At 66.4% G+C, this 43,422-nt stretch carries 44 protein-coding genes; 31 read left to right on the top strand and 13 right to left on the bottom strand.

What is annotated here, in order from left to right; translation table 11 throughout:
• From ACYQ1Z_RS10930 to ACYQ1Z_RS10915, 4 genes are all read left to right on the top strand, one after another.
• A partial coding sequence (locus ACYQ1Z_RS10930; RefSeq protein WP_459792545.1) for an aggregation-promoting factor C-terminal-like domain-containing protein occupies window positions 1-381 on the top strand: 381 nt, incomplete at its 5' end.
• Window positions 382-401: 20 nt separating this feature from the next.
• Window positions 402-758, top strand: a complete 357-nt coding sequence (locus tag ACYQ1Z_RS10925; RefSeq protein ID WP_459792544.1) for a TraR/DksA family transcriptional regulator — start codon at window positions 402-404, stop codon at window positions 756-758.
• Window positions 755-1,330 carry a DNA alkylation repair protein gene (locus ACYQ1Z_RS10920; protein WP_459792543.1) on the top strand — a complete coding sequence of 192 codons (576 nt, stop codon included), beginning with the start codon at window positions 755-757 and terminating at the stop codon, window positions 1,328-1,330. Before ACYQ1Z_RS10925 ends, ACYQ1Z_RS10920 begins: the two co-directional genes overlap by 4 nt.
• Window positions 1,327-1,770, top strand: a complete 444-nt coding sequence (locus ACYQ1Z_RS10915; RefSeq protein ID WP_459792542.1) for a DUF1810 domain-containing protein — start codon at window positions 1,327-1,329, stop codon at window positions 1,768-1,770. Before ACYQ1Z_RS10920 ends, ACYQ1Z_RS10915 begins: the two co-directional genes overlap by 4 nt.
• Before the next feature lie 8 nt (window positions 1,771-1,778).
• On the opposite strand, the gene ACYQ1Z_RS10910 is transcribed toward ACYQ1Z_RS10915, so the two are convergent.
• Complete coding sequence (locus ACYQ1Z_RS10910; RefSeq protein ID WP_459792541.1) at window positions 1,779-2,672, bottom strand: glucose 1-dehydrogenase; 894 nt, start codon at window positions 2,670-2,672, stop codon at window positions 1,779-1,781.
• Between the two features lie 113 nt (window positions 2,673-2,785).
• On the bottom strand, window positions 2,786-3,292 hold the full coding sequence (locus ACYQ1Z_RS10905) for a metallophosphoesterase family protein (RefSeq protein ID WP_459792540.1): 507 nt from the start codon (window positions 3,290-3,292) through the stop codon (window positions 2,786-2,788).
• A 74-nt stretch (window positions 3,293-3,366) separates the two neighbouring features.
• Between ACYQ1Z_RS10905 and ACYQ1Z_RS10900 the strand changes: the two genes are divergently transcribed.
• Window positions 3,367-3,558, top strand: coding sequence for a DUF1918 domain-containing protein (locus tag ACYQ1Z_RS10900; protein WP_459792539.1), 192 nt, complete (start codon window positions 3,367-3,369; stop codon window positions 3,556-3,558).
• A 50-nt stretch (window positions 3,559-3,608) separates the two neighbouring features.
• A complete protein-coding gene (locus ACYQ1Z_RS10895) occupies window positions 3,609-4,112 on the top strand; it encodes an NUDIX domain-containing protein (RefSeq protein WP_459792538.1) in 504 nt (167 codons plus the stop codon).
• 44 nt (window positions 4,113-4,156) lie between these two features.
• Here the strand turns inward: ACYQ1Z_RS10895 and ACYQ1Z_RS10890 are convergent, their stop codons facing one another.
• Window positions 4,157-4,834, bottom strand: a complete 678-nt coding sequence (locus ACYQ1Z_RS10890; protein WP_459792537.1) for an endonuclease/exonuclease/phosphatase family protein — start codon at window positions 4,832-4,834, stop codon at window positions 4,157-4,159.
• Window positions 4,835-5,007: 173 nt separating this feature from the next.
• On the opposite strand from ACYQ1Z_RS10890, the gene ACYQ1Z_RS10885 reads away from it, so the two are divergent.
• From ACYQ1Z_RS10885 to ACYQ1Z_RS10870, 4 genes are all read left to right on the top strand, one after another.
• Window positions 5,008-5,811, top strand: a complete 804-nt coding sequence (locus tag ACYQ1Z_RS10885) for a thioesterase family protein (protein ID WP_459792536.1) — start codon at window positions 5,008-5,010, stop codon at window positions 5,809-5,811.
• 75 nt (window positions 5,812-5,886) lie between these two features.
• Window positions 5,887-6,432, top strand: a complete 546-nt coding sequence (locus tag ACYQ1Z_RS10880; RefSeq protein ID WP_459792535.1) for a PadR family transcriptional regulator — start codon at window positions 5,887-5,889, stop codon at window positions 6,430-6,432.
• Window positions 6,432-8,150, top strand: a complete 1,719-nt coding sequence (locus ACYQ1Z_RS10875) for an ABC1 kinase family protein (RefSeq protein WP_459792534.1) — start codon at window positions 6,432-6,434, stop codon at window positions 8,148-8,150. Before ACYQ1Z_RS10880 ends, ACYQ1Z_RS10875 begins: the two co-directional genes overlap by 1 nt.
• A 74-nt stretch (window positions 8,151-8,224) precedes the next feature.
• Window positions 8,225-8,971 carry a lipoate--protein ligase family protein gene (locus ACYQ1Z_RS10870; protein WP_459792533.1) on the top strand — a complete coding sequence of 249 codons (747 nt, stop codon included), beginning with the start codon at window positions 8,225-8,227 and terminating at the stop codon, window positions 8,969-8,971.
• A gap of 42 nt (window positions 8,972-9,013) precedes the next feature.
• On the opposite strand, the gene ACYQ1Z_RS10865 is transcribed toward ACYQ1Z_RS10870, so the two are convergent.
• On the bottom strand, window positions 9,014-9,271 hold the full coding sequence (locus ACYQ1Z_RS10865; RefSeq protein WP_079596246.1) for a mycoredoxin: 258 nt from the start codon (window positions 9,269-9,271) through the stop codon (window positions 9,014-9,016).
• A gap of 149 nt (window positions 9,272-9,420) precedes the next feature.
• Between ACYQ1Z_RS10865 and ACYQ1Z_RS10860 the strand changes: the two genes are divergently transcribed.
• Window positions 9,421-10,218, top strand: a complete 798-nt coding sequence (locus tag ACYQ1Z_RS10860) for an SOS response-associated peptidase (RefSeq protein ID WP_459792532.1) — start codon at window positions 9,421-9,423, stop codon at window positions 10,216-10,218.
• 38 nt (window positions 10,219-10,256) lie between these two features.
• On the opposite strand, the gene ACYQ1Z_RS10855 is transcribed toward ACYQ1Z_RS10860, so the two are convergent.
• On the bottom strand, window positions 10,257-10,679 hold the full coding sequence (locus ACYQ1Z_RS10855) for a VOC family protein (RefSeq protein ID WP_459792531.1): 423 nt from the start codon (window positions 10,677-10,679) through the stop codon (window positions 10,257-10,259).
• 19 nt (window positions 10,680-10,698) lie between these two features.
• Here ACYQ1Z_RS10855 and ACYQ1Z_RS10850 point away from each other — a divergent pair, with 19 nt between their 5' ends.
• Complete coding sequence (locus tag ACYQ1Z_RS10850; RefSeq protein WP_459792530.1) at window positions 10,699-11,019, top strand: chorismate mutase; 321 nt, start codon at window positions 10,699-10,701, stop codon at window positions 11,017-11,019.
• 18 nt (window positions 11,020-11,037) lie between these two features.
• Here the strand turns inward: ACYQ1Z_RS10850 and ACYQ1Z_RS10845 are convergent, their stop codons facing one another.
• A complete protein-coding gene (locus ACYQ1Z_RS10845; RefSeq protein WP_459792529.1) occupies window positions 11,038-11,427 on the bottom strand; it encodes a hypothetical protein in 390 nt (129 codons plus the stop codon).
• Between the two features lie 146 nt (window positions 11,428-11,573).
• Between ACYQ1Z_RS10845 and ACYQ1Z_RS10840 the strand changes: the two genes are divergently transcribed.
• From ACYQ1Z_RS10840 to pdxS, 6 genes are all read left to right on the top strand, one after another.
• Complete coding sequence (locus ACYQ1Z_RS10840; RefSeq protein ID WP_459792528.1) at window positions 11,574-11,912, top strand: DUF6504 family protein; 339 nt, start codon at window positions 11,574-11,576, stop codon at window positions 11,910-11,912.
• On the top strand, window positions 11,909-15,397 hold the full coding sequence (locus ACYQ1Z_RS10835; RefSeq protein WP_459792527.1) for a DNA polymerase III subunit alpha: 3,489 nt from the start codon (window positions 11,909-11,911) through the stop codon (window positions 15,395-15,397). The genes ACYQ1Z_RS10840 and ACYQ1Z_RS10835 overlap by 4 nt, the downstream gene beginning before the upstream one ends.
• A 117-nt stretch (window positions 15,398-15,514) precedes the next feature.
• Window positions 15,515-17,524 (top strand): threonine--tRNA ligase, encoded by a 2,010-nt coding sequence (gene thrS, locus ACYQ1Z_RS10830; protein ID WP_459792526.1) that lies wholly within the window; start codon window positions 15,515-15,517, stop codon window positions 17,522-17,524.
• A 16-nt stretch (window positions 17,525-17,540) separates the two neighbouring features.
• The gene (locus ACYQ1Z_RS10825) at window positions 17,541-18,128 is read left to right on the top strand and encodes an HIT family protein (RefSeq protein WP_459792525.1); all 588 of its coding nucleotides are present in this window, start codon (window positions 17,541-17,543) and stop codon (window positions 18,126-18,128) included.
• The gene (gene pgsA / locus ACYQ1Z_RS10820; RefSeq protein ID WP_459792524.1) at window positions 18,118-18,741 is read left to right on the top strand and encodes a phosphatidylinositol phosphate synthase; all 624 of its coding nucleotides are present in this window, start codon (window positions 18,118-18,120) and stop codon (window positions 18,739-18,741) included. Before ACYQ1Z_RS10825 ends, pgsA begins: the two co-directional genes overlap by 11 nt.
• Window positions 18,742-18,882: 141 nt before the next feature.
• On the top strand, window positions 18,883-19,809 hold the full coding sequence (gene pdxS / locus ACYQ1Z_RS10815) for a pyridoxal 5'-phosphate synthase lyase subunit PdxS (protein WP_459792523.1): 927 nt from the start codon (window positions 18,883-18,885) through the stop codon (window positions 19,807-19,809).
• Between the two features lie 35 nt (window positions 19,810-19,844).
• Here pdxS and ACYQ1Z_RS10810 read toward each other — a convergent pair whose 3' ends face one another.
• Window positions 19,845-21,911: a M3 family metallopeptidase gene (locus ACYQ1Z_RS10810; RefSeq protein ID WP_459792522.1), complete on the bottom strand. Its 2,067-nt coding sequence runs from the start codon at window positions 21,909-21,911 to the stop codon at window positions 19,845-19,847.
• A 75-nt stretch (window positions 21,912-21,986) separates the two neighbouring features.
• Between ACYQ1Z_RS10810 and ACYQ1Z_RS10805 the strand changes: the two genes are divergently transcribed.
• Window positions 21,987-23,270, top strand: a complete 1,284-nt coding sequence (locus ACYQ1Z_RS10805) for a CapA family protein (protein WP_459792521.1) — start codon at window positions 21,987-21,989, stop codon at window positions 23,268-23,270.
• Window positions 23,271-23,304: 34 nt separating this feature from the next.
• On the opposite strand, the gene ACYQ1Z_RS10800 is transcribed toward ACYQ1Z_RS10805, so the two are convergent.
• Window positions 23,305-24,066 (bottom strand): type 1 glutamine amidotransferase, encoded by a 762-nt coding sequence (locus tag ACYQ1Z_RS10800; protein ID WP_459792520.1) that lies wholly within the window; start codon window positions 24,064-24,066, stop codon window positions 23,305-23,307.
• Window positions 24,063-25,355 carry a MurT ligase domain-containing protein gene (locus ACYQ1Z_RS10795; RefSeq protein WP_459792519.1) on the bottom strand — a complete coding sequence of 431 codons (1,293 nt, stop codon included), beginning with the start codon at window positions 25,353-25,355 and terminating at the stop codon, window positions 24,063-24,065. Before ACYQ1Z_RS10795 ends, ACYQ1Z_RS10800 begins: the two co-directional genes overlap by 4 nt.
• A gap of 90 nt (window positions 25,356-25,445) precedes the next feature.
• Between ACYQ1Z_RS10795 and pdxT the strand changes: the two genes are divergently transcribed.
• The 9 genes from pdxT to ACYQ1Z_RS10750 all read left to right on the top strand — a co-directional run bounded on the left by pdxT (window position 25,446) and on the right by ACYQ1Z_RS10750 (window position 35,337).
• Window positions 25,446-26,156 carry a pyridoxal 5'-phosphate synthase glutaminase subunit PdxT gene (gene pdxT / locus ACYQ1Z_RS10790; protein WP_459792518.1) on the top strand — a complete coding sequence of 237 codons (711 nt, stop codon included), beginning with the start codon at window positions 25,446-25,448 and terminating at the stop codon, window positions 26,154-26,156.
• A 3-nt stretch (window positions 26,157-26,159) separates the two neighbouring features.
• Entirely contained in the window at window positions 26,160-26,915 is a 756-nt protein-coding gene (locus tag ACYQ1Z_RS10785; RefSeq protein WP_459792517.1) for a YebC/PmpR family DNA-binding transcriptional regulator, read from the top strand.
• A 50-nt stretch (window positions 26,916-26,965) separates the two neighbouring features.
• Window positions 26,966-27,544: a crossover junction endodeoxyribonuclease RuvC gene (ruvC, locus tag ACYQ1Z_RS10780; protein WP_459792516.1), complete on the top strand. Its 579-nt coding sequence runs from the start codon at window positions 26,966-26,968 to the stop codon at window positions 27,542-27,544.
• A gap of 90 nt (window positions 27,545-27,634) precedes the next feature.
• Window positions 27,635-28,279: a Holliday junction branch migration protein RuvA gene (gene ruvA / locus ACYQ1Z_RS10775; RefSeq protein ID WP_459792515.1), complete on the top strand. Its 645-nt coding sequence runs from the start codon at window positions 27,635-27,637 to the stop codon at window positions 28,277-28,279.
• The gene (ruvB, locus tag ACYQ1Z_RS10770; RefSeq protein ID WP_459792514.1) at window positions 28,272-29,360 is read left to right on the top strand and encodes a Holliday junction branch migration DNA helicase RuvB; all 1,089 of its coding nucleotides are present in this window, start codon (window positions 28,272-28,274) and stop codon (window positions 29,358-29,360) included. The genes ruvA and ruvB overlap by 8 nt, the downstream gene beginning before the upstream one ends.
• A 134-nt stretch (window positions 29,361-29,494) precedes the next feature.
• Window positions 29,495-29,914, top strand: a complete 420-nt coding sequence (yajC, locus tag ACYQ1Z_RS10765; RefSeq protein WP_459792513.1) for a preprotein translocase subunit YajC — start codon at window positions 29,495-29,497, stop codon at window positions 29,912-29,914.
• Window positions 29,915-30,006: 92 nt separating this feature from the next.
• Window positions 30,007-31,764 (top strand): protein translocase subunit SecD, encoded by a 1,758-nt coding sequence (secD, locus tag ACYQ1Z_RS10760; RefSeq protein WP_459792512.1) that lies wholly within the window; start codon window positions 30,007-30,009, stop codon window positions 31,762-31,764.
• Window positions 31,764-32,774 (top strand): protein translocase subunit SecF, encoded by a 1,011-nt coding sequence (gene secF / locus ACYQ1Z_RS10755; RefSeq protein WP_459792511.1) that lies wholly within the window; start codon window positions 31,764-31,766, stop codon window positions 32,772-32,774. Before secD ends, secF begins: the two co-directional genes overlap by 1 nt.
• Window positions 32,775-32,949: 175 nt before the next feature.
• Window positions 32,950-35,337, top strand: coding sequence for a RelA/SpoT family protein (locus ACYQ1Z_RS10750; RefSeq protein WP_459792510.1), 2,388 nt, complete (start codon window positions 32,950-32,952; stop codon window positions 35,335-35,337).
• On the opposite strand, the gene ACYQ1Z_RS10745 is transcribed toward ACYQ1Z_RS10750, so the two are convergent.
• The 3 genes from ACYQ1Z_RS10745 to ACYQ1Z_RS10735 all read right to left on the bottom strand — a co-directional run bounded on the left by ACYQ1Z_RS10745 (window position 35,218) and on the right by ACYQ1Z_RS10735 (window position 38,413).
• A complete protein-coding gene (locus ACYQ1Z_RS10745) occupies window positions 35,218-35,949 on the bottom strand; it encodes a hypothetical protein (protein WP_459792509.1) in 732 nt (243 codons plus the stop codon). The genes ACYQ1Z_RS10750 and ACYQ1Z_RS10745 overlap by 120 nt on opposite strands.
• A gap of 93 nt (window positions 35,950-36,042) precedes the next feature.
• The gene (locus tag ACYQ1Z_RS10740; RefSeq protein ID WP_459792508.1) at window positions 36,043-37,527 is read right to left on the bottom strand and encodes a DUF349 domain-containing protein; all 1,485 of its coding nucleotides are present in this window, start codon (window positions 37,525-37,527) and stop codon (window positions 36,043-36,045) included.
• Between the two features lie 67 nt (window positions 37,528-37,594).
• Window positions 37,595-38,413 (bottom strand): peptidylprolyl isomerase, encoded by an 819-nt coding sequence (locus tag ACYQ1Z_RS10735; RefSeq protein WP_459792507.1) that lies wholly within the window; start codon window positions 38,411-38,413, stop codon window positions 37,595-37,597.
• A gap of 244 nt (window positions 38,414-38,657) precedes the next feature.
• Here ACYQ1Z_RS10735 and hisS point away from each other — a divergent pair, with 244 nt between their 5' ends.
• The 3 genes from hisS to ACYQ1Z_RS10720 all read left to right on the top strand — a co-directional run bounded on the left by hisS (window position 38,658) and on the right by ACYQ1Z_RS10720 (window position 42,862).
• Window positions 38,658-40,028 (top strand): histidine--tRNA ligase, encoded by a 1,371-nt coding sequence (gene hisS / locus ACYQ1Z_RS10730; protein WP_459792506.1) that lies wholly within the window; start codon window positions 38,658-38,660, stop codon window positions 40,026-40,028.
• Window positions 40,029-40,166: 138 nt separating this feature from the next.
• Window positions 40,167-41,969, top strand: a complete 1,803-nt coding sequence (aspS, locus tag ACYQ1Z_RS10725) for an aspartate--tRNA ligase (RefSeq protein ID WP_459792505.1) — start codon at window positions 40,167-40,169, stop codon at window positions 41,967-41,969.
• A gap of 71 nt (window positions 41,970-42,040) precedes the next feature.
• Window positions 42,041-42,862: a GNAT family N-acetyltransferase gene (locus ACYQ1Z_RS10720; RefSeq protein WP_459792504.1), complete on the top strand. Its 822-nt coding sequence runs from the start codon at window positions 42,041-42,043 to the stop codon at window positions 42,860-42,862.
• 43 nt (window positions 42,863-42,905) lie between these two features.
• Here ACYQ1Z_RS10720 and ACYQ1Z_RS10715 read toward each other — a convergent pair.
• The coding region (locus tag ACYQ1Z_RS10715; RefSeq protein ID WP_459792503.1) for an acVLRF1 family peptidyl-tRNA hydrolase at window positions 42,906-43,422 on the bottom strand (517 nt) is incomplete at its 5' end.

The raw sequence follows: 43,422 nt of genomic DNA, 5'->3' as shown, positions 1-43,422 counted from the left end.
GCGCCGCCGCCGGCCGCACCCGCGCCCGCTCCGCCACCCGTCGTAGTACCGTCCGTCCCCGGTGGCGCCGTCACCGATCCCGCCGGGGCCCAGAGCTATGCATCGGGCCGCCTGGGTGCCTACGGGTGGGGCCAGGACCAGTATCTGTGCCTCGCCCAGCTCTGGACCAAGGAGTCCAACTGGCTGACCACGGCCACCAACCCCTATTCGGGCGCCTACGGCATCCCGCAGGCGCTGCCGCCGGGCAAATATTCCAGCGCCGGAAGTGATTGGCTGACCAACTACCGCACGCAGATTGAGTGGGGGCTGGGCTACATCCGCGACCGGTACCGCACGCCCTGCGCCGCCTGGGAGCACTCCGTGGCCCGGAACTGGTACTGACGCCGCGCTAGGCTGTCTGCATGCCTGATTTTGAGCGGTTCCGCCTTCTGCTCGAGGAAGAGCGGCAGCGGAAGATCGCATTGCTTCCGGCCCTCCGCGCGGACATCGCGTCCGCGAGCTCCGCGCGCCAGGACTCCAATGTGGACGACGAACACGACCCCGAGGGGGCGACCATAGCCTTCGAGCTGTCCCAGGCCTCGGCGCTGCTGAAGCAGAGCAGCGCGGGACTTGACCAGGTGGAGGCGGCTCTGGCGCGCATCGCCGCGGGGACCTACGGCACCTGTGCCGTCTGCGGCGAACCGATTGCCGAGGGCCGGCTGGAAGCGCGGCCCTGGACGCCTTACTGCATTAGCCACGCCGGGGCGGGGCGGCAGTGAGCGGAAGCATCGATGCGGTGGACGCTGCAGCAGGCTTCATAGACCGTACGCTGCAAAACGAGGGAGCCTGGTACCGGGCGGACGACGTCGGGTCCCGGCTGGGAGGTGTCCTGGCCTCCTACGGGTCTTCCGTAGGTGCAGTCCGCGGAACCGTCCGGGACGCGCTGCGGAAGTTCAAGGACCTTGACCACGACGCCGTGGTCATGCTGGCCTCCGTGCTGTGGGGCCAGCCGGGACCGGGCGCCAGGCCGGTCTTCGAACGCCGGCTTGCGGCCGTGGTGCTCCTCCAGGCCCGGTCCGGCCTCCTGCGCCATTCTGACCTGACCCGGATCGAGGGTTTCCTCCGCTCGTCCGAGACGCAGGAACTGGCTGGTCCGCTGGTTTCCGACGTGGTTGCGCCCCTGCTGGCGGGACTCCCCGGACGCGACCGCCAGCGCGCGGACGTGGTGATCGCCCGCTGGGCGCAGGACCCGGACCCGCGGCTGAAGCAGGCTGCAGCAAAGCTGGTTCAAGAAACGGACCCCGGCGCCCCCGGACAGGGCAGCGCCGCCATTCAAAGGAGACAACCGTGAATGATTCTTATGGCCTGGAACGCTTTGTGCTCGCACAGAACAGCGGGGGAACGTACGACCAGGCCCTTGGCGAACTGCAGGTTGGCAGCAAGACCGGACACTGGATGTGGTTCATCTTTCCGCAAATAGCCGGCCTGGGGCAGAGTGCCACGTCCCGGAAGTACGCCATCACCTCCCTGGCGGAGGCCCGCGCCTACCTTGACCATGACGTCCTCGGTCCGCGCCTGCTGGAGTGCGCGCAGGCCCTCACCATGCACGCCGGGCGCTCCGCGGAGGACATCCTGGGCGGCATCGACGCCCGCAAGCTGCAGTCGTCCATGACCCTGTTCCTGCGCGCCGCGCCCGGCGAGACAGTCTTCAAAACCGTCCTGGCCCAGTTCTTCGACGGACAGCCCGATGAGGCCACCGATGCCCTGCTGGCCGACCAGGACGGGGCGTAACCCCGGCCCTAGGGGGTGGGGCTGCCGCCATTGACGTTCAGCGTTTCGCCCACCACGAAGCTGGATTCCGGCGAGGCAAGGAACACGTATGCCGGGGCAAGTTCGGCCGGCTGGCCCGCCCGGCCGAGCGGAGTGGACTGGCCGAATTCCGGCAGTTCCTCCTTGGGTTGGCCGCTGCTCACCTGCAGCGGCGTCCAAATGGGACCCGGCGCCACGGCGTTCACCCGGATGCCCTTGGGGGCAAGCTGCTGGGCCAGGCCCTTGGTGAAGTTGTTGATGCTGGCCTTGGTGGTGGCGTAATCGACCAGCGTCGGTGAGGGGTTGTAGGCCTGGACGGAGGTGGTGTTGATGATGGTGGCACCGGCCGGAAGGTGCGGGAGCGCGGCCTTGGTCAGCCAGAACATCGCATACACGTTGGTCTTCAGCGTGTGGTCGAACTGTTCGTCCGTGATGTCCGTGAGGTCTTCCTGCGCCACCTGCTTGCCGGCGTTGTTGACCAGGATGTCCACACCGCCCAGTATGGCGACGGCGGTGTCCACGACGTCCCGGCAGACGGCGGGATCCTTGAGGTCGCCGGGCACCTTGACGGCCTTCCGGCCCGCCGCCTCGATGATGCTGGCGATACGGGCGGCGTCTTCTTCTTCCTGGGGCAGGTAGGACAGGACGACGTCAGCGCCTTCCCGGGCGAAGGCGATGGCCGTGGCCGCGCCGATTCCCGAGTCCGCGCCGGTGACGATTGCCTTGCGGCCCTCCAGCCGTCCGGTGCCGCGGTAGGTGTCCTCTCCCAAGTCCGCCTTCGGCTGGAGTGCCGCGTCCAGTCCTGGCTCCGGCTGGTGCTGCTGCGGCGGGGAGATGTGCTCGTAGGCGGTGACCGGATTACGGAACGTGTACTGGTCTGTCATGGTGGTCCTCCTGATGGCTGGGTGGATTCCAGGAAACTAAGCACAAGATGCTAAGCATGCTTACTGTTCCAGCCTAGGCACAGCGGAGGGCGGCTGCCAACCCCCCCCCGCGCCTACCCGCGGGGGAGCTCCACCAGCCGCACCCCAGTCAGCCGGCCGTCGTCGACGCTTGCCGTCATGTAGGTGCACGCCGGCTGGCGCCGCCGGTCCGTCGGCGACCCTGGGTTCAGGAGCCGCAGGCCACCCGGAGCCGTGGTGTCCCAGGGAATATGGCTGTGCCCGAAGACCAGGACGTCCGTTTGGGGGTACAGCGCCTCGCAGCGCTGCTCCCGGCCCTTTGCCTGCCCCGTCTCATGGACCATTGCGAACCGGACTCCCTCCAGCGTGACGTGCGCGGTCTCGGGGAGCCGGGCGCGCAGTTCCGGGCCGTCATTGTTGCCGTAGACGGCCACCAGCATGCGGCTGCGCCCTTCCAGCTGGTCCAGCAGCTCCGCCTCCACCCAGTCCCCGGCGTGGAACACCACGTCGGCACTTTCGACGGCGGCCCACACCTGGACGGGCAGGTCCCGGGCGCGCTTGGGCACGTGGGTGTCGGCGATCAGCACAAGCTTCAACGGCATAGGGAAAATCCTGCCACGCGGGGCCTGTTCCGGTGTGCCGTCCAGTCGTAATCTTGGGCTGGGAGGTGATTGCCATGGAGGCAGCGCAGGGCGACCGCATCATCGTCCACGGCCGGAATGTCGGTTCCACGGACCGTCACGGGGTGATCCTGGAAGTGCGGGGCCAGGGCGGGACCCCGCCCTATCTGGTCCGCTTTGACGACGGACACGAAACCATCATGTATCCCGGCGGCGATTTCGCCGTCGAACGCGGACACGGCAACTAAAGCCCCGCCCAGCGCTGGGCCGGGCGGAAGCCACCTGCCAGACTGGACTGATGGATCATTCACTGGCCTCCGCCGCGTCCGCCACCCCACCCGCACGCACCGGGCCCCGGGATCCCGGGGACGCCTGGGTGGACGGCGACCGGGGGCGGTTCTGGGGCCGCTTCGGCGCGGCCGGAGTGCTGGCGTATGACCGCGGCAAAGGCGTCCTGTTGCAGCACCGGGCCGTCTGGAGCCATAACGGCGGAACGTGGGGCCTGCCGGGCGGTGCACTCCACCAGGGCGAAGACCCGGTGGTTGGCGCCCTCCGCGAAGCCTACGAGGAAGCGGCCGTGCCGCGGGACGGTGTGGACGTGCTCTTTACATCCGTCCTGGACCTGGGCTACTGGTCCTACACCACCGTGGTGGTGCTGGTGCGCGAGCCGTTCGACCCCGTGATCAGCGATCCCGAGAGCATTGAGCTGCTGTGGATCCCGGTCGATGACGTGGAGGGCATGAACCTGCACCCGGGGTTTGCCGCCGCCTGGCCGGGCCTGCGCCCGCGGCTGGTGGCCTAGCCCGAACACCTGCCCGCTTCTGATCCTGCCCAGCCGTTCCCCGCCTAGTAGTCGGGTCCGTACTCGGCGGAAACCAGGATGGGAAGGTGGTCGGAGTTGCCGCGCGGAAGCGTCTCCACGCTCTGGATGTCCAGGCCAAGGGACGTTGCGAAATCAAAGTGCCCCTTGAACACCTTGTAGCGGGTGTAGGTGCGGCGGTTGCTCAGCGAGAGGGCGTACCCGGACTTTTTCATGTGGATGTCCAGGTTCTTGGTGAAGAACGGGTAGTTGAAATCGCCCACCATCAGCGTCATCAGGCCCCTGCCCATGCTGAGCAATTCGGCGTGGGCGGCATGGATCTGCTTACGCCGCAGGGAATTTGAGGCCGTGAGCGGCGCGGCATGGAAAGAACCGATGACCAGCTCATGCTGGGTCTCGTTGTCCATCACCCGCACCCCGATCAGCCGCTCATGCGCCGGCGCCAGGACCCTGTCATGCATGGACTTCTTCAAGGCGAACGACTGGGTGTCCAGCGCCGTGAAGCGGCTGGTGCGGTAGTAGACGGCCAGTCCCAGCCGGTTGCCTTTGGTGACATGGGCAAGGTGCAGGGGGCCAAGGGTTTCCGGCAGGTCGCTCGCATCCACTTCCTGGAGGCAGAGCGCATCGATCCCGTGGTTCCGGGCCAGGGCGAGGAGTTCCCCGCTGGCCTTGTGTTTGCGGAGGTTGTAGCTGATGACGCGCATTGAACACCTCGTTTCGAGGATGGTGACAGGACCAGTTCCTGAGTCTAGTCCGCTGCGTCTGTCCAACCTCAAACATTTCGCGGCTGCGATCTACGCGCCGTACTGCCGCGGACCACCCCGGCAGGGCGGCTAGAGTTAGTGGACATTCACTGGAATTCCCTGAAAGGCTCCCGTTGACTGAAGAGCTTCCCGAGCTGGCCAAAGGCAACGCCTACTACGTAGCCCTGGGCGGCGGCCGTTTCCGGTCCACCCTCCACGCCCAGGGCGCCTGGAACGCCCACGAACAGCACATGGCTCCCGCCTCCGGTTTGCTGGCCGACGCCCTGGAGCGTCACCAGCCGCGGACCGGGATGCGGATGGCACGGCTCAGCTACGAAATCCTGGGCCTCATCCCCGGCGGGGAATTCTTCATCGGAACAGAGACGCTCCGGCCCGGGAAGACCATTGAGCTGGTGCAGGCGGAGCTTGTCGCCGCGGGCCGGCCGGCCATCCGGGCCACGGCCTGGCGGATGGCCACCAGCGACACCGGTGCCGTGGCCGCCGTCGAAGACGCAACCATTCCCGGCCCTGACGAATGCAAACCCTACGACGGTGCCGCCGTCTGGCCCGGAGGCTACATCCGGTCCCTCGAAATGCGTGTGGCGGAGGGACACCGGCCCGGAGCCGGCAAAGTCTGGTTGCGCACCGCCCACCCCCTCACGGACCGGGACGACAGCAGCGACCTCGCCCGGCTGATCGGTATGGTCGACACCGCCAACGGCATCGCCGCCCGGGTTCCGCCGGGCCGGGACAGTTACGCCTTCCCCAACCTTGACCTGCAGATCCACATGTACCGGCAACCGGAGGGGGAGTGGCTGGGGCTGGACAACGCAGTGTCCTTCGGCACGGACGGGATCGGGCTCACTTCCACCGTCCTGCATGACAGGCTGGGCCCGTTCGGGCGTGCCGAACAGATCCTGACGCTGCGCCGTACCTGACCCGTTGATGATGGTCACTTAAGCCGCGCTGGACGTATCGTTGTATATCGTTCACGTGCTCCAAAGGAGACCAGCATGAATGGACCGTTCCCGGCCTACGGATTCGGTGGCAGCAGCAATATCGAGGGCCTGTGGCAGGCTGTGGAGGAACTGCGCTCACGGTTTGAGAAGCGCGCCGGCGCCCGCGCCGGCAAGGGCGACGTGAGGGCCGCTGTGCTGGCCCTGCTCGCAGAGCGTCCCCTGCACGGGTACCAGATCATCCGCGAAATCGAGGAGCGGAGCGGCGGCAACTGGAAGCCGGGCGCCGGCTCTGTGTACCCCATGCTCCAGTTGCTGGCCGACGAGGGCATCATCACGGCCGAGGAATCGAACGGCCGGAAAATCTACACCCTCACCGGGGCCGGCCGGGAAGAGGTGGCCCGCGACCACATCTCCGAGCCGTGGAACGCAGGCGGACCTGCCGGTGGAGGGGGTTTCGCGTCCCTGCCCAAGGCAGGCGTTGAGCTTGCGCAGGCGGCCGCGCAAGTGGGGCGGACCGGGTCACCGGACCAGGTGAAACAGGCGGTGGCGGTACTGGACGAGGCGCGGCGCCGGATCTACTCCATCCTCGCCCAGGACTGATGCAGGTGCCGCCGCTCCGCCGCGGCCCGGAGGATCCGGTGCCCGGAGCGGCAGGCACCCGTGCCCGGTACCGCCGGATCCTCCGTTTCGCCGCCTGGAACCTGGCTTCGATTTGGTGGTTCGAGCTCTTCCTGCCGCGGATCGGGCTGGCGCGGATTGCCGGGCGGACCCGCTCCCAGCGGATGCAGCGCTTTGCCCGCCGCTTCCACCAGCTCGCGGTGGACCTTGGCGGCCTGATGATCAAAGTGGGCCAGTTCCTGTCGTCCAGGCTGGATGTGCTGCCCCCGGAAATAACCAAGGAGCTCGAAGGCCTGCAGGATGAGGTCCCGCCAGTTCCGTTCCCGGCCCTCCGCACCGTTGCTGAAACCGAACTCGGCTGTCCGCTGGAGCGCGTGTTCGCCGTGTTCGAGGAAACACCGGTTGCGGCAGCCTCACTCGGCCAGGCGCACCGGGCACGGCTTCGTCCTGAGTTCGCCGAGGAGGCCGGGCTCAAGGACGTGGTGGTGAAGGTGCAGCGTCCGGGCATCGAGGTGATTGTGGGAGTCGACCTGGCGGCCCTGCGCAGGGTTGGCGGCTGGCTCAGCCACTTCCGCCTCATTTCCGACCGGGCGGATGTTCCCGCCCTGGTGGAGGAATTCGCCCGGACCAGCCACGAAGAGATCGACTACCTCCACGAAGCAGCCAACTCAGAGCGGTTTGCCGCTGATTTCGACGCCGACGCCCGCGTCCAGGTTCCCGTGCCCGTGTGGGAACAAAGCACCCGCCGCGTCCTCACCCTCGAGGACGTCACTGCCATCAAAATCACCGATGTCGCTGGGCTCCGCGCGGCCGGGATTGATCCGGTTGGGGTGGCTCCGGTGTTCGCCGCGGTCATGTTCGACCAGTTGTTCACAAACGGCTTCTTCCACGCCGACCCCCATCCCGGAAACATTTTCGTCACGCCCGCCCATCACGGCAGCAGCCCAGACCCGTGGAAACTGACGTTCATCGACTTCGGCATGATGGGCGAGGTCACCGCGTCAACACGCAGTGGCCTCCGCAAGCTCTTGATCGCCGCTGCGGCGCGTGATGGCAAGGGGCTGGTAGCGGCCATCCGGGAGGTGGGCGCCCTGGTTCCGGCGGCCGACTCCGTCGAGCTGGAGCGAGCCATGACGCAGGTTTTCGCCCGGTTCGGGGGGATGGGGTTCGCTGAGCTCCGCGAGGTGGATCCACGTGAGTTCCTTAATTTTGCGGTGGAGTTCGGCGACCTGGTCCGCTCGCTGCCGTTCCAGCTGCCCGAGAACTTCCTGCTGATCATCCGCGCCATGTCACTGACCTCCGGGGTGTGCAGTTCCCTGGACCCTCGATTCAACCTGTGGGACTCGGTGGAACCTTATGCCGCCCGTTTACTGCGGGACGAGCGGGGCAACCTTGTGCAGGACGCCGCCCGGCAGGCGCTGGACGCCGCCGGTTTCGTATTTCGGTTGCCCGGGCGGCTGGAGGGGCTTCTTAGCCGCGTCGAAGAGGGGCAACTTTCCGTTGCCAACCCCCGCCTTGAACGCCAGGTGGCCCGGCTGGAACGTACGGGACGGCGGACAGCCTCGGTCCTCGTGTTTGCGGCCCTTCTGGTTGCCGGTGCAGTGGTCCGTGCTGACGATGCCGGGCTGGGGAATGTCCTGATGCTCGCCTCGTCGGTCCCGTTGCTCGCCGCGCTGTGGTCCGCCCGCCGCGGGCTGTGATCAAGGCCGGGGGCGACGGCGTAACCTAGGGTTGGCCGATCCGCCAGTAGTCCAGAGAAAGCGAGCCCAACACCATGCACCATGCCACTCCGGGACCCCGTGCGCTCACGGTAGTGCGGCAGGAAGCTTCGCTGGGGGCAGGGCGGGACCTGGAATTCGGGCTGGAGCTGCTGGCCAGGGCAAAGTCGGGGGACATAGGGCCCACGCTGAGGCTTTACCGGCCTGCCCCCACGGTGGCCTTCGGCCAGCGGGACACCCGCCTGCCCGGATTCGAGGCGGCAGCGCAGGCCTGCCGGGACAACGGCTTCGAACCCCTGGTCCGCCGGGCCGGCGGGAGGGCGGCCGCATACCATCAGGGGACGCTGGTGGTGGACCATATTGAACCGGACGCGGATGCGATTGCCGGCTCCAAGGAGCGTTTCGGGTATTTCGGCGAGCTGTTTGCCCAGGTTCTGCAGAGTGTTGGCGTGCAGGCCGGCGTGGGGGAAATACCGGGGGAGTACTGCCCCGGCGAGTTCAGCGTTCACGGCACCGCCGCCGCGGACGGGTCCCGGATCAAACTCGTGGGGACGGCCCAGCGCGTCGTTGCCGGCGGCTGGCTGTTCAGCTCGGTCATCGTGGTGGAAAACTCCGCGCCCATCCGGAAAGTCCTGACCGACAGCTACGCGGCCCTCGGTCTGGACTGGGACCCGGCCACGGCGGGCGCCGTCGAGGACCTGGTGCCCGGCGTGGGCGTCGATGCCGTGGAGGAGGCCCTGCTTAAGACGTATGCGGGCCACGCCACCCTGGAGACTGCTTCATTCAGCAGCCTGGGGGCATGACCCGCATCGTGTGTCTTTCATGCGGCTCTTCGCCGCGGGGAGTTACGCTGCCAGGCGCGTCTTGACCTCTGCAGCGGACGGGTTGGTGGCGGCCGTGCCGTCCGGGAAAAGCACGGTGGGAACAGTGCGGTTTCCGCCGTTGAGCTGCTCCACGAGTTCGGCGGTGCCTTCCACTTCCTCGATGTTGATCTCGGTGTAGCCGATGCCCTGCGCGTCCAGCTGCTTCTTCAGGCGGTTGCAGTAGCCGCACCAAGTGGTGGAAAACATGGTGATGGTGCCGGATTCGGGAGTGAAGTCCACAGGGTTCTCCTCTGCGTCGGTGAAGGTTTTCGTTCCTGTCAACGGTAGCGTGCCGGCAGGTATTCCCCGCTGCCCGGGGTAGCCCGGCACCCTTGGATGACAGTATGTGGCGCCGATGGCATGCTGGAGCCATGTGTGGACGCTATGTAATGGCACGTGCCGTGGGGGACCTACTGGCAGAGTTCGACGCCGAGCTCGAAGACGAGGTGAATATCCCGCCGTCATGGAATGTGGCGCCCACGGATGACGTCCCTATCGTGCTGGAGCGGCTGATCGACGACGGCACTCGGCTTGACGACGGCACTGGGCTTGACGACGGCACTGGGCTTGACCATAACACTGGGCGCCGGCAGGTGCGGCAGCTGCATGTGGCGCGATGGGGCCTGGTTCCGTCCTGGGCCAAGGATCCCGGCATCGGCTCCCGGATGATCAACGCCCGGAGCGAATCGGTGCTCGAGAAGCCCGCGTTCCGGAAAGCCGTCCAGTCCCGACGGTGCGCCGTCCCGGCGGACGGCTATTACGAGTGGAAACAGGGACCGGGCAAGTCGAAGCAGCCGTATTATGTGCACCCCGGCGAGGGGCGCGGGCTCGCGTTCGCCGGGCTGTACGAGTGGTGGAGGGACCCGTCCGTCCCGGCGGGTGAACCGGGGCAATGGCTGCTCTCCACCTCTATCCTGACCACTGACACGCCCCCGCCCGGCTCCGAGTCAACGGTGTTCGGCAAGCTCACCGCCCTGCACGACAGGGTCCCCCTGCCCATGGACAAAGCCACCATGCAGGCCTGGCTCGACCCGGACGCTGATGACGCAGCCGGACTGGTGGACCTGGTGCGGTCCGGCGTCAAGGACGTGGCCGCCGACTGGCAGGTGGAGTCCGTGGGCAAGGAGGTTGGCAACGTGCGCAACAACGGGCCTGACCTGATTCGTCCGGTGGCAGCCCTGTTCTAGCCTGGGCTCAAGCAGCCCGGCGACCGGTGAACCGGGCGTTATATGGTGACTGTCCCGGCGTCGTCCACTGCCCATGTGGGGTTGTACGCCACCTCCCAGCGGAAGCCGTCCGGATCGGCGAAATAGCCGCTGTACCCGCCCCACGGCTGGGTCACGGGTTCAGCGACAACCGTGGCTCCCGCGGCCGCGGCCTCCGCCATCACCCGGTCCACTTCCTCAGGGCTTGCCAGGTTGTGGCTGAGGGTGATGCACGGGACCGGGCCGGGCGCTCCCACGCCTGCCTCGGCCTGCATCTGGCCCGCGTCCCACAAGGACAGGACCAGGCCGTGGTTGACCTGGATGAATGCCACATCCCCTTCCACTTCCTTGTGGACAGGCCAGCCAAGGCCGTCAACATAGAACGCGCGGGAGGCCGGGACGCTGCGGACACCTAATGAGATGAAGTCGACTCTGGGCTGCATGCTTCGATACTGTCAGATGATGGCGACGATTCAAGGAAACGATAGGGACGCACTGGCCGACAAGGAACAGCTCGCTGCCGTCCGGGTTGCTGTTGACGAGGTGGATGACCAGATTGTCACCCTCATAGCCCGCCGCGAACGGCTGATCCGGATCGCCGGGACCCTGAAGGGCGACGACGCCGAGGTCCGTGCCCCCGACCGCGTGGAAAAGATCATTGAGCACGTCCGCTCAGCCGCAGAGAAGAAGGACATCGACCCGGACATCGTCGAATCGACGTACCGGACGATGATCTCCGGGTTCATTGAACTGGAGATGCGCGTCCATAAAGAAAACAGCTGAGCCGCGCCGGCCCAGCTGTTACAGGCTTTCCTCCACGGGAACGCCGTGCTGGAACTCCCTGCCGTCCGCCTCGCTGAAGGCCGACATGGTGTGCCCCTCGCCAAGCCCGTTGATGGCCGCTACCGGAAACTGCGCGGTGATCGAGTTCTCCGAGTGCGAGACGCCGGACAGGTCATAGGTTTCTTCTACTCCCTGTTCCCGATTAAACGAGTAAAAAGCTATGGCTTCACCGTTCATGAACTCGACGCACAGGCGCCGCTGGGACGAATAGTCGGGTGTGGCTCCAACCAGGCCTACGACATAGGCGCCAGATGCGGGAATGGTGCCGTCGATGTCGAAGGTTGCTACGAGGGTGGAGTCCTCGGCCTTGATGCTTGCCTGCTTGAGGAGTGCGTCTTGGGTTTTCATGGCTCAATCCTGCTCCCTGCCGAACAGTCCGTCCACCCCTCTTTCCAGCAGCAGCCCACTTTTCTATGCAGCACTGCCAACGCGGCGTAGACTGGAGATATTCGAACAAATATTCGAACTGATTCCAGGGTCATCAAGGAGGCGCTATGGGCATGTTCAGCGAATCCGTTGATGTCGACTGCGCCCCGGAAGGCCAGCCCCGAAGCGTTGTTTGGGGTGGCATCTCTTATGACGTCTGCGCCGAGCCCCTGCGCTGGTACGAGCGCCGGCAGTGGTGGGCCGAAGACAGCAGGGCCCCCTTGGGAAGCGGTCCCGGGGTTGTCGACCACGAAATATGGCGGGTGCAGGTTGTACCCGCGCTGCACGGCAAACCCAGGGACGCTGCTCAGCAGGAACCACTCACCCTTGACCTCACGCGACATCTCCGCAGCGGCCGCTGGCGGCTCCTGCGGATCCATGACGCCCTCCACCACAGAACAGCATGAGCTTTACGCATCTCCACGTTTCCACTGCCTTCAGTGCCCACTATGGTGTTTCCTGGCCGGAGGAGTTGGCGCAGGCCGCTGCCGCTGATGGGGCGACGGCGCTCGCCTGCACCGACCGTGATGGCCTCTACGGAACCATCAAGCACCTGAAAGCCTGTATGGCAGCAGGCATAGACCCCATTGTGGGCGTCGATTTGGCCATCCTTGACGACGACGGCGACCACCGCACCCAGGTGGCGGGCAGGGTTGTGGTACTTGCCCGGGGGCACAACAACGGGGCCGGTTACCGCGCCCTCTGCCGCCTGATCTCCGACGCCCACGCCAGGACCTCCGGGAAATCCGGGGGAGTGGTGCCTGTTGCTGTGACACGCGCCGAACTGGCTTCCCGGACGCTGGACCCGGCATCGCTCAAGCCTGTGCTGACAGTACTGATCGGTCCCGACTCGGACGTTGGCCACGCGATGGGAGGACGGCGCTACCTGCGCCCGCGGACACTATTCAAGCAGTGGCTGGATGCCATGCCCGCGGGAACAGTTGCTGCCGAAATTGTTTCCCAGCTGAGCGCGCCGGGTTCACCGCTCAGCACGGCCCATGCGGTCCGCATGCTCCGCCTGGCGGAGGAACACCAGGTTCCGGCAATCCTCACCAACGCCGTGAGGTACTGTGCGGCAGACGGGGCCCCCACCGCTGATGTCCTGGATTCTGCCCGCACCCTGAAGTCCCTGCCGGAACTGGCCGGTGAACCATTGCTTCAGCCCACAGGCCAGGGCTGGCTGAAAACCTCCGCCCAGATGCTGCAGCTTGCCAAGGAAATCATTGCTGCAGCCGGGTACGGCACGGCAGACCTCCAACAGCTGATGGCCCAAACCGAGGCGCTCGCCGACCGCTGCCGGATCGACCCCGTAACAGACATGGGATGGAAACAGCCGGTGGTGCCCGAGGCCTCGGTCATCGGCATCAGCCAGGACGCGCACGCCGAGCTGGTGCAGCGCTGCCACTCAGGAATCGGCAGGCGGTTCCCGGGCATCAGGGGGACAGCCGAAAACTCCATGCTGGCAAGGCTCGACCATGAACTGGGCATCATCCGGAATTTGGGTTTTTCCTCCTACTTCCTGACCGTTGCGGAGGTTTCCCGGATGATCCAGGACATGGGTGTCAGGGCTGCTGCGCGGGGATCGGGGGCATCCAGCCTGGTCAACTATTTGATTGACATCAGCCAGGTGAACCCGCTCCAGCATGACCTGATCTTCGAGCGGTTCCTTTCACAGGACCGCGCCACATTGCCTGACATTGACATCGATGTCGAAAGCGCCGAACGCCATAACGTGTACCGGAAGATTTTTGAACGTTTCGGTGCTGAGCGGGTCACGCTGATGAGCATGCAAAACGGCTACCGGGCCAGGGGGGCCGTGCGCGATGCCGGGCTTGCCCTCGGCATGGATGATGGCGAAGTAGGGGAAATTGCCAAGCAGCTCTGGCGGTTCTCCGCCAGTAAATTCCGGGAGGCATTGCAGGAAAAACCTGAGCTTCGGGAGTTCGCCGGAAGGGTCGGGCAAAGTGAAACCGAAGGGAACCAGCAGCTGGATCTGCTGGTGGACCTGACCGAACGCCTTGACCGGCTGCCGCGGCACATTTCCATGCATCCCTGCGGCGTGATCCTGGGCGATGCCACCCTGCTGGACAGGACCCCGGTGCAGCCAAGCGGGCTGGGGTTGCCCATGAGCCAGTTCGACAAGCACGACATGGATCCAATGGGCATGCTGAAGCTTGACGTCCTTGGCGTCAGGATGCAAAGCGCCATGGCTTTCGCGGTCCGGGAAATCATCCGCATCCATCCCGGCAGGGACGAGGTGGTTACGGCTGGAAACCATGCCCCCGGCCCGGACGGTTCGGGGCCTGACTACATTGCCGACAATGGCCTCATCGACCTCAACGCCGTCCCCCTGGATGACGAAGCCACCTATGAACTGATCAGGAGTACCCACACGTTGGGGTGCTTCCAGATCGAATCCCCGGGCCAGCGTGAGCTGATCGGCAAGATGGCGCCACGGGAATTCAATGACCTCATCATCGACATCTCCCTGTTCCGCCCCGGCCCCATGAAATCGGACATGGTCCGGCCGTTCCTGGAGCACCGGCACGGTTTCGCGCCCGAAGTGTACCCCCATCCGCTCCTCAAGCCGGTGCTCCAGGAAACCCACGGGGTGACGGTGTTTCACGAACAGATCCTGAGGACCTTCGATGTGATGACCGGGTGCGGGCTGGCGAAAGCCGATGAGTTCCGCCGGGCGTTGAGCAATGAACAAGGGGAGGCGCAGGTTGAGGAGTATTTCCGCAGGGAAGCGAAGGCAAGGAACTTTTCACCTGACGTTGTGGACCATGTCTGGGGAACCCTGAAGTCATTCGCCAGTTTTGGTTTCTGCAAAGCCCACGGTGCTGCGTTCGCCGTACCCACGTACCAGTCGGCCTGGCTGAAAACACACCACCCGGAAGCGTTCCTGGCCGGCCTGTGGGAGCACGATCCCGGGATGTACCCCAAACGGCTGCTCGTTGCTGAAGCGCGCCGGCTGGGCATCCCGATCCTTCCCCTCGATATCAATAAGAGCAAAGCCGAATACCGGGTGGAGCGGATTCCGGCGGGCACGGATGCCGGGAAACTGGGAATCAGGTTGAGCCTGAAGGGGATCTACGGGTTGTCCGCCACTGAGCTGAAACGGATCGTTGCCGGGCAACCCTACGACTCCTTCGCGGACCTCCGTGCCCGGTCAAGGATCAGCAAGCCCACCATCAAGCGGCTTGCCCAGTTGGGGGCATTTGATTCTCTCCACCGCGAAGCCGGCGGGGCGGCAAACAGGGCCGACCTCGTGCAACACCTGCAGAAACTCCAGGCCGGAACGGCCGGGAAGAAGGGCGTGGAGGTCCTCGAAGGGCAGCTGTCGCTCCCGCTGGGGGATGTGGAACTTCGGAACGTTAAACCGGGCCTGCCCGAACCAACCCTCGTGGAGACTGTGCGCGCCGAGCTTGACCTGATGGCCGTCGACGTCAGCACCCACCTGATGGACAGCCACCGGCCCCTGCTGGACAAACTGGGTGTCACCACCGCGGACAAACTCCTTGGCCTGAGGAACGGCACCGAAGTCCTGGTGGCAGGTGTTCGGGTCGCCACCCAGACGCCTCCCATGCGTGGCGGCAGGCGGGTGGTGTTCATCAGCATCGACGACGGTACCGGCTGTATCGATTCGGTCTTCTTCCACGAAGCCCAGGAAAACGCCGGGCCGCTCCTGTTCGGCACCAGGCTGCTGCTGATTCGCGGTACCACAAGGCGGACCGGACCACGCGGAATCAGCCTGAGCGCAAGCATGGCCTGGGACCTCAGCCGGACAGAAACCCTGCCGTTCCCGCCTTCGGCAACCCCCCTCCCTGCCGAAGACCACCCACTGGACGGCATCAACAGGAGCCTTGCCATCACCGGTTTCAACGGCTGACCCGGCCTGCGTGCCGCGTTGGTCGGCCCTCTGCCGAACGGATAGCATGGACGATGGCTGGCTGTGGTCCCCGTACGCCACAAGCTATGAAGCCTGAACTTTGAATAGGAGACACCCGTGTCAGATGCCCAGCAGATCACCCTCGTCGTCGATGGCGAAGAGACCAAGGTGACTACCGGGACAACCGGTGCGGAACTCTTCTTTGAGCGCCGCGACGTCGTCGTAGCCCGGGTCAACGGCGAACTGAAGGACCTGGACCAGGAACTGCCCGAAGGCGCAACCATCGAAGGCGTCACCATCGACTCCCCGGACGGCCTGAACGTCCTGCGCCACTCCACCGCACACGTGATGGCCCAGGCAGTACAGCAGCTGCGCCCCGACGCCAAACTCGGCATCGGCCCCTACATCACAGACGGGTTCTACTTCGACTTCGACGTCGCCGAGCCCTTCACCCCCGAGGACCTCAAGACCCTCGAAAAGATGATGCAGAAGATCATCAACCAGAACCAGAAGTTCGTTCGCCGCGTGGTCAACGAGGACGAAGCCCGCGAGGCCATGAAAAACGAGCCGTACAAGCTTGAGCTGCTGGGCAAGAAAAACGAAGCCGCCGAGGCCGGCGAAGGTGTCAACGTCGAAGTCGGTGCCGGTGACATCACCATCTACGACAACGTCGAGCGCAAGGACGGCACCACTGTGTGGTGCGACCTCTGCCGCGGCCCGCACCTGCCCAACACCAAGCTCATCTCCAACGCCTTCGCGCTGACCCGCTCATCCTCCGCCTACTGGCTGGGCAACCAGAAGAACCAGCAGCTGCAGCGGATCTACGGCACTGCATGGCCCACCAAGGACGCGCTGAAGGCCTACCAGGAGCGCATTGCCGAGGCTGAGCGCCGCGACCACCGCAAGCTCGGCTCGGAACTGGACCTGTTTTCGTTCCCGGACGAACTCGGTTCCGGCCTTCCGGTGTTCCACCCCAAGGGCGGCATCATCCGCAAGGAGATGGAGGACTACTCTCGCCAGCGCCACGTCGAGGCAGGCTACGAGTTCGTTTACACGCCCCACATCACCAAAGGCCACCTCTACGAGGTCTCCGGCCACCTGGACTGGTATCGGGAGGGCATGTTCCCGGCCATGCACGTCGACGCCGAACTCAATGAGGACGGCACCGTACGCAAGCCCGGCCAGGACTACTACCTGAAGCCGATGAACTGCCCCATGCACAACCTGATCTTCAGGTCCCGCGGACGCTCCTACCGTGAGCTGCCGCTGCGGCTGTTCGAATTCGGGTCCGTCTACCGGTACGAGAAGTCCGGTGTGGTCCACGGCCTTACCAGGGTCCGGGGCATGACACAGGACGACGCCCACATCTACTGCACCCGCGAGCAGATGAAGGACGAACTGACCAAGACGCTGACCTTCGTCCTCGACCTGCTCAAGGACTACGGGTTGAACGACTTCTACCTGGAGCTGTCCACCAAGGATCCGGAAAAGTACGTCGGCGACGACGCCGCCTGGGAAGAAGCCACCAGGACCCTCGCCGAGGTGGCCCAGGAATCGGGCCTGGAACTTGTGCCCGATCCCGGCGGAGCCGCGTTCTACGGTCCCAAGATTTCCGTCCAGGCAAAGGACGCCCTGGGGCGCACCTGGCAGATGTCCACCATCCAGCTGGACTTCAACCTGCCGGAACGCTTCGAACTCGAATTCCAGGCGGCGGACGGCACCCGCCAGCGTCCCGTGATGATCCACCGCGCCCTTTTCGGCTCGGTCGAACGGTTTATGGGCGTCCTCACCGAACACTACGCCGGCGCCTTCCCGGCCTGGCTCGCCCCCGTCCAGGTGGTAGGCATCCCCGTGGCCGAGGCCTTCAACGAGTACATGTTCGACGTCGTCGACCAGCTCAAGGCCGCGGGAATCCGCGCCGAGGTGGACACCACCTCGGACAGGTTCCCGAAGAAGATCCGCACCGCCAGCAAGGACAAGATCCCGTTCGTGCTGATCGCCGGCGGGGACGACGCCGAGGCCGGCGCGGTGTCTTTCCGGTTCCGGGACGGCAGCCAGGACAACGGGGTGCCGGTGGCCGAGGCCGTCAAGCGGATCACCGAAGCCGTCCGCAACCGGACCAGCTAGGGAACGGAACAGCACCGTGCAGGAGAACACAGGCGCCGGATACCCAGGGGATGCCGGCGTTACCGACGATTTCGCCCTCGCCGGCGTCCCCGACGCCTTCCAGCGCCTGTGGACCCCGCACCGGATGGCCTACATCACGGGCGGGCAGCACCAGTTCAAGAACGAGAACGACTGCCCCTTCTGCGTAGGTCCGGGCCGGACTGACGAAGACGCCCTCATCGTCCACCGCGGGAAAACCTGCTACGTGGTGCTGAACCTCTTCCCCTACAATCCCGGGCATCTGCTGGTGTGCCCCTACCGCCACATCCCGGACTACACGGACCTCACGCTGGAAGAAACCGCCGAGTTCGCCGACCTGACCCAAACAGCCATGCGGGTCCTGCGGAAGGTATCCAATCCGGGCGGCTTCAACCTTGGCATGAACCAGGGCGTCGTGGGCGGCGCGGGCATCGCCGCGCACCTGCACCAGCACATCGTTCCGCGCTGGGGCGGAGACGGAAACTTCTTCCCCATCATCGCGCAGACCAAGGCCATCACTCAGACCCTCGACGAGGTCCGGCAGATGGTGGCAGACGCCTGGCCCGGGGAGTCGGATGCTGAATAGGCACGCCCGCGGATTCTTCACCGCACTCTTCACGCCCCTGGCACGATGGCTCCTCAAAATCGGTGTGTCTCCGGACGCCGTCACCATTATCGGCACCGCCGGTGTTGTAATCGGCGCGCTGGTGTTCTACCCGCTGGGACAGCTCTGGTGGGGAACGCTGTTCATCACCGCGTTCATCTTCTCCGACGTCCTTGACGGCATCATGGCCAGGATGCAGGACGTCAAGAGCCGCTGGGGCAACTTCCTGGACTCAACCCTCGACCGGGTAGCCGACGGCGCCCTCTTTGCGGGACTTGCCACCTGGTTCTTCACCGGTGGTGCCAATACACCAATCGCCGTCGCCGCCACGCTCTGCCTGGTCCTGGGCATGGTGGTGTCCTACGCGCGGGCCAAGGCCGAGTCCCTGGGATTCACCGCCAACGTGGGAATCGCCGAACGTGCCGAGCGCCTGGTCTCCGTCCTGGTGGTCACCGGCCTCACCGGCGTCGGCCTTCCTCCGGTGGTGCTGCTGGCCACCCTGGTCCTGCTGGCCCTGGCAAGCTTCGTCACTGTCATCCAGCGTGTGCTGTCAGTCCGCCGGCAGTCCCAGGCGGAGCCGTCAACAGCTGATTAAGCATGATTAAGCCGCCCGGGCCGTGGAGGACTAGTATTAGGACTGCCCGATCAAGGGATCCGGCAAATCCGTGCGCGCACTGTCAGGAATCTGCTGCCTGCGCGCCCGGCGAAGGTCATCTATCTACCCATAGGGGTTTTTGTGTCTACACCTGATGTAAGCAGCGAGGCCGGTTCGTCCGCGAACAGCGTCACGGGCAGCAGCCGCGTCAAGCGCGGCATGGCCGAGATGCTCAAGGGCGGCGTCATCATGGACGTCGTCAACGTCGAACAGGCCCGCATCGCCGAAGACGCCGGTGCCGTTGCTGTGATGGCGCTGGAACGCGTTCCGGCTGATATCCGCGCCCAGGGCGGCGTGTCCCGCATGTCTGATCCGGACATGATCGACCAGATCATCGAGGCCGTGTCCATCCCGGTCATGGCCAAGGCCCGCATCGGCCACTTCGTTGAAGCCCAGGTCCTGCAGTCCCTCGGCGTCGACTACATCGACGAGTCCGAGGTCCTCACCCCGGCCGACTACATCAACCACATCGACAAGTGGAACTTCACCGTTCCCTTCGTCTGTGGTGCCACCAACCTTGGTGAGGCGCTGCGCCGCATCAACGAGGGCGCGGCGATGATCCGGTCCAAGGGCGAGGCCGGCACCGGCGACGTTTCCAACGCCACCGGCCACATGCGCCAGATCCGCGCCGAGATCGCCAAGCTCTCCGCCCTCCCGGAGGACGAGCTGTATGTTGCGGCCAAGGAACTGCAGGCCCCGTACGAACTGGTCAAGGAAGTCGCCGCCAACGGCAAGCTCCCGGTGGTGCTGTTCACCGCCGGCGGCATCGCCACCCCGGCCGACGCCGCCATGATGATGCAGCTCGGTGCTGACGGCGTGTTTGTTGGCTCCGGAATCTTCAAGTCCGGCAACCCCGCCCAGCGCGCCGCCGCCGTCGTGAAGGCCACCACCTTCTACGACGACCCCGACGTCATCGCCAAGGCCTCCCGCGGCCTGGGCGAAGCCATGGTGGGCATCAACGTCGACGAGATCCCCCAGCCGCACCGCCTGGCTGAGCGCGGCTGGTAACTTCCGACTTCCTGTGGTCGGCGCACGGCGGCGGGTCACCTTTGTGGGTGACCCGCCGCCGTCGTTCTTTTTTTGGGGGAGTGGGGCGGCTGTTCCAGGCCGCGGCGCTTTAGGAGGGGTTCCAATCTGGCTTCGCGGCCGCGGAGGGTTCGGAAGGACTCAAGTGGGTCGCGGCTGTTGCCGCGGGACAGCAGTTCCTGCCGGAACCTTTCGCCGTTTTCGCGCGTCAGGCCGCCGTTCTCCGTGAACCAGTCCACCGTTTCCGCGTCCAGCACCTCGCTCCAGATGTACGAGTAGTAGCCCGCTGCGTACCCCGCCCCGGCGAAGATGTGCTGGAAGTAGCCGGTCCGGTACCTGGGAGGGATTAGCGGATGCGCTATCCCGGCGGCGGCCAGGGCCTTCGCCTCGAATTCCAGCGCATCATCCGGCACCTCGCCGGGTTCAAGTACGTGCCAGGCCAGGTCCAGCAGGGCAGCGCCCAGGTACTCGGTGGTGGCAAAGCCCTCACCCCACAAACGTGATTCGTTCAGCCTGTCCACGATGTCCTGCCCCAGCGGTTCTCCGGTGGCATAGTGCCGGGCGTAGTTCGCCAGGATCTCGGGCCACATGATCCACATTTCGTTGACCTGCGAGGGATACTCCACAAAGTCCCGCGGCACCGCCGTCCCGGAGAACCGCGGGTAGGTGACGTTGGAGAACAGGCCATGGAGGGCATGGCCGAATTCGTGGAAGGCGGTCCGCACTTCATCCAGGGTCAGGAGTGTGGGCTCACCGGCCGGGGGTTTCGAGATGTTCAGGTTGTTGAGGACCACCGGTTTTGTGCCCAGCAGCGCGGACTGGTCCACGAGGGAGTTCATCCAGGCTCCGCCGCGCTTGGACTCCCGGCTGTAGTAGTCGCCCAGGAACAGGCCCAGGCCGCTCCCGTCCGCGTCGCGCACCTCCCATACCCGGACGTCCGGGTGGTAACCGGCGAGGTCATCCCGTTCCGAGAAGGTGATGCCGTAGAGGGACGTGGCGGCGTGGAAAACACCGTCTTTGAGGACCCGGTCCAGTTCGAAGTACGGGCGCAGCGCCTGCTCGTCGACGTCGTACTTCTCCTTCCGGACCTGCGCCGAATAGTACGCCCAGTCCCAGGCCTCCAGGGCATGGCCTGCCACATCGGCCAGGGCAGCAGCCTCGCTGCCGGCATTTCGGACGGCGGCGGGCGCCATCCGGCTCAGCATGGACTGGACGGACGCGAAATCAGGGGCTGTCTGAAGATCAACAACCAGTTCCGCGTAATTCGCGAAGCCCAGGAGCGCAGCCTTTTCCGCCCGCAAACCGGCCAGCTGCCGGGCCAGTTCCAGGACATCGAGGCTTCCGCCGCTGCTGCCCCTGGCCACCGAGGCTTCAAAAAGTCGACGGCGGACGTCCCGGTTTTCGAGCGAGGAGAGGGCAGGCTGGTTGCCGGGCAGGACGAGGGTGAGCAGGAACTTGCCTTCGTGGCCTGCCGCGCGGGCCGCCTCGGCGGCGCTGGCGACCTCGTCAGCGGGCAGGCCAGCCAGCTCATCAGCGCTGTCCAGCAGGAGCGCGGCCGCTTTCATGCCCTCCTTCACCCGCTGGCCGTACTCTGTACCGAGGCGGGCGAGTTCCGCGTTGACAGCCCTGAGCCTGTCCTGGCCCGGCGTGTCGAGGTGGATGCCGGACTGCCGGAACTCCTTCAAGTACTCATCGAGCAGGCGCGCTGACTCGGCGTCGCAACTGGAAGCATCCACGGCAGCAAACCGTTCATACAGGGCAGCGTTCAGGAAGATCTCGTCCTGATGGGCGGAGAACAGCGGTGAAAACCGTGTCTCCAGGCCGCGGATCCCATCCGATGCGTCCGAGGAAACGAGGGTGAAGAATGCAGCGGCCGCACGCTGCAGCAGCCGGCCGGACCGCTCCATCGCCACCACCGTGTTCCCGAAGCCGGCCGGCTCCGGGTTCCCGGCGATCGCCCTGATCTCCTCGAGGTGCTCCGCCAGCCCGGCCTCCAGCGCTTCCGCGTAGTGGCATGTCTCAATGGCGCCGAATGGCGGAAGGCCGTACGGCAGGGGACTGGGTACCAGGAGGGGGTTCGTCATGACGTAAACCTTTCACAGCAGGGCACGCTTCTCAATGTGACGAAATGTCAGATTCGAGGCAGCCTGCTCCCTACAATGGCGCCTATGGGGATGCTTGCCGGCAAGGCGGTATGGCGCATGCGCGCCAGCATTAGGGCGGTGTCGGTGGCCGGTGTGCTGGGCCTGGCCGGCGCGGTGGCGGGCTGTGGCCTGGTCGCTGAACAAAACAGCGCCACACAGGGTGCTGCCACGCCACCCTCGACTTCGCCGGGCACCACCGTCAGCCCCACGCCTGCACCGTCCCCGACCCCGGAGCCCACGCCGGGTAAAGGCCCCGGATGCCCCGTCCTCCGCTGCACCTCCCTGCTGGTCACGGGCGACATGCTGGTCCACACCGAACTGTGGCAGCAGGCCCAACAGGACGCCGCCGCAGCGGGAAAACCGGGCCTGGAGTTCGGGCCGCTCCTGGAGGGGCAGAGGCGCTACATCAACAACAGCGACCTCGCCGTCTGCCACCAGGAAACCCCCGTGGCCGGACCGGACGGCCCCTTCTCCGCCTACCCGTCCTTCAACGTGCCGCCACAGATCATCACAGCTTCCAAGGCTGTCGGTTACCAGGCGTGCACCACCGCGAGCAACCACACCATCGACCGTGGCACCGATGGGCTGCTGCGGACCCTCGACGCCCTGGACGCCGCGGGGCTCAAGCACACCGGGTCCTACCGAACGGAAAATGAGTCCCACGGCATCCTGGTCCTGCAGACACAGGCCGCCAGGATCGCCATCATCCAGGCCACCTACGGGCTCAACGGGCTGACTGCCGAATACCCCTGGCAGGTGGACATGCTGGACCCGGCGGCGATGATCGCCAAAGCCGGAAAAGCAAGGGCCATGGGTGCCGACATCGTTGTGGCCGCGATGCACGCCGGAGACGAATACTCCAGCGAGCCGAACGCCCAGCAGCAGGACGTGGCCCACGCCCTGGCCGACAGCGGACAATTCAACCTGGTCTACGGCCACCACACCCACTCCGTACTGCCCATCGAAAACTACAAGGGCACATGGATCGTGTACGGCCTTGGCAACGGGATCACGGAACTGTCGCCCTCTTATGTAGTGAATAACGAGGGGCTGCTGGTCCGCGCGCAGTTCGGCCAGGATGCCGCCGGCACGTGGACCGTCACGGACCTTGCCTGGGCCCCCTCCGTCATCGTCCGCGACCCTTACCGCTGGTGCTCGGTGGCCTCCGACGCCCCGCAAGGGCCGTGTGCGGGACCCGAAGCGGACGCCGCCACCCGGCAGCGCACCCAAACAGTTGTCGAATCCATGGGCGCGGCGGCTGCCGGGGCCCACGAACTGCTCATCACGCAGGAAGGGTAGCCGAACCCGCAGGACAATGTCAGCGGGGATGGTGTCAGCGGGGGCGGCGGGCCGCGTGCTCCCGTGCCAGTTCCGCAAAACGGTCGTCCGGGGTTCCGGGTTCGAACGTTCCGAACTTGCGTTCGGCCGCGGTGCGGATCAGGAAATCGGCGATGGCCGGGTTCTTCGGAAGCAGCGAGCCGTGCAGGTAGCTGGCAACGATGTTGCGGTAGCGGGCGCCTTCGTGCCCGTCGTTGCTGTTGTTGCCGGTCCCCTTGGCCACGGTGCCGAGCGGACGGACGCCGCTGCCCAGCGTGGTTTGGCCGCTGTGGTTTTCGTAGCCCAGCACCTCGCCGAATTCGGGCGTGGCCACCTTGACGTTGCCGATCAGCCTCTCGTCGGTGCCCTGCGTCTCGACGTCCAGGATGCCAATCCCCGGGATGACTGCGCCGGTACGGGTTTTGAAGAACTTCCCGAAGAGCTGGTACAGCCCGCAGATGACCAGCATGGGGGCCCCGTCCTCGGCCAGCCCCTTGAGGTCCGGAGCCCGGGACTGAAGGTCGTCCTGGATCACGAGCTGGCCGCTGTCCTGGCCGCCGCCGCCCACAATGATGTCCACACCGTCCGGGAAGGGATCGCCCACGTTGTACTCCAGCAGCTCCGGCGTGTAGCCGTGCCAGCTGATACGCCGCTGCAGGACCAACGCGTTGCCCCAGTCGCCGTAGATGTTCATGTCGCGGGGGTACAGCTGGACCACCCGGAGGGTGCCTTTGGACGGGGTTGCCGCGGGACGCGCGGTGGAAGCTTCGGCGTTCACGAGACGACCTCCACGGTGGTGATCTTGGACAGTTCGCGGCGGATGGCCAGCATGGCGGTGTACGTGCAGAAAATGCGCTTCGGCTTGCCCTGCGCGCCGCGGATGAACGCGGCGAGGGCGGGCGCGATCTCCGGCTCGACGGGCCCGAAGGGAACCTCGTCATACTGCAGCCGGAGGGCCATGTCATAAGCGCGGGAACCCGTGAGCTGGTCCACCCCCTCGGCCCGGAGGGAATCGAACTCCACGTCCCACAGCCAGGACATGTCCCTCCCGTCGGCGTAGTTGTCATTGATGGCGATCATCGTGGCGTATCCGCCGGCAGGGAACGACTTCAGCCCAAGCCGGAAACCGCTGGGGTTCTTGACCAGCACCAGGTCCAGGGGCTGCCCGTCCACGGTGAGGCTCTCACCACGGCCAAAGGCCGGTGCCACCTGCGACAACGCGGAGAGCAGGGATTCGTGGTCCGCGGTGGCTGCCCCGCTGCCGCAGATACTGCGGGCCAGCGCCAGGGCGGCCGCGGCGTTGAAGATGTTGTACACGCCCCGCAGCTTCATCGCCGTGGTGACGCGGCCGCCGTCGTACTCAAACTCGGCGCTGTCCGCGCCCACCTTGCGCAGTACGACGTCGGCTGCCGGCTTCTCCGGCAGGCCTGCCGGGGCGGGACTGCCGGGAGCGGCGCGCATGTCGTCGTCGTTGGGGAAGGTTGCCAGCAGGGAGTCGTCGAGCCCGAAGTAGCGGACCTCCTGCCCGGTGAGGGTGTCGGCGATCCGGGCCACGCGCGGGTCTTCCCGGTTCAGGACCACTGTTCCGGTCGTCCTGGCGGCGATGTGCTGGAGCAGCTGCGCCGTCTTGTCGATCTCGCCGAACCGGTCCAGCTGGTCGCGGAGGACGTTCAGGAGCAGGCAGTAGCGGGGAGGCACGCTGTTCACGAAGTGGACCGCGTGGGCTTCGTCGAGCTCGAGGACCGCGATGTCGGCATCCAGCCGCCCGCGCCAGTCCACCTCACCGAGCAGCGCGGCGGCGACGCCCCGGGTGAAGTTGCTTCCCGTGCGGTTGGTGAAGACCTTCAGGCCCTGGCTTTCCAGCAGCTCCACCACCATTTTTGTGGTGGTGGTTTTGCCGTTCGTGCCGCTGACCACCGCCACCCCGTGGGGGAGGGTGCTGAGCGTACGCCGCATGAAGCCGGGGTCCAGTTTTTCTACCACCAGGCCCGGAAGGGCAGAACCGCCGCCCCGGAGCCGGGACGCCCGGCGGACCAGCTTGCCGAGCGGAACACTAAAGGAAAACATGTTTCGAATATATCCCAGCAGCGGCATGCAACCGCGGCCGCAGCACGGCCGCTGGAATGCGCGGCACGGCGAGGCCCGTATGCTGGTTGGATGACAACTTCCCTTTCAGCGGCTTCCGCGCGCCCCGGTTCCGGCCTGCGGATCGGCGTGCTGGCGCTGCAGGGCGACTTCCGGGAGCACCTGCGCGCCGCCGAGGCCACGGGCGCCGAAGCTGTGGGCATCCGCCGGCCTAAGGAACTGGACGGCCTGGACGGGCTGATTATTCCGGGCGGAGAATCCACGGCCATCGATAAACTGGCCCGCGCCTTTGAACTGGCCGGACCGCTGCGCGAACGCATCGCCGAAGGCCTCCCCGTATACGGTTCCTGCGCCGGGATGATCCTGCTGGCCTCCGACATCGCCGATCCTGCGACAGACCTGTCCGGAGCCCCGCAGCAAACCTTCGGCGGGCTGGACATGACCGTGCGGCGCAACGCGTTCGGCCGCCAGCGGGACTCCTTCGAGACAGACCTCGATTTCAAGGGCCTGGACTTTAGCGCCACCGATTCCGGCGTGGCACCCGTGCACGCGGTGTTCATCCGCGGGCCCTGGGTGGAGCGGGTTGGTCCCGACGTCGAGGTCCTGGCGCAGGTGGAGCCCGCCGAGCCGGAACACGCGTCCCACGCGGTCCAACTGCCCGGGGCGGCTAGAATTGTGGCAGTGCGTTCCGGCCGGCTGCTGGCCACCTCCTTCCATCCGGAAGTGACCGGGGAGAAACGCGTACACGAACTTTTTATCCGCATGATCAGAGGAGAAGCGTAAAGCATGTCAGGCCACTCCAAATGGGCGACGACCAAGCACAAGAAAGCCGTCATCGACGCCAGGCGTGCCAAGTCGTTCGCCAAGCTGATCAAGAACATCGAAGTTGCTGCCCGCATGGGCGGACCGGACCTGGCAGGCAACCCCGGCCTTGAACTGGCCGTCACCAAGGCGAAGAAGACCTCGGTGCCGAACGACAACATCGACCGTGCCATCAAGCGCGGCGCCGGCCTCACCGGCGAAGTGGTGGACTACACCGAGATCATGTACGAGGCCCGCGGCCCGCAGGGCTCGGCACTGCTGATCGAGTGCCTCACCGACAACAAGAACCGCGCCGCCTCCGAGGTGCGCCTCGCCATCTCCCGCAACGGCGGCACCATCGCCGACCCCGGCTCGGTCAGCTACCTCTTCACCCGCAAGGGTGTGGTGAACCTGCCCAAGAACGGTCTTGGCGAGGACGACGTCCTCATGGCCGTCCTCGATGCGGGCGCCGAGGAAGTCAAGGACAACGGCGAAACCTTCGAGATCCACTCGGAGCCGGGGGATCTTCCCGCGATCCGCGAAGCGCTCAAGGAAGCCGGCATCGAATACGACACCGACGAAGTGGAGTTCGTTCCCTCGATGCAGGTGGAGCTGGACGTTGACGGCGCACGCAAGTTCATGAAGCTGGCCGATGCGCTCGAGGAACTCGACGACGTCCAGAACGTCTACAGCAACGCCGATTTCAGCGACGAAGTCCAGGCCGCGCTCGAAGCCGAGTGACGTTTCGCCTTGCCTCCTGAACCGGGTCCGGCTGCGGGAAGCGGGGACCTGTGACCCTCCGGGTACTGGGTGTGGACCCCGGCCTCACGCGTTGCGGCATCGGCGTCGTGGATGTTGAACGCAACCGCCGGGCCACCATGGTGGCGGTCGGGGTGGTGGGAACCTCACCCGAGGAAACCCTGGACCGGCGCCTCCTGGTGATCGCCACGGCCATCGACGAATGGCTGGACCGCTACGAGCCGCAGGTACTCGCCGTCGAACGCGTTTTCTCCCAGCTCAACGTCAGTACGGTGATGGGGGTCGCGCAGGCATCCGGCGTGGTGATTGCCGCCGCGGCCCGGCGGGGGATCCCGGTGGCGCTGCATACGCCGTCGGAGGTCAAGGCGGCGGTGACCGGCAGTGGCTCGTCCAACAAGGACGCAGTCACCAAGCTCGTCACGAAGATCCTGCGGCTGGAGGCGCCGCCCCGCCCCGCGGACGCCGCCGACGCCCTCGCCCTGGCCATCACCCACGCGTGGCGGGCGGGAAGCGGCGCCGCAGTTGCCACCACCGGTCCCGGCAGCTCAGCGCTCACACCGGCGCAGCGGGCCTGGGCTGAAGCCGAGGCCAAGGCGCGCCGTGCACGCTGAATGCCTATACCGCTTGCTAGGGTATTCGTAGATATGTTCGGATAGCCGGCCGCCTTTCCGCGTGGCCGGGCATGCACCAGGAGCCAGGCCTTGATCAGTTTCCTCCGCGGGACAGTTGCGCACGTGGGCCTGTCCACGGCTGTCATCGACCTCAACGGCGCCGGCATGAGTGTCTATGCCACGCCCCGGACGCTCAGCGGGCTGCGGACCGGTGAGGAGGGGAAACTGTTCACCTCCCTCATCGTCCGGGAGGACTCCCTGACGCTGTTCGGGTTCGCCACGGATGACGAACGCGAGGTCTTCGACGTGCTGCTCAGCGTCAGCGGCGTCGGCCCCCGCCTTGCCCTCGCCGTCCTGGCGGTCCACGACCCCGAGGCCATCCGGGTTGCCGCGCACAGCGAGGACAGCAAAGCGTTCACCAAGGTGCCGGGAATCGGTCCCAAGGTGGCCGGCCGGATCGTGCTGGAACTTGCCGGGAAACTTGTCCCGCACGGCACCGCAGCTGCCGCTGCCGCCCCGACCGCCGCCGAGGCCTCCTGGAAGCCGCAGGTCATTGCGGCCATGACCAGCCTTGGCTGGTCCGAAAAGGACGCCTCATCCAGCATTGACAAAGCACTGGCGGACGACCCCGAGGTGTCCTTCCGCGGCAACGTCCCCGAAATCCTGCGCACCACGCTCCGCTGGCTGGGCCAGGACGGTGCCCGTGCCGGAAACCGCGTAGGCAGCCGTGGCTGAACCGTCACTGGTAGCGGCGGGGGAGGAGCCCGAGGAGCGCGCCATCGAGGCGGCCCTCCGGCCCAAGAACCTCGACGACTTCGTCGGTCAGCACCGCGTGCGGAAGCAACTGTCCCTGGTGCTCCAGGCCTCCCGCATGCGCGGCCGCACCGCCGACCACGTGCTCTTTTCCGGCCCGCCCGGGCTGGGTAAGACCACCCTCGCCATGATCGTCGCAGCCGAGATGAACGCGCCCCTGCGGCTCAGCAGCGGCCCGGCAATCCAGCACGCCGGCGACCTCGCCGCCATCCTGTCCTCCCTGTCGGAGGGCGAGGTCCTGTTCCTCGATGAAATTCACCGCATGTCCCGCCCCGCCGAAGAAATGCTGTACATGGCCATGGAGGACTTCCGGGTGGACATCGTGGTGGGCAAGGGTGCCGGTGCCACAGCAATTCCGCTGGAACTTCCGCCGTTCACCCTGGTGGGAGCCACCACCCGGGCAGGCCTGCTTCCCGGACCGCTGCGGGACCGGTTCGGCTTCACCGGGCACCTCGAGTTCTACACCGTCCCGGAACTGGAACTGGTCCTCCGCCGCTCGGCCGGGCTGCTGGACCTGAAGGTGAACTCTGCCGGGTTCGCCGAGATCGCCGGACGCTCCCGCGGCACCCCCCGTATCGCCAACCGGCTGCTGCGCCGCGTCCGTGACTGGGCGCTGGTCCACGGCGTCGAACAGATCGACGCGCGGGCGGCGTCCGCCGCGCTGGACATGTATGAAGTGGACAAAAAGGGCCTGGACCGGCTTGACCGGTCCGTCCTTGAGGCGCTGATCACCAAATTCGGCGGCGGCCCGGTGGGGCTCTCGACGCTGGCCATCGCCGTCGGCGAAGAAACCGAAACCGTGGAGACCGTGGCTGAACCATTCCTGGTCCGTGAAGGACTCCTGGGCCGGACGCCCCGGGGACGGATTGCCATGGCGCCGGCCTGGACGCACCTGGGTTACGCCATTCCGTCCGGAGTCTTCGCGCAGGAACAACTGGACCTCTTCGATCCCGAAACCGGGGCAGTGGAAGAGCCGGGGGACTGGACGCCGGAGAGCCGGTAACAGGCTCCCTTCAGGTTTTCCCTTTAGACTGGTATGACGCCCGGCACGTTCGGGTCTTTGTTGTGTGCATCAAAGCCCCGCGCCGCCGGCAACCAGCCAGGCTCGTACAAAGAACGGAATTCCCCTTGGATCCAATGTCAATTCTCCTGTTCGTCATGCTCGGCGTGTTCATCTTCATGATGTTCCGCCGCAACAAGAAGGCGCAGCAGCAGCAGGCGGAGCTCCAGTCCAAGTTCGGTCCCGGCGTCGAGGTCATGACCAGCTTTGGTCTCTTCGGCCGCATTGTGGACATGGACGAGGCCGAGAACAAGGTCACCCTTGAGCTGTCCCCCGGAAACCTCGCCACCGTGCACCGGCAGGCCGTCACCAAGATCGTGGAGCCCGCCGCCGTACCCGCGTCCGAGGCGCCGGTCGTCCCGAACGACGCGTCAGCCCTTGCCGGCCCGAATGACTCCACCCTTGCGGGGCCGGATGCCGGCACCACCACGCCGGCCCCCGAAACCCCGGACGAAACCCTGAAGCGCCTCAACGACGAGGGTAAAAAGGACAACTAGTCCCGACCGTCCCCTCTACCGCTGCGGAGTGCCGCCGGTGCCGGCCACAGCAGGCACCGGCGGTTTCCCCGTGATCACGAGAAAGATCGACAATGGCACGAACTGGCCCTAAGAAACCAGGCCTCAGGGTACTGGTGTGGCTCGGCGTAATCATCGCCGCGCTGACAGCTGTCCTGGCCGGCGGCACCCTCAGCGGACAGGCAAGCTGGGCACCCAAACTGGCTCTGGACCTCGAAGGCGGCACCCAGATGATCCTGGCGCCCAAGGTCGAGGGCGGTTCGGACATCAATGAGGAACAGCTCAACCAGGCCGTGGCGATCATTCGCCAGCGCGTTGACGGCTCCGGTGTCGCCGAGGCGGAAATCAGCACCCAGTCCGGTCGGAACGTGGTAGTCAGCCTTCCGGGCACGCCCTCCAGCCAGACCCGGGACCTGATCCAGGCCTCCGCGGACATGAACTTCCGTCCCGTCCTTCTCAACGGGGCCGGCGCAGCAGTTCCCGAGGACCAGCGGGCCCCCGAGGACCAGCTGCCCAAGCCAACGGCCGAGCCCGCCAACAGCAGCGACGTCAACTGGATCACCCCCGAGGTCTACCGGCAGTTCGAGGCCCTGGACTGCGACAACCCCTCGCAGGACGAACAGGAACGCTCCGACCCGGCCAAGCCGCTGGTCACGTGCGAACCGGCAACCGGCACAAACCCGGCGATCAAGTACATCCTGGGTCCCGTGGAGGTCAAGGGCAGCAACATCGTCACCTCCTCCTTCCAGCTGCAGCAAGGTGCCCAGGGCGCCGTCACCAACGACTGGGCGGTCAACATCCAGTTCGACGACGAGGGTACGGCCAAGTTCAAAGAGGTCACCGAACGCCTGAACCAGTTCTACGTGGCCGCCGGCGGCGAGTCGGGAACCGACCCCAAAGCGCAGTTCGCCATCGTCCTGGACGACCAGGTCATCTCGGCGCCGCGCGCGCTTGCCGTCATCACCGACGGGCGCCCCCAGATCACCGGCGGGTTCACCGAGCAGACCGCCAAGGTCCTGTCCGACCAGCTCCGCTTCGGGGCGCTCCCCATCAGCTTCGAAATCCAGAGCGAGCAGCAGATCTCGGCCACCCTCGGCGGCGAACAGCTGCGCATGGGCCTGCTGGCAGGCCTGATCGGGCTCCTGCTGGTCGTGGTCTACTCGCTGTTCCAGTACCGGGCGCTTGGCTTCGTCACCATCGCGTCGCTGGTGGTGGCCGGTGTCCTGACCTACCTCGCCATCGCCATCCTCGGCTGGACCGAAAACTACCGGCTCTCCCTGGCCGGTGTCGCAGGCATCATCGTGGCCATCGGCCAGACAGCAGACTCGTTCATCGTGTACTTCGAGCGGATCCGCGATGAACTCCGCGAAGGCCGCGGACTGGTCTCCGCCGTCGAAAACGGATGGAAGCGTGCCAAGCGCACCGTCCTCGCCTCCAAGGCGGTGAACCTGCTGGCCGCTCTCGTGCTCTACTTCGTGGCCGTGGGCAACGTCCGTGGGTTCGCCTTCACCCTGGGCCTGACCGCCATCGCCGACCTCATCGTGGTCTTCATGTTCACGCATCCCACCCTGCAGTTGCTGGCACGAACCCGGTTCTTTGGCGAGGGGCACCGGCTTTCCGGACTGGACCCCAAGCGACTGGGAGCCGTGCCGCTGTACCGCGGTGCCGGGCGCCTCCGGACCCCGGAGGACCGGCCTGCCGTTGTGCGCACCAAGAACACCGGCGCTGCCGCTGAAGCCGAACGCAGGATGACCATCGCGGAACGCCGCCTCGCGGAGAAGCAGGAGCAGCTCGCAGGCTCCTCCAAGACCGCAGCGAAGGAGAACAAGTAATGTCCGGCTTCGCCAACTTCGGCAACGAGCTCTACACCGGAAAGCGTTCCTACGACTTTGTGGGTTCCAAGAAGATCTGGTTCCTCATCGCCGCCGCCGCTGTTGCCCTGTCCATCATCATCCCGGCGGTCAAGGGCGGCTTCAACCTCGGCATCGAGTTCCGCGGCGGCTCGGAATTCACTGTCTCGAACGTGCAGACCACCGACGCTTCACTGGGTGAGAAGGCCGTCACGGACGTGGTGTCCGGCAGCGTCCCCCGCGTGGCGAACGTCGCCGGAACCACCATGCGGATCCAGACGGACAAGCTCACCGACGACGAAACCCTCCGGATCAAGGAGGGACTCACCAACGCCTACGGCGTGACCGACAATGAGGTGACGTCAACGTTCGTGGGCCCAACGTGGGGCGCTGACGTCACCAAGCAGGCCCTGATCGGTTTGGTGATCTTCGTGCTCCTGGCTGCGGTGCTGATGGCGTTGTACTTCCGCACCTGGAAGATGTCGCTCTCTGCGATCGCGGGCATGGTGGTGACCATGTTCATCACTGCCGGTGTCTACGCCCTCAGCGACTTCGAGGTCACGCCGTCGGCGATCATCGGCTTCCTGACCGTGCTCAGCTACTCGCTCTACGACACCGTGGTGGTGTTCGACAAGATCCGCGAAAACACCGCCGATATCGATATTTCCACCCGGCGCACCTTCGCCGAGGAGGTCAACCTTGCCGTCAACCAGACGCTGGTCCGTTCCATCAACACCATGATGGTGGCCATCCTCCCGGTCGGGGCGATCCTCTTCATCGGTGCCGGCCTGCTCGGTGCCGGCACGCTGCGGGACCTGTCCCTGGCCTTGTTCGTGGGAATCCTGATCGGCACAGCCGCGACCATCTTCGTGGCCGCGCCAATGTACGCGTGGTTGCGCCAGCGCGAACCCGACCTGGTCAAGCAGGCCAAGCGGGTCGAGCAGCGCCGTGCGGCCGGCCGGCCCGCTCCGGCCGAGCCCGCCACGGCCTGACCCGCCGGAAACCCGCCGGATCAACCCGTTTCCACAACGGGAATGGGCAGGGGGGGGGGGGGGGGGGAGCGCCGACTGGCGCTGCCCGGCCCGTTCACGTTGACCGCCGGTTTTAAAAGTCCCGCCGGTGAGGAATAGACTGAGGTAATTAAAACGGTGGTGGAGGGGTGCTTCATTGGAAGAACGTTCGGCGTCGGCGCCAACGGCACAGGGAGACAAGAATCCCGCCGGTGTCCAGACCGGGCTCGCAGCAGCGCGCCCGGGTTCCCTGGTGCCCGTTGACAACTCCGGTTCCCGCCCCACCTTCCCCGGACGCCGGGAACGCACCCGCTCCCGGCTCGCCCGCCTGACCGGACGCGGAACCGCCACCTATTCGCCCATCCTCGAACCCCTGCTGAGGACTGTACGGGCCAACAACCCCAAAGAGGACTTCGACCTTATCCAGCGCGCCTTCGACGTGGCCGAACGCAGCCACCGGGGGCAGAAACGCAAGAGCGGCGACCCGTACATCACCCATCCGGTGGCGGTGGCCACCATCCTCGCCGAACTCGGCCTGAGCGGCAGCACCCTGGCCGCTGCGCTGCTGCACGACACGGTGGAGGACACGCCGTACACCCTTGAGGACCTGAAGCGCGACTTCGGTCCCGAGGTTGCGATGCTGGTGGACGGCGTCACCAAGCTGGACAAGGTCAGCTTCGGCGAGGCTGCCCAGTCCGAGACGGTCCGCAAGATGGTCGTGGCCATGGCCAAGGACATCCGGGTCCTCATGATCAAGCTGGCCGACCGGCTGCACAATGCCCGCACCTGGCGGTTCGTGTCCGCGGAATCCTCGTCCCGCAAAGCCCGCGAAACCCTGGAGATCTTCGCCCCGCTGGCGCACCGGCTGGGCATGAACACCATCAAGTGGGAACTCGAGGACCTCTCCTTCGCGGCGCTCTACCCCAAGGTGTATGAGGAAATCGTGCGGATGGTGGGGGACCGCACCCCCGAACGCGAGAAGAGCCTCAGTGTCATCCGCGACCAGATCACCGAAGATCTGCGCACCGCCCGGATCAAGGCCACCATCACCGGCCGTCCCAAGCACTACTACTCCATCTACCAGAAGATGATCGTCCGCGACAAGGACTTCGACGACATCAACGACCTCATGGGCGTCCGTGTCCTGGTGGACTCCGTCCGGGACTGCTACGCGGCCCTCGGCACCATGCATTCGCGCTGGAACCCCCTGCCGGGCAGGTTCAAGGACTACATCGCGATGCCGAAGTTCAACATGTACCAGTCGCTGCACACCACCGTGATCGGACCCGGCGGGAAGCCGGTGGAAATCCAGATCCGCACCCACGAGATGCACCGCCGCGCCGAGTACGGCGTTGCGGCGCACTGGAAGTACAAGGACCAGCCCAACCGCACCGCGGTGGGGCCCGGAAGTCCGCGCGACGGGGACATGGGCTGGCTCCGCTCCCTCGTGGACTGGCAGCAGGAAACGTCCGACCCGGGCGAATTCCTGGATTCCCTGCGGTTCGAAATCAACGCCCGCGAAGTCTTTGTCTTCACCCCCAAAGGTGAAGTCATGGCCCTGCCCGCCGGTTCCACACCGGTCGACTTCGCCTACGCCGTGCACACCGAGGTTGGGCACCGGACCATCGGCGCCCGGGTCAACGGCAAGCTGGTGCCGCTCAACAGCGAACTGAACCACGGCGACTGGGTGGAGATCTTCACCTCCAAGGCGGAGGGCGCGGGGCCCAGCCAGGACTGGCAGCATTTCGTCAAGAGCGCCAGGGCGCGCAACAAGATCCGCCAGTGGTTCAGCAAGGAACGCCGCGAGGAAGCGATCGACCGCGGCAAGGAACTGCTCACCCGCGCCATGCGGAAGCAGAACCTTCCGCTGCAGCGCCTCATGACCCACGAAGCCCTGGCGGCGGTCGCCGAAGAGTTCAAGTACGTGGACATCTCGGGCCTCTACGCAGGGGTGGGCGACGGGCACACGTCTGCCCAGGCTGTAATGGAGAAGCTCGTCGAGAGCCTCGGCGGCAACGAGAGTACCGACGACGACATCTCCGAAGTCAGCATCCCGACCCAGGTCACCAAGGCGCGTTTCTCCGACTCCGGCGTTGTGGTCCGGGGCGTGGGCGATGTGTGGGTCAAGCTGGCACGCTGCTGCACGCCGGTCCCGCCGGACCCCATCCTGGGCTTTGTCACCCGCGGCTCGGGCGTCTCCGTGCACAGGACGGACTGCACCAACATCTCTGACCTCAAGGACCAGCCGGACAGGATCGTCGACGTGGACTGGGCACCCACCCAGTCCAGCGTGTTCCTGGTTGAGATCCAGGTCGAAGCCCTGGACCGCAAGTCACTGCTTTCCGATGTAACCCGTGTACTGTCCGACAACCACGTGAACATCCTTGCCGCAAGCGTCCACACGTCCACGGACCGGGTGGCGATCTCAAAGTTTGCCTTCGAGATGGGTGACCCCAAGTACCTCAGCCACGTCCTCAGCGCCGTCCGCCGCATTGACGGGGTCTTTGACGTCTACCGGACCACCGGAAACAAGCGCCGGAGCTAGGGCCGCCAGCTTCTCCAGCGCCGCCCTTTTATGCGGCACCCGCGGGGAGGCTTCGATGGCAAGCACCAGCAGCCTAAGCCGCACGTCCCGCTCCGGACGGGCGAGCAGCCCGGCGAGTGCGGGGACGGCCCGCGGCGCGTCCACGTGCAGGGCGATATCCAGTGCCGTCCGCAGCGGGCTGGACACCATCAGCCCGCCCATGCTGACGACGTCGAACGGGCCCAGCTTGACCTCGTGGAGCGTGCAGCCGCGGGTATTGCGCAGTCCGGACACGCGCCGCTTCGCGTCAACCAGGAGGGCAAGCCGGTCCGGCTCCGCGGCACACCCGTAAATCCACGCTGCGGTCATCCGGCCGGCGACTACCCGCTGCCGGACGGCAGGCGGCACGGAGCCTGCCGCAGCCCGCGCCCGCAACTGCGCGGACGCGGCAACCCCGGGAAGCGTGTACCCGTGCTGATGGAAGCGCGCCAGCAGCCCGTCGGCGGCGAGGGCCTGCAGTTCCGGGCCGGCGAACGGCCTGCCGGGAGCGTAGAGCTCGGGAAACCGGGGCGCCGGGTTCTCCGCGAGCAGGACGGTCGCGGGGGAGGGGACGGGAGCGGGAGGAGTCGCCATGCACCCATCCTGCCGGGTACGCGCCGGACGACACAGGCCCGGTCCCGGTTATGTGGATAACCGGGACCGGGCCTGTGTCAGGGCCGAACGGGCCTAGGAAAGCTCGCTGGCCGAGCGCTGGATCTGGTCGAGCCAGGCCTGGCGTGCCGCGAGGGCTTCCTGTGCCGCCTTGATCTTGCGCTGGTCGCCGCTCTTTTCAGCCTTGGCGAGGTCGTCCTGCAGGCCGGCAATGGCGGACTCAAGCTGGGAGAGGGCGCTGTTGGTGCGTGCTTTCCGCTCCGGGTTGGACCGCTGCCACTGCTCTTCCTCGGCGTGCCGGACGGCGTCCTCCACCTTGCGCAGGCCTGCCTCGATGCGGCCCATGTCGGCCCGCGGGACCTTGCCGGCATCCTCCCAGCGGTCGCGGATGGACTGCAGCGCCTTCTTCGCGGCTGCCAGGTCCTTGACGGGGAGGATTGCGTTGGCTTCCGCCAGGAGTGCTTCCTTGACGGTGAGGTTGGCGGCGTACTCCTGGTCGATCTCGTCGTTCGCGGCCTGCCGGTTGGTGAAGAAGACGTCCTGGGCGGCGCGGAAACGTGCCCACAGGGCGTCGTCGTCCTTGCGGCTCGCCCGCGGTGATGCCTTCCACTGGTCCATGAGGCGGCGGTACTCGCCGGCCGCGTATCCCCAGTCCGTGGACGTGGACAGTGCCTCCGCCTCGGCGATGAGCTTCTCCTTCGCGGCCTTGGCGGCGGAGTTGTTGCTGTCCAGCTGGGAGAAGTAGGCCCGGCGGTGGCGGTCGAACACGGTGCGGGCGGCCCGGAACCGCTTCCAGAGCGCGTCTTCGTTGCTGCGGCCCAGCCGGACGCCGCTCTTCTGAGCAGCCTTCCAGTTCTCGAAGAGCTCGTTCATCCTGGCGCTGGAGGTCTTCCACTGCGTCTGGGCCGGGTCCTGGCCCGAGATCTGCTCGGCTTCGGCAACAATGGCTTCCCGGGCAGCGAGTTCGGCGGCGCGGACGGCTTCATGCTCGGCCTTCTCCGCCTTTTCGAGTTCGGCGATCTGCGTCGTGAGCTTGTCCAGCCGCTCCTCCGCGGCGCGCAGGTCGCCCACCATGTTCCGCTCGGCAAGCTGCTCGCGCAGATGCGTCACGGTCTTCTGCATGTCGGTGCTGGGCGCCTTGGAGCCGACGCGCTGTTCGAGCAGCACGATCTGCGCCACGACGTCGTCGTATTTCCGCGCGAAGTAGGCAAGCGCCTCGTCGTCGCTCACGCCGGGGTACTGGCCGACCGGGTGTTCGCCGCCGTCGATCGTCAGGAAGACGTGCCCGTCGCCTTCCACCCGGCCCCACTTGGAGGCCTCAGCCAGGGACGTGGCCGGCGGTGCCTGGACCGGGGCAGCTGCCGGGGCTGCAGCCGCCGGCTTGGGGCGCGAAGCGAACGCGGCCGGGGACGGAGCGGAAGGCCGGGGTCCGGGCGTCGGCGCTGCCTGTGTCCCCGTCGCCGGGGCACCCGAGGCTTCAGTTCCTGCTTCCTCCGGGGCGGGGGCCGCCGCGCCGGTCAGGTCTGCTGCTGTTTCGTCGGATTTCTGACTGTCTGTCACCGCTAAAAGTCTTTCGCTTGGAGGGAACTGCTCACGTTCTGCACCGCGGCCGCGCTGGCCGGGCGTCCTACTTCAGAGAAAACGAGTCTATCGTGACTGGTTGCACGGGCGCGCCGTCTGTGTCGCTGCTTCCGGGCGTGATCCCGGCAGCGGCGATATTGGACACCACGTCCAGGCCCGAAGTCACCTTGCCCACCACTGTGTAGCCGCCGGCCGTGTCGGCCGGGATGGCCGTGTCCTTGTACACGATGAAGAACTGTGTGCCGTTGCCGTAGGCGTTGTTTCCCGTGCGGGCAACGGCGATGGTGCCGGCCGGATACATGTTGTCTGCCGGGGTGTTTTCCAGCGGCCCCCAGGTGTAGTTGGGGTCGCCCTGCCCGTCGCCGGTGGGGGAGCCGCATTGCAGGACTCCGAAAGCGTCGGACGTCGTCAGGCGGTGGCATGTCTTGCCGCTGTAGAAGCCTTCATCGCTGAGCGACTTGAACACGGCGGCCGCCTGCGGTGCGGCGGTTCCGTCGAGCTCCACGCCCAGCGGGCTGCCGTTCAGGACGAGTTCGCCTGTGAAGGTCTTGCCCGCCGCGGTATCCGCGGCCGGGATGTTGGGGCCGTTCGTGGCCTGCGGCGTGGGATTCGCGGAGGGGTCTGCTGAAGCTGAGGGGCTGGTCAGCCCTGCTTCGGCCGCCGCGAATTCATCCTCGGTCGGGTTGCCGGCAAAAGCGGTGAGCTGGAGTACGACGGCGAGCACCACGGCGGCGGTCCCGGCGCCGGCGGCCACGAGGTTGTCGCGCTTGCGCCGGCTTTCCTGGTCCCGGCGCAGCTCGCGTTTGGCCTCCATCTGCTGGATGCGCCGTTTGGCTTCGCGGGTGCTGCGTGAACTGGCCGCCAAGGGGTCCTCCTTATTGTCGGGCTGCTGCGCCCATGTTGCCGGGCTGCCGCCTCGGGCATCCCGGCCCGCAGGGCGGTTTTCTGACCGCCGAGCCCTGCCGCTGCCGCGCATTAGAGATGCACACCGATGACGCATAAACTGACTGCCGCACATAGTTTATGCATGACTGGCTGGACTGCCGCCGGATGACGCCCCCAATGGCGCGACGCGGCCGGTTACCGGCGCATTAAGAGGAGAACTTTCCATGGCACGCACCGCCTCCCTGTCCGGATTCCCCGAGTGGCTTCCCGAGGAGCGGCTGGTGGAACTCCATGTCCTGGACACCCTGCGCCGGGTCTTCGAACTCCATGGCTTCGCGTCCATTGAAACCCGGGCAGTGGAGACCGTGGGCCAGCTGCTGCGCAAGGGTGAGATCGACAAGGAGGTTTACGGCCTCAGCCGCCTCCAGGAGGATGAGAGCGACAACCCTGTCAAGGGGGGCAAGGCCGATCCCCACGCCCTCGCCCTGCATTTTGACCTGACGGTCCCCTTCGCCCGGTACGTGGTCGAAAACGCCGGCTACCTGGCGTTTCCCTTCCGGCGCTACCAGATCCAGAAAGTGTGGCGGGGCGAGCGCCCGCAGGAGGGCCGGGCACGCGAATTCACCCAGGCGGACATCGACGTCGTGGGCGACGGCGAGCTGCCCTTCCGCTACGACGTCGAGATCGCACTGGTCATCGCCGAGGCCCTCAGCGCGCTGCCCATCCCGGATTTCAGGCTCCGGGTGAACAACCGCAAGCTGGCGGAGGGCTTCTACCGCGGCATAGGCCTTGACGACACCGCGGGCGTGCTGCGCAGCATCGACAAGCTCGAGAAGATCGGCGCGGAAAAGGTGGCTGAACTCCTCAAATCCGAGCTGGGCGCAACGGACGAACAGGCGCAGAAGGCTTTGCAGCTGGCAGCGATCCGGACCGAGGACACGTCCTTCGTCGACCAGGTTCGCGCACTCGGTGTCAGCAACGAGCTGCTGGACGAGGGATTGTCCGAGCTCGAGCAGGTCATCGAAGCAGCCGTGCAGCGCGCGCCGGGCAAGGTGCTGGCCGACCTCAGCATCGCGCGCGGGCTGGACTACTACACCGGCACTGTCGTGGAAACGGTCCTCGTGGGGCACGAGCAGCTGGGCTCCATTTGCTCCGGCGGCCGGTACGACGCCCTGGCATCCAAGGGCAACCGCAAGTTCCCCGGCGTCGGCCTGTCCATTGGCGTGACCCGGCTCGTGTCACGCATCCTCAGCCAGGACCTCGCCAAAGCGTCCCGCTCCGTCCCCACTGCCGTGCTGGTGGCGCTGACGCACGACGACAGCTGGGGGGCCGCGCAGGACGTCGCGGCCCAGCTGCGCAGCCGCGGCATTCCCACCGAGGTGGCGGCGAAGGCGGAGAAGTTCGGGAAGCAGATCAAGTTCGCGGACCGCCGCGGCATCCCCTTCGTCTGGTTCACCGACGACGACGGCACGCACCAGGTCAAGGACATCCGCTCGGGGGAGCAGGTGCTCGCCGCCCCGGAGACGTGGACTCCGCCGGCTGCGGATCTTTCCGTCCAGGTGGCCACCACACAAGAGGCCGCGGCGGCCGTCTGACCGCTCCCCGGCCAGGCGCCGGATCCGGTGTGGGGCGGCGGTTCCTGTGCAGCGGGTAAACTCGGACAGGACCGTTGCTGCAACGATCCATTGGCATTTCCAGCTGTTTTCCCGCTGTCTTCTCAAGAAAGGTGTGCTGTGCTGCGCACACATGACCTCGGATCCCTTCGTTCCGAGCACATTGGACAAACCGTAACCCTGGCCGGCTGGGTGGGCCGCCGCCGTGATCACGGTGGTGTGGCATTCGTGGACCTGCGCGATGCCTCCGGCGTGGCCCAGGTTGTGGTCCGTGAGGAAGAGGTCTTCCACGGCCTGCGCAACGAGTACGTCCTCCAGGTCACCGGCACGGTCTCCAAGCGCCCGGAAGGCAACGAGAATCCCGCGCTGGCAACCGGAGACATCGAGGTCATCGCCGAGGACGTCACCATCCTCAACACCTCCGAGCCGCTGCCTTTCCAGATTGACGAGCACGTTGAAGTCGGTGAGGAAGCGCGCCTGAAGCACCGCTACCTGGACCTCCGCCGCCCCGGCCCCAGCCGCAACCTGCGGCTGCGCTCCGAGGCCAACCGTGTTGCCCGCGAACTCCTCCACAAGGACGGCTTCGTCGAGGTGGAAACCCCCACACTGACGCGTTCGACGCCGGAAGGCGCCCGGGACTTCCTGGTTCCGGCGCGTCTTGCTCCGGGTTCCTGGTACGCACTTCCGCAGTCCCCGCAGCTTTTCAAGCAGCTGCTGCAGGTGGGCGGCTTCGAGAAGTACTACCAGATCGCACGCTGCTACCGTGATGAGGATTTCCGCGCGGACCGCCAGCCGGAGTTCACGCAGCTGGATATCGAGGCCAGCTTCGTGGACCAGGACGACATCATCACCCTGGGCGAAAACATCGTCCAGGCGGTGTGGCGGCTCATCGACGTCGAAATCCCCACCCCCATCCAACGGATCACCTACGCCGACGCCATGGCACGCTACGGTTCGGACAAGCCCGACCTGCGGTTCGGCCAGGAACTGACCGAGCTCACGGAATTCTTCAAGGACACCAACTTTGGTGTGTTCAAGGCCCCCTACGTGGGAGCCGTGGTCATGCCCGGCGGCGCCTCCCAGGCCCGCCGCGCCCTTGACGCCTGGCAGGAGTGGGCCAAGCAGCGCGGCGCCAAGGGCCTGGCCTACGTCCTCTACAAGGAGGACGGCGAACTGGCCGGCCCCGTGGCCAAGAACCTCACCGACACCGAGCGCGCCGGGCTCGCCGACGCCGTCGGAGCCAAGCCGGGCGACTGCATCTTCTTCGCCGCCGGCGAGAAGACGCCGTCCCGGGCGCTGCTGGGCGCCGCCCGCGTGGAAATCGGCCACCGTACCGGACTGATCGACCCCAACGACTGGGCGTTCTGCTGGGTTGTCGACGCACCCATGTTCGAACCGGCTGCTGCAGCCGTCGCTTCCGGCGACGTCGCTGTCGGCGCCGGCCAGTGGACGGCCGTGCACCACGCGTTCACCTCGCCCAAGCCCGAGTTCCTGGACACGTTCGACAAGGACCCGGAGTCCGCACTGTCCTACGCCTACGACATCGTCTGCAACGGCAACGAAATCGGCGGCGGCTCCATCCGTATCCACCAGCGCGACGTCCAGGAGCGCGTCTTCGAACTGATGGGCCTGGACAAGGAGGACGCCCAGACCAAGTTCGGCTTCCTGCTCGAGGGCTTCAAGTACGGCGCGCCTCCGCACGGCGGCATCGCGTTCGGCTGGGACCGCGTGGTGTCCCTGCTGGCCGGCGTTGAGTCCATCCGCGACGTCATCGCCTTCCCGAAGTCCGGCGGCGGCCACGATCCGCTGACCGACGCACCGGCCCCGATCACGCCGCAGCAGCGCAAGGAAGCCGGCGTGGACTTCAAACCGGAAGCCACGAAACCCGTAGAGGCGAAGAAAGCCGAGGCGGTTGCCAAGTAGGCAACAGCACGATTGGCAGGAGGCTTCCCGGCCAGGCCGGGAAGCCTCCTGCCGTTAACCGAGGAGGATCCATGGCCCCTGCCAGGCCCCTGCACGCAGACCTGTCAGACCTTGAGAGCGCCATGGATGCCGCCTGGCCAGCGTCGGAACGGCATGAAGCGGACGGGTGGGTTCTCCGTGCCGCCGGGGGAGTGACGCAGCGCGCCAACTCCATCTGGCCACGGCAGGATTCCGACGAAGGCGCCGCCGGCTTTCCGGCGATGCTCCGCGGCGCCCGCTCCTGGTACCGCAGCCGCCGGCTTCCGGTGATCTTCCAGGTTCTGGAGGACGGCCGGATGGCATCCCTGACGACGTTCCTTGACGGCCTGGGCTTCACCCGGCAGTCCGAAACCCTGGTCATGACGCGTGGTCCATGGCCGGGTGCCCCGGAAGAAGCCGGCACCGCGGATAACGGCCGCACGGTCGAACTCTCCGGCGAACCATCGGACGAGTGGCTGCACCTGTGGTGGGACATCGACGGCCGCGGCGGTGACGACGCCCTCGCCACCGCGCGGGACATCCTGACCGGCTGCCTGGCTGTCTACGCCCTGGTGCGGGACGATGACGGCCGGCCCGCGGCCGTGGGACGTTTGGCACTTCCGAATGGACCAGGGCGCCGGGGCGGCATCTACTGCATGGCCACCCACAAGGACAGCCGCCGCCAGGGATATGGCACAGCCGTCCTGCGTGCCTTGCTTTCCGAGGGAGCCGCGCGGGACCTGGATGGCTACTGGCTGCTGGTCACTGCCGCGAACGATGCAGCGCAGGCGCTGTACTCCGCAGCGGGGTTCCAGGAAACCGCACGGTACCACTACCGGCAGGACCCGCCGCGGCGCGCCCTGGCCGGCTGCTGACGGAGCCCGTGGCCGGGCTGGCCGAAAGCCGGTTCCGACATGCCTAACCACCGGGTGCGTCCGTCACCTGCACGCGCACCGAACAGGCATCGGCCGCCGCCTTTTTCAGCACCGCAGCCCGGGGCTCGGGAACATCGAGGTACGCCAGCCGGGGCAGCCGGGCATAGTTCTTGAGCGATGGATGACCGAGGACCAGGTCGGCCATGGCACGGTCACCGCCCGGGACAATGTACTCAAATGGCTCGGCAGCGAAAACGAGGGCGGCCTGCGCCGCGACGGCGTCCACCAGCGCGTCGGCCTGGTTGGAGCGCCGGCGCGCGAACCGCTGCTGCGACTGGCCGCCCGCCGCGGTCCGGGATTGCACGTACTTCGTCCCTGCTTTGGATGCCAGCAGGGTCCCTTCGCTGGCGATGCCGACGGCGTAGCCGCCGCGCCGGACCAGCAGGAGTCCCAGCCGTCGCGGCTGGGACGCCAGCGAGGCCAGCCGCTCGATCCCGTCGGTCCCGCGTCCCGGCCGGCCGTCCGCCGGCCAGGGGGCCTGCAGGAGCGCCTCCGCACCG

This window comes from Arthrobacter sp. AD-310 (assembly GCF_054656615.1).
The sequence above is the reverse complement of the archived record's forward strand: the minus strand, read 5'-3'. Positions and strand labels throughout refer to the sequence as shown.

Excerpts from the sequence above, each read along its gene's own strand:
- ACYQ1Z_RS10925 (WP_459792544.1), top strand. The coding sequence starts at position 402 with ATGCCTGATTTTGAGCGGTTCCGCCTTCTGCTCGAGGAAGAGCGGCAG.
- ACYQ1Z_RS10910 (WP_459792541.1), bottom strand. The coding sequence starts at position 2,672 with ATGACAGACCAGTACACGTTCCGTAATCCGGTCACCGCCTACGAGCAC.
- ACYQ1Z_RS10905 (WP_459792540.1), bottom strand. The coding sequence starts at position 3,292 with ATGCCGTTGAAGCTTGTGCTGATCGCCGACACCCACGTGCCCAAGCGC.
- ACYQ1Z_RS10900 (WP_459792539.1), top strand. The coding sequence starts at position 3,367 with ATGGAGGCAGCGCAGGGCGACCGCATCATCGTCCACGGCCGGAATGTC.
- ACYQ1Z_RS10895 (WP_459792538.1), top strand. The coding sequence starts at position 3,609 with ATGGATCATTCACTGGCCTCCGCCGCGTCCGCCACCCCACCCGCACGC.
- ACYQ1Z_RS10890 (WP_459792537.1), bottom strand. The coding sequence starts at position 4,834 with ATGCGCGTCATCAGCTACAACCTCCGCAAACACAAGGCCAGCGGGGAA.
- ACYQ1Z_RS10880 (WP_459792535.1), top strand. The coding sequence starts at position 5,887 with ATGAATGGACCGTTCCCGGCCTACGGATTCGGTGGCAGCAGCAATATC.
- ACYQ1Z_RS10875 (WP_459792534.1), top strand. The coding sequence starts at position 6,432 with ATGCAGGTGCCGCCGCTCCGCCGCGGCCCGGAGGATCCGGTGCCCGGA.
- ACYQ1Z_RS10870 (WP_459792533.1), top strand. The coding sequence starts at position 8,225 with ATGCACCATGCCACTCCGGGACCCCGTGCGCTCACGGTAGTGCGGCAG.
- ACYQ1Z_RS10860 (WP_459792532.1), top strand. The coding sequence starts at position 9,421 with ATGGCACGTGCCGTGGGGGACCTACTGGCAGAGTTCGACGCCGAGCTC.
- ACYQ1Z_RS10855 (WP_459792531.1), bottom strand. The coding sequence starts at position 10,679 with ATGCAGCCCAGAGTCGACTTCATCTCATTAGGTGTCCGCAGCGTCCCG.
- ACYQ1Z_RS10850 (WP_459792530.1), top strand. The coding sequence starts at position 10,699 with ATGGCGACGATTCAAGGAAACGATAGGGACGCACTGGCCGACAAGGAA.
- ACYQ1Z_RS10845 (WP_459792529.1), bottom strand. The coding sequence starts at position 11,427 with ATGAAAACCCAAGACGCACTCCTCAAGCAGGCAAGCATCAAGGCCGAG.
- ACYQ1Z_RS10840 (WP_459792528.1), top strand. The coding sequence starts at position 11,574 with ATGGGCATGTTCAGCGAATCCGTTGATGTCGACTGCGCCCCGGAAGGC.
- ACYQ1Z_RS10835 (WP_459792527.1), top strand. The coding sequence starts at position 11,909 with ATGAGCTTTACGCATCTCCACGTTTCCACTGCCTTCAGTGCCCACTAT.
- pgsA (WP_459792524.1), top strand. The coding sequence starts at position 18,118 with ATGCTGAATAGGCACGCCCGCGGATTCTTCACCGCACTCTTCACGCCC.
- ACYQ1Z_RS10810 (WP_459792522.1), bottom strand. The coding sequence starts at position 21,911 with ATGACGAACCCCCTCCTGGTACCCAGTCCCCTGCCGTACGGCCTTCCG.
- ACYQ1Z_RS10805 (WP_459792521.1), top strand. The coding sequence starts at position 21,987 with ATGGCGCCTATGGGGATGCTTGCCGGCAAGGCGGTATGGCGCATGCGC.
- ACYQ1Z_RS10795 (WP_459792519.1), bottom strand. The coding sequence starts at position 25,355 with ATGTTTTCCTTTAGTGTTCCGCTCGGCAAGCTGGTCCGCCGGGCGTCC.
- pdxT (WP_459792518.1), top strand. The coding sequence starts at position 25,446 with ATGACAACTTCCCTTTCAGCGGCTTCCGCGCGCCCCGGTTCCGGCCTG.
- ACYQ1Z_RS10785 (WP_459792517.1), top strand. The coding sequence starts at position 26,160 with ATGTCAGGCCACTCCAAATGGGCGACGACCAAGCACAAGAAAGCCGTC.
- yajC (WP_459792513.1), top strand. The coding sequence starts at position 29,495 with ATGTCAATTCTCCTGTTCGTCATGCTCGGCGTGTTCATCTTCATGATG.
- secD (WP_459792512.1), top strand. The coding sequence starts at position 30,007 with ATGGCACGAACTGGCCCTAAGAAACCAGGCCTCAGGGTACTGGTGTGG.
- secF (WP_459792511.1), top strand. The coding sequence starts at position 31,764 with ATGTCCGGCTTCGCCAACTTCGGCAACGAGCTCTACACCGGAAAGCGT.
- ACYQ1Z_RS10745 (WP_459792509.1), bottom strand. The coding sequence starts at position 35,949 with ATGGCGACTCCTCCCGCTCCCGTCCCCTCCCCCGCGACCGTCCTGCTC.
- hisS (WP_459792506.1), top strand. The coding sequence starts at position 38,658 with ATGGCACGCACCGCCTCCCTGTCCGGATTCCCCGAGTGGCTTCCCGAG.
- ACYQ1Z_RS10720 (WP_459792504.1), top strand. The coding sequence starts at position 42,041 with ATGGCCCCTGCCAGGCCCCTGCACGCAGACCTGTCAGACCTTGAGAGC.